Annotated in this window: 42 protein-coding genes and 1 pseudogene (1 of these 43 cut by a window edge); 21 read left to right on the forward strand and 22 right to left on the reverse strand. The window is 71.9% G+C overall.

Annotated elements, in window-relative coordinates:
* Both ACIHEI_RS03395 and mce read right to left on the reverse strand, forming a co-directional pair.
* Positions 1-2,647, reverse strand: a pseudogene (locus ACIHEI_RS03395) (hypothetical protein); the annotation flags it as partial.
* Positions 2,648-3,035: 388 nt separating this feature from the next.
* Positions 3,036-3,470, reverse strand: a complete 435-nt coding sequence (mce, locus tag ACIHEI_RS03400) for a methylmalonyl-CoA epimerase (protein ID WP_396605412.1) — start codon at positions 3,468-3,470, stop codon at positions 3,036-3,038.
* A gap of 251 nt (positions 3,471-3,721) precedes the next feature.
* On the opposite strand from mce, the gene ACIHEI_RS03405 reads away from it, so the two are divergent.
* Positions 3,722-4,912, forward strand: a complete 1,191-nt coding sequence (locus ACIHEI_RS03405) for an acetyl-CoA C-acetyltransferase (RefSeq protein WP_396605413.1) — start codon at positions 3,722-3,724, stop codon at positions 4,910-4,912.
* Positions 4,913-4,989: 77 nt separating this feature from the next.
* Entirely contained in the window at positions 4,990-5,943 is a 954-nt protein-coding gene (gene meaB / locus ACIHEI_RS03410) for a methylmalonyl Co-A mutase-associated GTPase MeaB (RefSeq protein WP_392950748.1), read from the forward strand.
* Positions 5,944-5,953: 10 nt separating this feature from the next.
* Here meaB and ACIHEI_RS03415 read toward each other — a convergent pair whose 3' ends face one another.
* Positions 5,954-6,469 carry a MarR family winged helix-turn-helix transcriptional regulator gene (locus ACIHEI_RS03415; protein WP_396605414.1) on the reverse strand — a complete coding sequence of 172 codons (516 nt, stop codon included), beginning with the start codon at positions 6,467-6,469 and terminating at the stop codon, positions 5,954-5,956.
* A 194-nt stretch (positions 6,470-6,663) separates the two neighbouring features.
* Here ACIHEI_RS03415 and ACIHEI_RS03420 point away from each other — a divergent pair, with 194 nt between their 5' ends.
* From ACIHEI_RS03420 to ACIHEI_RS03445, 6 genes are read left to right on the forward strand one after another with little or no spacing between them, the layout of a single operon-like run.
* Positions 6,664-7,656 (forward strand): MBL fold metallo-hydrolase, encoded by a 993-nt coding sequence (locus tag ACIHEI_RS03420; RefSeq protein WP_396605415.1) that lies wholly within the window; start codon positions 6,664-6,666, stop codon positions 7,654-7,656.
* A 43-nt stretch (positions 7,657-7,699) separates the two neighbouring features.
* The gene (locus tag ACIHEI_RS03425) at positions 7,700-9,151 is read left to right on the forward strand and encodes an ATP-binding protein (protein WP_387866253.1); all 1,452 of its coding nucleotides are present in this window, start codon (positions 7,700-7,702) and stop codon (positions 9,149-9,151) included.
* Entirely contained in the window at positions 9,148-9,567 is a 420-nt protein-coding gene (locus tag ACIHEI_RS03430) for a roadblock/LC7 domain-containing protein (RefSeq protein ID WP_387637212.1), read from the forward strand. Before ACIHEI_RS03425 ends, ACIHEI_RS03430 begins: the two co-directional genes overlap by 4 nt.
* Complete coding sequence (locus tag ACIHEI_RS03435; RefSeq protein ID WP_387637210.1) at positions 9,564-9,923, forward strand: DUF742 domain-containing protein; 360 nt, start codon at positions 9,564-9,566, stop codon at positions 9,921-9,923. The genes ACIHEI_RS03430 and ACIHEI_RS03435 overlap by 4 nt, the downstream gene beginning before the upstream one ends.
* Positions 9,901-10,518, forward strand: a complete 618-nt coding sequence (locus tag ACIHEI_RS03440; RefSeq protein WP_380482162.1) for an ATP/GTP-binding protein — start codon at positions 9,901-9,903, stop codon at positions 10,516-10,518. The genes ACIHEI_RS03435 and ACIHEI_RS03440 overlap by 23 nt, the downstream gene beginning before the upstream one ends.
* Entirely contained in the window at positions 10,515-11,690 is a 1,176-nt protein-coding gene (locus ACIHEI_RS03445) for a cytochrome P450 (protein WP_392950758.1), read from the forward strand. Before ACIHEI_RS03440 ends, ACIHEI_RS03445 begins: the two co-directional genes overlap by 4 nt.
* A 167-nt stretch (positions 11,691-11,857) precedes the next feature.
* Here ACIHEI_RS03445 and ACIHEI_RS03450 read toward each other — a convergent pair whose 3' ends face one another.
* From ACIHEI_RS03450 to ACIHEI_RS03465, 4 genes are all read right to left on the reverse strand, one after another.
* Positions 11,858-12,622, reverse strand: a complete 765-nt coding sequence (locus ACIHEI_RS03450) for an AIM24 family protein (RefSeq protein ID WP_396605494.1) — start codon at positions 12,620-12,622, stop codon at positions 11,858-11,860.
* A gap of 35 nt (positions 12,623-12,657) precedes the next feature.
* Positions 12,658-13,308: an AIM24 family protein gene (locus ACIHEI_RS03455; protein WP_396605416.1), complete on the reverse strand. Its 651-nt coding sequence runs from the start codon at positions 13,306-13,308 to the stop codon at positions 12,658-12,660.
* On the reverse strand, positions 13,308-13,946 hold the full coding sequence (locus tag ACIHEI_RS03460; RefSeq protein WP_396605417.1) for an AIM24 family protein: 639 nt from the start codon (positions 13,944-13,946) through the stop codon (positions 13,308-13,310). Before ACIHEI_RS03460 ends, ACIHEI_RS03455 begins: the two co-directional genes overlap by 1 nt.
* Before the next feature lie 82 nt (positions 13,947-14,028).
* Entirely contained in the window at positions 14,029-14,802 is a 774-nt protein-coding gene (locus ACIHEI_RS03465) for a DUF2127 domain-containing protein (protein ID WP_396605495.1), read from the reverse strand.
* A 161-nt stretch (positions 14,803-14,963) separates the two neighbouring features.
* On the opposite strand from ACIHEI_RS03465, the gene ACIHEI_RS03470 reads away from it, so the two are divergent.
* Positions 14,964-15,293 carry a DUF3817 domain-containing protein gene (locus ACIHEI_RS03470; protein WP_387638829.1) on the forward strand — a complete coding sequence of 110 codons (330 nt, stop codon included), beginning with the start codon at positions 14,964-14,966 and terminating at the stop codon, positions 15,291-15,293.
* A gap of 80 nt (positions 15,294-15,373) precedes the next feature.
* On the opposite strand, the gene ACIHEI_RS03475 is transcribed toward ACIHEI_RS03470, so the two are convergent.
* Positions 15,374-17,023 carry a M4 family metallopeptidase gene (locus tag ACIHEI_RS03475; RefSeq protein WP_396605418.1) on the reverse strand — a complete coding sequence of 550 codons (1,650 nt, stop codon included), beginning with the start codon at positions 17,021-17,023 and terminating at the stop codon, positions 15,374-15,376.
* A 458-nt stretch (positions 17,024-17,481) separates the two neighbouring features.
* Between ACIHEI_RS03475 and ACIHEI_RS03480 the strand changes: the two genes are divergently transcribed.
* The 4 genes from ACIHEI_RS03480 (at position 17,482) to ACIHEI_RS03495 (ending at position 21,357) form a co-directional block, all read left to right on the forward strand.
* On the forward strand, positions 17,482-18,021 hold the full coding sequence (locus ACIHEI_RS03480) for a MarR family winged helix-turn-helix transcriptional regulator (RefSeq protein ID WP_396605419.1): 540 nt from the start codon (positions 17,482-17,484) through the stop codon (positions 18,019-18,021).
* A 20-nt stretch (positions 18,022-18,041) separates the two neighbouring features.
* Positions 18,042-18,374, forward strand: coding sequence for a DUF3817 domain-containing protein (locus ACIHEI_RS03485; protein WP_387637194.1), 333 nt, complete (start codon positions 18,042-18,044; stop codon positions 18,372-18,374).
* 190 nt (positions 18,375-18,564) lie between these two features.
* Positions 18,565-20,250, forward strand: coding sequence for a methylmalonyl-CoA mutase (locus ACIHEI_RS03490; RefSeq protein ID WP_387637192.1), 1,686 nt, complete (start codon positions 18,565-18,567; stop codon positions 20,248-20,250).
* 237 nt (positions 20,251-20,487) lie between these two features.
* The gene (locus ACIHEI_RS03495) at positions 20,488-21,357 is read left to right on the forward strand and encodes a sigma-70 family RNA polymerase sigma factor (protein ID WP_396605420.1); all 870 of its coding nucleotides are present in this window, start codon (positions 20,488-20,490) and stop codon (positions 21,355-21,357) included.
* Positions 21,358-21,364: 7 nt separating this feature from the next.
* On the opposite strand, the gene ACIHEI_RS03500 is transcribed toward ACIHEI_RS03495, so the two are convergent.
* The gene (locus ACIHEI_RS03500) at positions 21,365-22,030 is read right to left on the reverse strand and encodes a TetR/AcrR family transcriptional regulator (RefSeq protein WP_396605421.1); all 666 of its coding nucleotides are present in this window, start codon (positions 22,028-22,030) and stop codon (positions 21,365-21,367) included.
* Between the two features lie 341 nt (positions 22,031-22,371).
* On the opposite strand from ACIHEI_RS03500, the gene trxA reads away from it, so the two are divergent.
* The 4 genes from trxA to ACIHEI_RS03520 all read left to right on the forward strand — a co-directional run bounded on the left by trxA (position 22,372) and on the right by ACIHEI_RS03520 (position 26,477).
* Positions 22,372-23,349 (forward strand): thioredoxin, encoded by a 978-nt coding sequence (trxA, locus tag ACIHEI_RS03505; protein WP_396605422.1) that lies wholly within the window; start codon positions 22,372-22,374, stop codon positions 23,347-23,349.
* 565 nt (positions 23,350-23,914) lie between these two features.
* A complete protein-coding gene (locus ACIHEI_RS03510; protein WP_396605423.1) occupies positions 23,915-24,541 on the forward strand; it encodes a DUF6230 family protein in 627 nt (208 codons plus the stop codon).
* A 146-nt stretch (positions 24,542-24,687) separates the two neighbouring features.
* Positions 24,688-25,251, forward strand: a complete 564-nt coding sequence (locus tag ACIHEI_RS03515; protein WP_396605424.1) for a DUF6114 domain-containing protein — start codon at positions 24,688-24,690, stop codon at positions 25,249-25,251.
* The gene (locus ACIHEI_RS03520) at positions 25,248-26,477 is read left to right on the forward strand and encodes a hypothetical protein (RefSeq protein ID WP_396605425.1); all 1,230 of its coding nucleotides are present in this window, start codon (positions 25,248-25,250) and stop codon (positions 26,475-26,477) included. The genes ACIHEI_RS03515 and ACIHEI_RS03520 overlap by 4 nt, the downstream gene beginning before the upstream one ends.
* A gap of 87 nt (positions 26,478-26,564) precedes the next feature.
* On the opposite strand, the gene pyk is transcribed toward ACIHEI_RS03520, so the two are convergent.
* From pyk to ACIHEI_RS03555, 7 genes are all read right to left on the reverse strand, one after another.
* Positions 26,565-27,992 carry a pyruvate kinase gene (pyk, locus tag ACIHEI_RS03525; protein WP_392950783.1) on the reverse strand — a complete coding sequence of 476 codons (1,428 nt, stop codon included), beginning with the start codon at positions 27,990-27,992 and terminating at the stop codon, positions 26,565-26,567.
* A 112-nt stretch (positions 27,993-28,104) separates the two neighbouring features.
* The gene (locus ACIHEI_RS03530; RefSeq protein ID WP_396605426.1) at positions 28,105-29,310 is read right to left on the reverse strand and encodes an acetate kinase; all 1,206 of its coding nucleotides are present in this window, start codon (positions 29,308-29,310) and stop codon (positions 28,105-28,107) included.
* Positions 29,307-31,436 carry a phosphate acetyltransferase gene (pta, locus tag ACIHEI_RS03535; protein WP_387637169.1) on the reverse strand — a complete coding sequence of 710 codons (2,130 nt, stop codon included), beginning with the start codon at positions 31,434-31,436 and terminating at the stop codon, positions 29,307-29,309. Before pta ends, ACIHEI_RS03530 begins: the two co-directional genes overlap by 4 nt.
* A 124-nt stretch (positions 31,437-31,560) precedes the next feature.
* Entirely contained in the window at positions 31,561-34,098 is a 2,538-nt protein-coding gene (gene glgB, locus ACIHEI_RS03540; protein WP_396605427.1) for a 1,4-alpha-glucan branching enzyme, read from the reverse strand.
* Between the two features lie 89 nt (positions 34,099-34,187).
* Entirely contained in the window at positions 34,188-35,675 is a 1,488-nt protein-coding gene (locus ACIHEI_RS03545; RefSeq protein WP_387637164.1) for a maltokinase, read from the reverse strand.
* 267 nt (positions 35,676-35,942) lie between these two features.
* Positions 35,943-37,658 carry a maltose alpha-D-glucosyltransferase gene (gene treS, locus ACIHEI_RS03550; protein ID WP_387637161.1) on the reverse strand — a complete coding sequence of 572 codons (1,716 nt, stop codon included), beginning with the start codon at positions 37,656-37,658 and terminating at the stop codon, positions 35,943-35,945.
* Entirely contained in the window at positions 37,655-39,610 is a 1,956-nt protein-coding gene (locus tag ACIHEI_RS03555; protein WP_392950975.1) for an alpha-1,4-glucan--maltose-1-phosphate maltosyltransferase, read from the reverse strand. The genes treS and ACIHEI_RS03555 overlap by 4 nt, the downstream gene beginning before the upstream one ends.
* A 963-nt stretch (positions 39,611-40,573) precedes the next feature.
* Between ACIHEI_RS03555 and glgP the strand changes: the two genes are divergently transcribed.
* On the forward strand, positions 40,574-43,249 hold the full coding sequence (gene glgP / locus ACIHEI_RS03560; RefSeq protein ID WP_396605428.1) for an alpha-glucan family phosphorylase: 2,676 nt from the start codon (positions 40,574-40,576) through the stop codon (positions 43,247-43,249).
* A gap of 226 nt (positions 43,250-43,475) precedes the next feature.
* On the opposite strand, the gene ACIHEI_RS03565 is transcribed toward glgP, so the two are convergent.
* The 6 genes from ACIHEI_RS03565 to ACIHEI_RS03590 all read right to left on the reverse strand — a co-directional run bounded on the left by ACIHEI_RS03565 (position 43,476) and on the right by ACIHEI_RS03590 (position 53,837).
* Positions 43,476-45,197, reverse strand: coding sequence for an ABC transporter ATP-binding protein (locus ACIHEI_RS03565; RefSeq protein WP_396605429.1), 1,722 nt, complete (start codon positions 45,195-45,197; stop codon positions 43,476-43,478).
* A complete protein-coding gene (locus ACIHEI_RS03570) occupies positions 45,194-46,915 on the reverse strand; it encodes an ABC transporter transmembrane domain-containing protein (RefSeq protein WP_396605430.1) in 1,722 nt (573 codons plus the stop codon). Before ACIHEI_RS03570 ends, ACIHEI_RS03565 begins: the two co-directional genes overlap by 4 nt.
* 94 nt (positions 46,916-47,009) lie before the next feature.
* Positions 47,010-48,392, reverse strand: coding sequence for a hypothetical protein (locus ACIHEI_RS03575; protein ID WP_396605431.1), 1,383 nt, complete (start codon positions 48,390-48,392; stop codon positions 47,010-47,012).
* A gap of 140 nt (positions 48,393-48,532) precedes the next feature.
* Positions 48,533-49,849, reverse strand: coding sequence for a hypothetical protein (locus ACIHEI_RS03580; RefSeq protein WP_396605432.1), 1,317 nt, complete (start codon positions 49,847-49,849; stop codon positions 48,533-48,535).
* A gap of 314 nt (positions 49,850-50,163) precedes the next feature.
* Entirely contained in the window at positions 50,164-51,996 is a 1,833-nt protein-coding gene (locus ACIHEI_RS03585; RefSeq protein ID WP_392950807.1) for an ABC transporter ATP-binding protein, read from the reverse strand.
* Positions 51,993-53,837 (reverse strand): ABC transporter ATP-binding protein, encoded by a 1,845-nt coding sequence (locus ACIHEI_RS03590; protein ID WP_387866216.1) that lies wholly within the window; start codon positions 53,835-53,837, stop codon positions 51,993-51,995. The genes ACIHEI_RS03585 and ACIHEI_RS03590 overlap by 4 nt, the downstream gene beginning before the upstream one ends.
* 308 nt (positions 53,838-54,145) lie before the next feature.
* Here ACIHEI_RS03590 and ACIHEI_RS03595 point away from each other — a divergent pair, with 308 nt between their 5' ends.
* The 3 genes in view from ACIHEI_RS03595 to ACIHEI_RS03605 are tightly spaced (at most 38 nt apart) and all read left to right on the forward strand, a layout consistent with a single transcriptional unit that may run on beyond the window.
* On the forward strand, positions 54,146-55,555 hold the full coding sequence (locus ACIHEI_RS03595) for a family 2B encapsulin nanocompartment shell protein (protein ID WP_396605433.1): 1,410 nt from the start codon (positions 54,146-54,148) through the stop codon (positions 55,553-55,555).
* Positions 55,556-55,582: 27 nt separating this feature from the next.
* On the forward strand, positions 55,583-56,776 hold the full coding sequence (locus ACIHEI_RS03600) for a family 2 encapsulin nanocompartment cargo protein terpene cyclase (protein ID WP_392950814.1): 1,194 nt from the start codon (positions 55,583-55,585) through the stop codon (positions 56,774-56,776).
* Positions 56,777-56,814: 38 nt separating this feature from the next.
* On the forward strand, positions 56,815-57,671 hold the 5' portion of the coding sequence (locus tag ACIHEI_RS03605) for a geranyl diphosphate 2-C-methyltransferase (RefSeq protein WP_392950817.1). 7 nt of this gene lie beyond the right edge of the window; the window shows 857 of its 864 coding nt (coding positions 1-857); it begins with the start codon at positions 56,815-56,817; the stop codon falls past the right edge of the window.

A 57,671-nucleotide genomic window follows, 5' to 3' on the forward strand; every position in this document is an offset into this window, starting at 1 on the left:
GGTCGTAGGTGGCGGCGCTCTCGCGCAGTTCCTGGTCGAACGTGGTTGCGGCTTCGCGGAGTTCGGTGGTCTCGCGGTCCGCCACGGCCCGGAGCTCGGCCACCTCGCGCTCGGCGACGGCGCGCAGCTCGGCGGTCTCCCGGTCGGCGACGGCGCGGAGTTCGGCCGTCTCCTGCTCGGCAGTGGCGCGCAGCTCGCTGTCGTAGGTCTCGGCGTCGGCGCGCAACTGCGCGGCCTCGGACCGGTCGGCGGCGGCTTCGGCGGCCAGCGTCTCGGCCTCGCCGCGGGCGGCGGCGAGCTGCTGGTCGGCTTCGGCACGGACCCGCTGGGCGTCCTGGGCGGCGGCCTTGCGGACGGCGGCGGCCTCACCGTCGGCGGCCTCGCGGATCGCGGTGGCCTCGGCCAGCTTCTCGGCGGTCTGCGCCTGCTCGCTCTCCAGGTCGGCGCGAGCTGCCTCGCGGGCGGCGGTGGCCTCGTCGCGGAGCGCCTGGGCGGCGGCCTCGGCCTGTTCGGCGAGGGTGCGGGCGGCGTCCTCGGCGGCGGCGCGGACGGCCCGGCCGGCCTCCTCGGCCTGCTCGCGGTGCTGCTCGGCCCACTGGGCGGCGTCGGCGCGGGTGGCTTCGGCGATGGCGTCGGCCTCGGCGCGGACGGTCTGGGCGGCGGCCTCGGCCTGCTCGCGGGTCCGGGCGGCGTCGCGTTCGGCGGTGGCCCGCTGCTCCTCGGCGGCGGTGTTCGCGGCGGCGAGCAGTTCGTCGCGGGCCTGCGCGGCGGTGGTGGTGAGCTTCTCGGCCTCGGCGCGGGCCCGGGTGAGGGTCTGCTCGGCGCGGCCCTGGATGGCGGCGGCCTGTTCGCGGGTCTCGGTGCGCAGCCGTTCGACCTCGGCGGCGGCGCCGGCGCGCAGCGCGTCCGCGTCGGTCTTGGCGCCGGTGAGCAGTTCCTCGGCCTGCTTGGCGGACTCCTCGATCTGGACGGCGGCCTGCCGGCGGGCCTCGGCGCGGACCCGGCCGGCCTCGGCCTCGGAGGCGGAGCGGTGTTCCTCGGCCTGCTCGCGGGCCTTGGCCGCGTCGGCCTGCATCCGTTCCAGCTGCTCGCGGATGGAGGCAGCGTCCTCCATGGCGGCGTTCTGCGCCTGCTCGACGGCCTCGCGGGCCTGCTCCAGCAGTGTCGTGGCCTCAGACTTGGCGTGCTGGACCAGCCGTTCGGCCTCGGCGGCGGCCTCGCTGCGGGTGTCCTCGGCGGCGGTGTTCGCGCGGGCGAGCACCTCCTCGGCCTGCTCGGCGGCCTGGGCCAGGCGCAGCGCGGCGTCCTTGGCGCCCTCGGCGCGGCCGGACTCGGCGGCTTCGGCGTGCAGGCGTTCGGCTTCGGCGGCGGCCTGTTCGCGCAGTTCGGAGGCGTTGCGCTCGGCGGTGGCCCAGTGCTCGGCGATCTCCTTCTCGGCGTCGGCGCGCAGCTCGTTGGCGACGGACTCGGCGGCGCCGCGCAGGCGTTCGCTCTCCTCGGAGGCGGCGGCCTTGGCGGCGTCGGCCTCGGCCTGGCGGGTGGAGGCGGCGGCCTTGATGAGTTCGGCTTCGCGGGTGGCGGCGGCCACCATCTTGGCGATCTCGGCCTTGGCGGTCTGCGAGCGCTGTTCGCTGGCGGCGTCGCCGTCGGCGACCTTGCGCGAGGCCTCGGCGGCGGCTTCGGCCTGCAGGCGTTCGGCGGCGGCGAGGGCCTCCTCGCGCATCCGGGCGGCCTCGGTGCGGGCCCGTTCGGCCTCGGCGAGGGCCTCGGCGCGCAGCCGCTCTATCTCGGTCTGGGCGCCGACCAGGGCGGCTTCGGCGCGCTCCTGGTCGGCGAGGGCCTGCCGCTTGAGGGCGGTGATCTCGGCTTCGGCGGCGGCGAGCTTCTGTTCGGCGGCGGCGTGCGCCTCGGCCAGCTGCTGCTGGGCGGCGGTGGCGGCGGCGACGCGTTGTTCTTCGGCCTGGGCGCCGGTCTGCTGGGCCTGCTCGGAGGCGGCGCGCAGCAGGCGTTCGGCGTCGGACTGGGCGCGCATCAGGGCGGCTTCGGCGCGGGCCTGGGCCTCGCCGCGGGCGGCGTCGACGTCGGCGGCGGTCTGCGCGCGGGCCTGGTCGGCGAGGGCGGCGGCCTCGGCACGGACGGCGGCCATCATCCGGTCGGCCTCGGCGCGGGCCTCCTGGAGCAGGCGCTGGGCCTCCTGCTCGGTACCGGCGCGGGTCTGCTCCGCCCAGTTGACGTTTTCGTTGACGTGGCGTTCGGCGGCGGCCCGGAACTCGGCGAGTTCCTCCTCCAGCCGGCGGCGCCGGGCGTTGAACTCGGCCTCCAGCTGGGAGGTGCGTTCGGCGGCCTCGGCCATCATCCGCTGGGTCGCGGCCTGGGATTCGCGGAGCTGGCGTTCGGCGTCCGCGCGCAGCGCCTCGGCCTGCATCTCGGCGTTGCGCAGGAGTTGTTCGGCCTGGCCGGAGACGGAGTCGAAGGCACGCGGCTGGGCGAGCTGCCGGCGGGCCTCGTGGAGCTTGGCCCGGAGCACTTCGACCTGGTAGGCGAGGTCGTCGGCGTGCTCGATCGTCTTGTCCCGCTCCTTGCGGGCCTTCTCCAGCTCGGCCTCGAACTTGGAGAGGTGATCTTCAACGCGGTCGTAGCCCCGCACTCCGCGGTCCCGCCCATCTCCTGGTCGCGTCCTCGACCGCTCCGTTCCGCCCCCTGGCCTTGCCGGGGCCGGACCGGCTCGGTCCTTGCCATCGCTCCGCCGTCCGGGTGGACTCCTGAGCGATCTGTTGCCTCTGGAGAATGGTGACAGATCCGAACGGCGACCGTTCGGCCGTGCCCGCGTCGTGGACTCCCCTGCGGTGCGCGGACCGGAGGTACCTGCGCACCTGGGCATTGTAGTGGGAGCGGTGGCGGGGGGAATGGGGGCGAGGTCCTTTTCGGAAGTTACCGCCCAGTTCGTTACCGCCCCGTCAGGTTCCGTACGGGCGTCGGCCGGGCCCTGTGCCGGCCCCGTTCGGGGTCGTACGGCTCAGAGCCCGTCTGCCCGTTCAGTGCTCGCCCGGCTCCGCGCCGGTGACCAGCTCGGTCAGCACGCCGCCGCAGTCCTTGGGGTGCAGGAAGGTGATCCGCGAGCCCATCGAACCGCGCCGGGGCTCGTCGTACAGCACCCGCACGCCCTTGGACTTGATGTCGGCGGCATCCCCGTCGACATCCGCCGTCCCGAAGGCGATGTGGTGCACGCCCTCACCGTTCTTGGCCAGCCACTTGGCGACCGTGGAGTCGTCCCGGGTGGGCTCCAGCAGCTGCAGGTAGGAGGCGCCGCCGTCCCCGGTGTCGTTGATCTTCAGCATGGCCTCGCGGACGCCCTGCTCCTCGTTGACCTCGGAGTGGAACACCTCGAAGCCGTAGGTGTTGCGGTAGAACTCGACGGTCCGGTCCAGGTCGAAGCAGGCGATGCCGATGTGGTCGATGCGGGTCAGCACGGGGGCCTCCGAAGGCGTTGAGGGGTGGCACTCAGTGCAGCGCATGGCGGCGACCGCACGCCAGCAGCACGCCTTGCGAGTCTGCTCACATCGGAGTTTCCCGTGGTGGAACTTCCCGGAACTGGCACGGTGTTCACTGGAAGGTGCCAGTAGCGCTGATCACATCCTCGCGGCGGTGACGCGGCGGTAACGGATCAGTACATTGACCGCATCCCCATACCCTCTGGTCCGACGCGCGAAGGGGCTCGTCCATGACTACTTCTGTGATCGTCGCAGGTGCGCGCACTCCAATGGGCCGCCTGCTCGGCTCGCTCAAGGGTTTCTCCGGCGCCGAACTGGGCGCCTTCGCGATCAAGGCGGCGCTGGAGCGGGCCGGTGTCTCCGGCGAGCAGGTCCAGTACGTGATCATGGGCCAGGTGCTGCAGGCCGGCGTCGGCCAGATGCCCGCCCGCCAGGCCGCCGTGAAGGCCGGCATTCCGATGAGCGTGCCCGCGCTCAGCATCAACAAGGTCTGTCTGTCCGGCCTGGACGCCATCGCACTGGCCGACCAGCTGATCCGGGCCGGCGAGTTCGACATCGTGGTGGCCGGCGGCCAGGAGTCGATGACCAACGCCCCGCACCTGCTGCCGAAGTCCCGCGAGGGCTTCAAGTACGGCGCCATCGAGATGCTCGACGCGATGGCCCACGACGGCCTGACCGACGCCTACGAGAACATCCCGATGGGCGAGTCCACCGAGAAGCACAACACCCGTCTGGGCATCGGCCGCGAGGTGCAGGACGCCATCGCCGCCGCCTCCCACCAGCGCGCCGCCAAGGCGCAGGCCGACGGCGTGTTCGAGGCCGAGATCGTCCCCGTCTCGATCCCGCAGCGCAAGGGCGACCCGGTGCTGTTCAGCCAGGACGAGGGCATCCGCGCCGACACCACCGTCGAGGGCCTGGCCAAGCTGCGCCCGGCGTTCACCAAAGACGGGACGATCACGGCCGGCACCTCCTCGCAGATCTCCGACGGCGCCGCCGCCGTCGTGGTGATGAGCAAGGCCAAGGCCGAGGAGCTGGGCCTGACCTGGATCGCCGAGATCGGCGCGCACGGCAACGTCGCGGGCCCGGACAACTCGCTGCAGTCGCAGCCGTCCAACGCGATCAAGCACGCCCTCGCCAAGGAGGGCCTGGAGGTCGCCGACCTCGACCTGATCGAGATCAACGAGGCGTTCGCCGCCGTCGCCCACCAGTCGATGAAGGACCTGGGCGTCAGCGACGAGATCGTCAACGTCAACGGCGGCGCGATCGCGCTCGGCCACCCGATCGGCATGTCCGGCGCCCGCGTGGTGCTGCACCTGGCGCTGGAGCTGCAGCGCCGCGGCGGCGGCGTCGGCGCGGCCGCGCTGTGCGGCGGCGGCGGCCAGGGCGACGCCCTGATCGTCAAGGTCCCCGCGCAGGGCTGACCGATCCTCAAGTCCCCGTGAGGCGGCGCCTGCCGCTTCACGGGGCTCCCGTCTTTTGTGCTGCGAGGAGCAACCCGATGGCCGATGTGGCGACGCTGGTCGAGCAGGCCCGGCAGGGCCGCCCCCGGGCGGTGGCCCGGCTGATCACCCTGGTGGAGAACGCCGCCCCCGAGCTGCGCGAGGTGATGGCCGCGCTGGCCCCGTACAGCGGGCGGGCGTACACGGTGGGCCTGACCGGCTCGCCCGGCGTGGGCAAGTCCACCTCGACGTCCGCACTGGTGACCGCCTACCGCAAGCTCGGCAAGCGGGTCGGGGTGCTCGCCGTCGACCCGTCCTCGCCGTTCTCCGGCGGTGCGCTGCTCGGCGACCGGGTGCGGATGCAGGAGCACGCCACCGACCCGGAGGTGTTCATCCGCTCGATGGCCACCCGCGGCCACCTCGGCGGCCTGTCCTGGGCCGCCCCGCAGGCGCTGCGGGTGCTGGACGGGGCGGGCTGCGACGTGATCCTGGTGGAGACCGTCGGCGTCGGCCAGTCCGAGGTGGAGATCGCCGCGCAGGCCGACACCTCGGTGGTGCTCCTGGCGCCCGGGATGGGCGACGGGATCCAGGCCGCCAAGGCGGGCATCCTGGAGATCGGCGACGTGTTCGTGGTCAACAAGGCCGACCGGGACGGCGCGGACGCCACCGCCCGGGAGCTCAACCACATGCTGGGCCTGGGCGAGTCCCGGCAGGCCGGAGACTGGCGGCCGCCGATCGTGAAGACCGTGGCCGCCCGCGGCGAGGGCGTGGACGAGCTGGTCGAGGCACTGGAGAAGCACCACGGCTGGCTGGCCGAGACCGGTGAGCTGGCGGCCCGCCGCCGGCGCCGGGCCGCCCAGGAGGTCGAGGCGATCACGCTGGCCGCGCTGCGGGCCCGGATCGGCGACCTGCGCGGCGACCGCCACCTGGACGCGCTGGCCGGTCAGGTCGCCGACGGCACGCTCGACCCGTACACCGCCGCCGACCGGCTGGTCGCCGAACTGACCGGCTGAGCGAGGCTGTTCAGCTCCGGCCGCGCAGCGCCCGCAGGTGCTCGGCGATCGGGGCGAGGGCGGCGTACATCGCGTCCAGCTGCTCGTCGGTGAGCCGGTCGATGAAGTGCTCGCGGACGCTGCGCACATGGTCGGGGGCGACCTTGCGCAGCGTCTCCCAGCCGTGCTCGGTCAGGTGTGCGTAAAGACCGCGGCGGTCGCCGGGGCACTCCTGGCGCAGTACCAGGCCGGCCGTCTCCATCCTGGTGATCTGGTGGGAGAGGCGGCTCTTGGACTGCATGGTGGAGGTGGCCAGGTCGGTCATCCGCATCCGGCGCTCGGGGGACTCGGAGAGGACGACGAGGATCTCGTAGTCGTTGATGGCGAGGTTGTGGGCCTGCAGTTCCCGGCTCAGCTGGTGTTCCAGCAGCTTGCCGACCTCCAGGTGGGCGCGCCAGAACCGCTGCTCACGCGCGTCCAGCCAGGGCGCGTCCTCCTCCGTGGGGGAGGCGGGGACCGCCGGCGCTTCGGTCACAGGAGTATTCATGTGATCGAGTATAGCCGACATTGTTCAATGTTGTACAAATTCACCCGTGGCGGAAGCGTGTAAGGGCGGTGTGCTGCGGGCGGACTGATACGTACCCGCACCACCGCCCTGCCGCCTGGCCAGGGTTGAAACGAACATGCTCAATTACCGGGGTGCACTCGGCCGGTGACGGCATGTTAGGCATAATCGCGCCCATGACGACGCGGAGCGCGAACTTCCATTCGATAGCCGACGGCGTGTACGCCTGGCAGCCCGAGCAGCGCGGATGGGGCCTGGCCAACTGCGGCCTGGTCGCCTCCGGCCGCACCGCGCTGTGGATCGACACCCCGTACGACCGCAAGCTCGCCGGCCAGTTCCTGGACCGCACCCGCGGCGTCCTGCCCAAGGGTGTCACCGTCGACCGGATCGTCGTCACCCACGCCAACGGCGACCACATGTGGGGCGCCGGCGTCCTGCCCGACGCCGAACTCATCACCACCCACGAGGCGCTGCACCACATTGCCTACGAGCCGAGCCCCGAGCAGCAGCACGCCCTGCTGCAGAGCCTCGACCCGGCCACCGACACCGGCTCCTACCTGCACGAGCACTTCGGGTGCTTCGACTGGGCCGACACCCCGCCGATCCAGCCCGACACCGTCTTCACCGGCGAACTCGAACTGCGCGTCGGCGACATCCCGGTGCAGATCAGCAGCCTCCCGCCGGCCCACACCAGCGGCGACCTGATCGTCCACCTGCCCACCCGCTCCACCGTGTTCACCGGCGACATCGTGTTCGGCTCCACCGCCGACCGCCCCGGCGACCACCCCGTGCACTGGGCCGGCCCGCTCGGCAACGTCATCGACGCCGTCGAACGCATCCTCGCCACCGGCGCCGAGACCATCGTCCCCGGCCACGGCCCGCTGCTCACCCGCTACGACCTGCGCGCGCACGCCGAATACCTCGGCCACGTCCGCGACCGCGCACACGCCCTGCACGCCGCCGGCATCCCGGCCGGCGAGGCCGCGCGCACCGTCATCGACGAACGCCGCTACCCCGAACTCGGCCTGCCCGAACGGCTGCTGATCACCATCGCCACCGAATACCGGCACCTCGACGGCAGCGAACCGCCCGCCATGATGGAGGTCTTCGGCCGGATGGCCGGCTTCGCCCGGCAGCGCGGCGCCGAAACCGCCGCCAGCACCGCCTGACCCCCGACCCGCGCCGACGACACCCCCCGAGGACCCGATGGTCGTGATCCTGTACGTCCTGGCCGGCGCCGCCCTGGCCGCAGGACCCCTGCTCTGGCTCCTCCGCCGCGCCGCCCAGGACACCCAGGCCGCCGAACGGCGCGCCACCGAAGCCGACACCTCGGCCCGCGCGGCCACCGCCCGCACCGAGACCGCCGAACAGCGCGCCCGCGCCGCGGACAGCACCGCCCGCGCCGCCGACGCCGTCGCCTCGGCCGCCGAGGCCCGCGCCGAGGCGGCCGAGGAACGCGCCCGCGCCGCCGACACCTCGGCCCGCACCGCGGAGGCCCAGCGCACCGTCGCCGAGACCCGGTACGCCGCCGCCCTGCGCGAACTCGGCCACCTCGCGCACGAGCGGCTGCCCGCCGCCACCACCGCGCTCACCCACCCCCGGACGCCCGTCCCCGGGCCGCTCGACACCACCGGCGGCACCGAGGAACTCCACCACGCCCTGGACACCGCGCTCACCGCCGCCGTCCGGGCCGTGCTCGCCGAACGCGACCGCACCGACGCCGCCGCCCGGGCCGCGCTGCGCGGCGCCGCGTCCAAGATCCAGGCCCTGCTGATCCAGGTCCGCTCGCTGCTGGAGGAGATCCAGCTCAGCGTCGACGACCCGCGACTGCTGGCGCTCGACTTCCGCAACGAACTGACGCTGCGCCGGGTCCAGTCCCTCGCGGTGCTCTCCGGCGCCTGGCCCGGCATGACCCGGGAGGCCTCGCCGCTCGCCGAACTCTGCGTCGGCGCGCAGTCCCGGGTGGCCGGCTACGCCCGCATCGAGATCACCAACCACCTGCGCGAACCCCGCCTCGCGGTGGCCGCGCGGGCCGCCGAACCCGTCGCCATCGCACTCGCCGAGATCCTCGGCAACGCCACCGCCTACTCCCACCCCGAGACCCGGGTGGTGGTCTCCATCGAACAGGGCAGCTCCGGCGCCCTGGTGGTGGTCGACGACATGGGCGTCGGCATGGAACCCGACCAACTGGAGCGGTCCGGCGACCTGCTGGACGGCCAGGCCGAGGTCCTGCTCACCGAACTCGGCGACCCGCCGCAGGCCGGCTTCGCCGTGATCGGCCTGCTCTGCCGACAGTTCGGCTTCGGCTGCCGGGTCGAACCGTCCCCGTACGGCGGCGTGCGCGCCATCCTGCGACTGCCCGCCGACCTGCTCACCCTGACCGACCCGGCCGCCCCGCTCTCCGCGCTCGCCCCCCGCCCGATCACCCAGACCACACCGGTGTTCGACGCGGGCGACGCGCTGCCCACCCGCAAGCGCCGCAGCCCGCGCGTCCCGCAGCAGGACGCGCCGTCCCCCCTCCCGTCCCCGGCGGGCAGCACCCCCGACCGGGCCCGATCCGCGTGGTCGGCCCTGCAGTCCGGCACCCTCGCCGGCCGCAGCGCCGTCCACCACAACCCGGGCCCCGACGGACCCGCCGCACCCGAAGGAGTCGAAGCCCCGTGACCACCCAGCTCCGCCGCCACACCGAGGACCTCTCCTGGGTCCTCACCCCGCTGCTCGACCTGCCCGGCGTGCAGAACGCCGTCATCGCCACCGGGGACGGCCTGGTCACCGGCCACTCCGCCGACCTCGGCCGGGACAGCGCCGACCGGGTCGCCGCGATGACCGCCTCGCTGCACGCCGCCGCCCGCGCCTTCACCGTCGCCTTCACCGAGGCCGACCAGGTCCGGCTCACCCAGACCGTCGTCGAGTCCGACCTCGGCTACGCCGTCGTCACCCCGGCCGGCGCCAACTCCTCGCTCGCGGTGTTCGCCGTCCCCGGCGCCGACCTCGGCACCATCGCCTACCAGATGCAGGTCCAGGTCGCCGCGCTCGCCAGAGCCCTCGCCAGCCCCGCCCGGGAGGCGAGCGGGACATGACCACACCCAGCGGACCGCACCGCCGACTCGTCCCCGCCTACCTCGCCACCCAGGGCCGCGACCTCGCGCCCGGCAAGCACAGCCTGGACCGGCTCAGCATCCTGCACGCCGCCGCCGACCTCCCCGCCGGACTCGGCGGCGAACACCGCCAGTTATGGGAACTGGTCCGCCCCGGCGCGCTGACCGTCGCCGAGGCGGCCGCCCACCTCCGGCTCCCGGTCAGCGCGACCGTCTTCATCGTCGCCGACCTGGCCGAGCGCGGCGCCCTCAAGGTGCGCGCGCCGATTCCCTCCGCCCAGCCGGTCAACCGGGACCTCGCCGAAAGGCTCCTCAGTGGACTTCGCGCCCTCAAGTAGCACGGGCAGCAGCCCCGTGTACCTCCCCGCCACCGACCCGATCCTGATGAAACTCATGGTCACCGGGCCGTTCGGGGTCGGGAAGACCACCTTCGTGCGCTCGCTGTCGGAGATCCCGACACTGCACACCGAGGAGACCATGACCGCCCAGGGCATCCCGGTCGACGACACCGCCCGGATCCCCGGCAAGACCGCCACCACCGTCGCCGTCGACTTCGGACGACTCACCCTGCCCGGCGGCGACCTCGTCCTCTACCTGTTCGGCACCCCCGGCCAGCGCCGCTTCCTGCCGCTCTGGGAAGACCTCGCCCGCGGCGCCCTCGGCGCACTGATCCTCGCCGACACCCGCCGCCTCGCCGACGCCTTCGACGCCATGGACCTCATCGAGGAAGCCGGCCTGCCCTACGCGGTCGCCGTCAACCGCTTCCCCGACACCCCACCGATCGAACTCGACAAGATCCGCGCCGCGCTCGACCTCGACCCCGCCACCCCGCTGATCGAATGCGACGCCCGGGAACGCGCAGGCTGCCTGGACGCCCTGATCGCCCTCACCGAGCACGTCCTGGACCGCCTCCCGCAGGAGACCGCCCCATGACCCGCACCGCCCTCTACGGGCCACAGTTCGCCGCCCAGCCGCACGCCCACTACGCCCGGCTGCGCGACCGCGGCCCGCTCGCGCCCGTCGAACTCGCCCCCGGCATCGACGCCTGGCTGGTCACCGACTACCACGTCGCCCTGGAAGTCCTCCGCGACACCGACACCTGGACCCGCGACTCCCGCGTCTGGCAGGCCACCCAGCCCGCCGACTCCCCGATCATGCCGATGCTCGGCTGGCGCCCCACCGCACTCTTCAACGACGGCGCCACCCACGCCCGCTACCGGCAGGTCATCACCGACAGCGTCGGCATCATCGAACCCCACCTGCTGCAACGCGACACCACCGCCGTCGCCGAACAGCTCATCTCCGAATTCGCGCACACCGGCAAGGCCGACATCCTCGCCCAGTACGCCTACCGGCTCCCGCTGCTCATCCTCTGCTCCTGGTACGGCATCCCCGACCAGGACCTCGACCGGATCAGCGCCGCGATGAACGGCTCCTTCGAATCCTCCACCGGCGCCGCCGCCGCGTACGCCGACCTGGTCGCCGTCATCACCGGTCTGGTCGCCGAACGCCGCACCGCACCCCGGCACGACCTGATCTCCGCCTTCATCAACCACCCCGCGCGACTCGGCGACGACGAGGTCGTCCGGCACATCACCCTCACCCTGATGGCCGGCCACGAACCCACCGCCAACCTCACCGCCAACGCGCTGCTCCGCATGCTCTCCGACGACCGCTACGCCGGCTCCCTGCACAGCGGCGCGCTCAGCGCGCACGACGCGGTCAACGAAGTCCTCTGGACCGACCCCCCGCTCTCGAACTTCGCCCCGCACTACACCCGGCGCAACATCGTCTTCCACGGCACGCCGATCGCCCCCGACCAGCCCGTGCTGATCTCCTACGCCTCCGCGAACGCGCAGGCCGCGCTCCCTCCCTCGGAGAGCGAGTCCCTCGGCGGCTCCTACGCCCACCTCGCCTGGGGCGCCGGCCCGCACCGCTGCCCCGCCCGCCAGCCCGCCGTCCTGATGGCCGTCACCGCGATCGAACACCTCATCAGCCGCCTCACCGACCTCCGGCTCGCCGTCCCCGCCGACCAGATCCTCTGGCGCCAGGGCCCGGTCCACCGCGCACTCGTCTCCCTCCCGGTCGAGTTCACGGCGCTGTAGCGGTTGAGAAACCAGGGAGAGCACAACCAGGGGCGCGGGGAACTGCGCGACAAGCGCACACCCGTCCGCAAGGTCGCGATCAAGTGCAAGTCATTGCCCTGCGTCGCGATCTTGCGGTCGGGTCCTTCCGCTTCGCGCAGTTCCCCGCGCCCCTGTTTGCTCGCCCGCTACAGCCCGAACTGCCGGCCGAGGTCCCTCAGGCTCGGAATCGCCTGCGTGGTGGGCTGCTGGTGCGGGACCGCCGACTGTTCGCCGACGACGCCGACCGGCTTCTCGGCCATCACCGTCTCCGACGATTGCATCAGCACCTGCCCGGCCCCGATGAACTCGAACTGGTGCTCCTCGCCGCTCGCGCCGCCGATCCCGGTCAGGTGCCGGATGCCGCCGAGGACGCCGTGCAGGTAGCTGTGGTCGTAGTGGTGGCAGGGGGCGGGGCAGTCGGCCCAGCCGACCAGGGCCTCGGGGTCGACCCGTAGCGGGGGTTCGACGAAGTGCACGGGGCCGTTGGACGCGGCGACGAACTTGCCGGTGCCGATCAGGGTGAGGAACCCGGGGATGATCGACTGCTTGAGTCGCAACGTCGGCTCGAAAGCCAGCAGGTTGCCGGATCGGACGGTCAGGTTGCCGTCCTCCAGGTCGTACGAGTTGAGGTCGTACGCGCGGTCGGCGAGCAGCAGCTTGCCGCGTCCCTCGGCGACGACCCAGTCCGATGCGTGCAGTGGGGAGTTGAAGTTCTGTTCGAGGACCCGGTCGAGGACTCCGCGGCCGATCCCGGAGAAGCGCATCTCGCCGTAGTAGGCGATCATCTTGCCCTTCTGCAGGTAGTACGCGCCGTTCAGGTCCACCGAGAAGCAGTACGGGTTGACGTTGTCGTTGACGGGCAGGGTGTGCGGGTCCCAGACCTGCGGGCCGTCGGCGCCGGGGGGCTGCATCAGCGGGGCGTGGGACGGGGGAGGGGGGTAGGACATCAGAGCTTCACCTCGCTGGCCTGCACGTACACCATGCCGTGTCCGGAGAGTTCGAGCTGGAAGGCCTCACCGGAGCCGCGGCCGATCATGTCGCGCCAACCGAGCGCGCTGGAGAGCTTGTTGGTGACCTGGCCGCGGTGCGCGACGTAGGCCTGCGGGTCGACGTGGACGGGTGCTCCGGGGGAGATGGGGAGTTCGACGACGCCGCCGTGGGCGAGCATGGCGACCGCGCCCTTGCCGCTGAGCTGGGTGGTGAACAGCCCTTGCCCGGTGACCTGGCCGCGGACCACGCCCATCAGGCCGCCCTGCTGTCCCATGAACATGGTGGACTGCTGGAGGCTGCCCTCGAAGGCGAGCAGCCGATCGGCCTCGACGTACATGGTGTCGCCGGCCAGGTCGACGACGTGCACGTGGTGGCCGCCGTGGCCGAACATCACGGTGCCGTGGCCCTCGACGGTCATCAGCGGGGTGTCCTCGCCCGCGACCCGGCGTCCGATCATCGACATGACGCCGCCCTGGCCGCCCATCAGGTTGGGCTTGAAGGTGACTTCGCCGGTGTAGCCGAGCATCGCGCCGCGCTGGGAGAGGATCCGCTGGCCCGGGAACACCTGGGCGGAGACCATCTTGTGGTTGATCAGGGTGAAGGCCATCAGGCGTCGCCTCCGAAGGTCAGGCGCTCGGAGGGCTGGACGTAGACCAGCCCGTCGCCGGTGAACTCGACCTGCATGGCCTCGCCGCCGCCCTCGCCGATCAGCGTGGTCCAGCCGGCGCCGGACTTGAGGGCGCGGTTCAGGTTGCCGGTGTGCGCGACGTACGCGCCGGGGTCGACCCGCAGCGGCAGGCCCTGGGCGACCCGGAGTATCACCGCGGGGCCGTTGGAGGTCACGGCGGCCCAGCCGTGGCCCTCGACCTTGGTGGTGAACAGGCCGTTGCCGCTCGCCATCCCGTTCAGGCCGGTGAAGGAGGTGCCGGTGCGCAGCGACGCCTCCGTGCAGAGCAGGTTGTCGGACTCGACGAACAGCGTCTCGCCGTTCAGCCGGACCAGATTGATCTCGGTGGCCTTGTCGGCGAAGTAGCAGGTGCCCTGCCCCTTCACCTCCATGACCTCCATGCGCTCGCCGGTGAGCCGGCGGGTGACCATGCCGCGCAGGCCGTCGCCGCCGCCGGTGAGCTTCTTGAAGCCCATCTGCCCGGTGTAGGCGACCATCGAGCCGTTGCGTGCCTTGACGGTGTCCCCGGCGAGATCGACGGCGAGGACCTTTGACCCCTGGAGTCGGAACTGTGCCACGTTCTGGAATGTAGCGGCCCCCGCCCCGGTGTGGGGAGAGGGCCGGGCGGGCCGGTACGGAACCGGCACATCGGACGCGTCGTCAGGCGGCCTGCGGCAGCGCCCCGGCGGAGGTCTCCACCTCCAGCAGCGAGGCGGAGTGCCGCTCGGCCTCGAACGCGACGACGCCGCCGCGCAGGCCGAACAGCCGCTTGGAGAGCATGATCCAGAGCACCGCGGCGATGTTCAGCAGCAGCGTGCAGATCTTCAACGCGCTGACGTGCTCGGTGAGTTCGTAGACCTCCAGCGGCAGGAACGCGGCGGTGGCGACCACGGTCAGGTACTCGGCCCAGCGCTGCCCCCACCACAGGCCGAACGCCTCGACGATCTCGACCAGCGCGTAGACCACGAGCGCGGCGGCGACGTAGATCAGGGTGTTGTGCTGGTAGTCGAAGGTCTTGCGGATGGTGTCGACGATCGGCGAGTGGTCGAGGTCGTAGTGGAAGTGGTCGGTGACGGGCTTGAAGACGGTCAGGTTCTCGTCGAAGATCCGGCGCACCGCGTCCTGGCTGTTGGAGAACTTCCACACCGCCCAGGCGGCGACCACGATCAGCACGCCGCGCAGCAGCCGTTCGACGGCCAGGAAGCGCAGGATGAACAGGTCGCGCAGGGCCTTGCCGCGGGGCACCAGCGGCGCCTCGTCGGCGGGGCCGGAGCCGTGCGGCTCGCCGAGCGCGAAGTCACCGCAGCGCAGGCAGCGCCAGGCGGTGCCGAGGGCGGTGGTGGCGTGCAGCCGCTCGCGCAGGTCGGTCTCGTCGGGCGCGTAGGTGATGTGGCCGCGCCGGGCACAGGTGTGCCGGTCCCAGTCTCGCCTCAGCATGTCGTGCGTCCCCCCGTGGGTCTGCGGGCCTGCCGGTCAGGCCGCGCGCAGCACAGCAGGATAGGGGGTCCGGGGTCGGCCTCGACGGCGGGTCGGTGATAATAGGTCTGGTTTGTGCATCCGTTCACAAACCCAGCCGCCCGCCGTGTCTGTGAGGAATCCCCGTGAAGAGCATCGCCGCCGTCCACCGCCTGCGCCTGGTCTCCGGCCCCGAGGGGCTGTCCTTCATCCTGCTGCTGATCTGCTCGGTGCTGAAGCGCACCACGAGCTTCAACGCAGTGCCGGTGATGGGCATGGTGCACGGCGTGCTGTTCGTGCTGTACGTGGTCTTCCTGGTGCAGGCGTACCAGGCCCGCCGCTGGGAGCCGAAGCGCGCGCTGCTGATGTTCGTACTGTCGGTGCTGCCCACCGGCGGCTTCTTCGCCGAGCGGATGCTCGCCAAGGAGGAGCGCGGCGAGCTGGACGCGGCGAAGCCGGCCACTGCCTGACTCCACAACGTGGTGCGCGGCGGTCGGGCCTCTTCGTGGGAGGCCCGGCCGCCGCGAGCTTTTGTGCTACCCGGTGGGGGTCAGTTCACGTTGACGCCGGTCCAGGCCGCCGCCACCGCGTTGTACTGGGTGGAGGTGGCGCCGTACAGGTCCTTCGCCGCGTTCAGGGTCGCGGTGCGCGCGGCCTTGTAGTTGGTGGTGGAGGTCATGTAGACGGTCAGCGCCCGGTACCAGATCTGCGAGGCCTGGTCCCGGCCGATGCCGGTGACGGCGGCGCCGTTGTAGGTGGGCGAGTTGTAGCTGACGCCGTTGATGGTCTTGGCGCCGCTGCCCTCGGCCAGCAGGTAGAAGAAGTGGTTGGCGACGCCCGAGGAGTAGTGGACGTCCTTGCTGCCGACCGTGGAGGACCAGTAGTCGGCGGACGCGCCGTCCTTGGAGGGCTTGTCCATGTAGCGCAGCGGCGTGCCGTTGCCGTTGATGTTGATCAGCTCGCCGATCAGGTAGTCCGGCACGTCCTTCGACAGGTTGGCGTAGAACTCCACCATGGAGCCGAAGATGTCGGAGGTCGCCTCGTTCAGGCCGCCGGACTCGCCCGAGTAGTTCAGGCCGGCGGTGTTGGAGGTGACGCCGTGGCTCATCTCGTGGCCGGAGACGTCCAGTTCGGTCAGCGGGTGGGTGTTGGACGCGCCGTCGCCGTAGGTCATGCAGAAGCAGCTGTCGTCCCAGAAGGCGTTGACGTAGTTGCTGCCGTAGTGGACCCGGCTGTACGCGCCGACACCGTCGTTGCGGATGCCGTTGCGGCCGAAGGTGTTCTTGTAGAAGTCCCAGGTGACGGCCGCGCCGTACTGGGCGTCCACCGCCGCGGACTCCTTGTTGGAGGCCAGACCGTTGCCCCAGGAGTTGGTGGTCTTCGAGTACAGGGTGCCGCTGCCGGAGGTCTTGCCCGCCAGCGTGGTCGTGTACTGGTTGCCGCGGGTGGCGTCCTTCAGCGTGTAGGTGCTGCCGGTCAGCGTGGTGGTCAGCGAGACGTTGCCGACGAAGACGCCGTTGCCGGTGCCGGTCGCGTTGGCGGTCTGGATCTCCTCGTGGGTGGAGAGGATCTCGCCGGTGTTCGCGTCGGTGACCAGCTTCTGGCGGCTCGGGGTGCCGTCGGCCCGCATGCCCTCGACGGTGGTGCGGTAGGCCAGGCGCGGGGCGCCGTCGGCGGCCCAGACCACCAGCTCGGAGTTGCCGGTGGCGCCGGAGACCGAGGTCAGGGCGGCCTCGTCGGCGTCCTTGGTGATGCCGACGGTGGACTGCACCGCGCCGGTCGCCTTGCCGGCGGCCTGGGCGGCCGTCAGCTTCGGGCTCAGCGAGGCGGGGGCCAGGCTGCCGGAGACGGCCTTGTCGGAGGAGCGGACCTGGCCCTTGGCGTCCTGGTGCACGACCAGGTCGCCGCCGAGCACGGGCAGCCCGTTGAAGGTGCGCTCGTAACGGAGGTGGCGGGTGCCGTCGGCGTCGACGATGGCGTCCTTGACCACCAGCTTCTCCTGGGCGCCGAGGCCGAGGGCCTTGGCGGCGGAGGGGGCCTGCCCGGCGGCCATCGCCAGCAGTTCGGCGCGCTGCTGGCCCGGGGCGTTCTGCGCGGCCGGGTTGGGGGCGGCCTGGGCGATCCCGGCACTCACCTGGATCGCACCGGCCAGCAGGGCAGAGGCAGAGAGAACGGCTCCGACAGCGAGCTTTCGCTTCACGTACGGGTTCCTTCCGGGATGAACCGCATGTGCGGTCGCACCACGTTCCGGGGCACTGGGGGTAGTGCCTGCTGGGGCGGAGGCGGGTGCTGACGTGCAGCTCCGTGCGGTCTGGCGACGTCGCCGGTGGGGTGGGGCCGGCTTGTCGAACGGGGCTGGCCAGAAGCATGACAATCGTTCAAATCCCGGAACAGGACCCCGGCAACAATTGGCAAACTCTCGCCAGACCCGCGGCAATGGAACGGTCAGGAAATCGGAGGTTTCGCCGCGAACCATGCGGTGCGGGCTGGGGCTCGGCCCAACTCCCGTGTTTTCACTGAATAGTGACGGATTATCCGGTGTTAATTGCGGGAGTACGGTGGCGGTTGTCTGTTTGGCGTGATCCCGCCAACTGGTGGCCTTGTTCACCATCGTGGACACCTGCTACCCGCGCCCCGGACCGCAGGTACGGTGGGGTCGTGCCCAAGCCCCTCGCTCTCGACTTCGACCCGATCGCCCGCGCCGACGATCTCTGGACCCGCCGCTGGGGCAAGGTGCCGGCGATGGCGGCGATCACCTCGGTGATGCGCGCCCACCAGATCCTGCTGGCCCGGGTCGACGCCGTGGTCAAGCCCTACGGCCTGACCTTCGCCCGCTACGAGGCCCTGGTGCTGCTCACCTTCAGCCGCTCCGGCGAACTCCCGCTGTCCAAGATCGGCGAGCGGCTGATGGTGCACCCCACCAGCGTCACCAACACCGTCGACCGCCTGGAGCGCGCCGGACTCGTCACCCGCCGCCCCAACCCGCTCGACGGCCGCGGCGTCCTCGCGGCCATCACCGAGCGTGGCCGCCAGGTCGTCGAACGCGCCACCCGCGACCTGATGGCCGTCGAGTTCGGCCTGGAGGGCTACGACGAGGGCGACTGCCGCGAGGTGTTCGAACTGCTCCGCCCGCTGCGGGTGGCGGCCGGCGACTTCGACCTGCCGCAGCCGCAGGGTCACGACCGGGAGCACCCGTAGGGCCGGTTACCCTCGATGGCATGAAGCAGAGTGTGCTCACCCGCTACCGTGCCATGGCCTACATCACCGGCGTCCTCCTGATCCTGCTCACCATCGGGGTGATCGCCAAGTACGCCCTGGACATGTCGGGCGCCGCCGGCTTCACCACCGCCGTCGGCATCGCGCACGGCTGGCTGTACGTGATCTACCTGGTGCTCGCCTTCGACCTCGGCACCAAGGCCAAGTGGCCGATCGGCAAGCTCGCCTGGGTCCTGCTGGCCGGCACCATCCCCACCGCCGTGTTCTTCGTCGAGCGCAAGGTCAGCCGCGAGGTCGCCCCGCTGATCGCCGCGCCGGAGCCCACCGCCGCCTGACCGCCACCGCGCGCACCAGCTCTGCCGGGCGCCCCTCCCCACACCGGGAGGGGCGCCCTTTCGTGTTTCGGACTGCCGTTCGGAGGACGGGCATCGACAGGTAGTAGGACGTCCGAGTAAATTAGTAGGACATCCAAGTAGTTGTGCCGCCCACCCACCGGGGCGGCCGCACGGAGCGGAGTCGGAGCCGATGGACGCCGAGCAGATCGAAGCCGGCCGGCAGCGCTGGCAGCAGCGGTACGACAAGGCGCGCAAGCGCGACGCCGACTTCACCACGCTGAGCGGCGAGACCGTCGAACCCGTCTACGGCCCGCCCGCCGGTCAGGAGGTCGAGGGCTTCGAGCGGATCGGCTGGCCCGGCGAATACCCCTACACCCGCGGCCTGCACCCCACCGGCTACCGCGGCCGCGCCTGGACCATCCGCCAGTTCGCCGGCTTCGGCAACGCGCAGCAGACCAACGAGCGCTACCGGATGATCCTCGACGCCGGCGGCGGCGGCCTCTCCGTCGCCTTCGACATGCCGACCCTGATGGGCTACGACTCCGACGACGCCAAGTCGCTCGGCGAGGTCGGCCACTGCGGCGTCGCCATCGACAGCGCCGCCGACATGGAGGTGCTGTTCGCCGGCATCCCGCTCGGCGAGGTCACCACCTCGATGACCATCTCCGGCCCCGCCGTCCCGATCTTCTGCATGTACCTGGTCGCCGCCGAACGCCAGGGCGTCGACCCCGCCGTCCTCAACGGCACCCTGCAGACCGACATCTTCAAGGAGTACATCGCGCAGAAGGAGTGGCTCTTCGCCCCCGAGCCCCACCTTCGCCTGATCGGCGACCTGATGGAGCACTGCGCCAAGGGCATCCCCGCCTACAAGCCGCTCTCCGTCTCCGGCTACCACATCCGCGAAGCCGGAGCCACGGCCGCCCAGGAACTCGCCTACACCCTCGCCGACGGCCTCGCCTACGTCGAACTCGGCCTCTCCCGCGGCCTCGACGTGGACGTCTTCGCCCCCGGCCTGTCGTTCTTCTTCGACGCCCACCTCGACTTCTTCGAGGAGATCGCCAAGTTCCGCGCCGCCCGCCGGATCTGGGCCCGCTGGATGCGCGACCACTTCGGCGCCAAGACCGACAAGGCGCAGTGGCTGCGCTTCCACACCCAGACCGCCGGCGTCTCGCTCACCGCCCAGCAGCCGTACAACAACGTGGTCCGCACCGCGGTCGAGGCCCTCTCCGCCGTCCTCGGCGGCACCAACTCGCTGCACACCAACGCCCTCGACGAGACCCTCGCCCTCCCCAGCGAGCAGGCCGCCGAGATCGCGCTGCGCACCCAGCAGGTGATCATGGAGGAGACCGGCGTCACCAACGTCGCCGACCCGCTCGGCGGCTCCTGGTACGTCGAGGCGCTCACCGACAAGATCGAGGCGCAGGTCGAGGAGATCTTCCAGCGCATCCTCGACAAGGGCAGCGCCGAGCACCCGATCGGCCCGATGACCTCCGGCATCCTGCGCGGCATCGAGGAGGGCTGGTTCACCGGCGAGATCGCCGAGGCCGCCTTCCGCTACCAGCAGGGCGTCGAGAAGGGCGACAAGCGCGTGGTCGGCGTCAACTGCCACCCCCGCAGCGTCACCCCCGAACTCGAAATTCTCCGCGTCAGCCACGAGGTCGAACGCGAGCAGGTCCGCGTCCTCGGCGCCCGCAAGTCGCAGCGCGACGAATCCGCCGTCCGGGCCGGCCTCGACGCGATGCTCGACGCTGCCCGCTCCGGCACCAACATGATCGAACCGATGCTCCAGGCCGTCCGCGCCGAAGCCACCCTCGGCGAGATCTGCCACGCCCTGCGCGACGAGTGGGGCACGTACCGCGAGAACGCCTCGTTCTGAGCGAGAGAGAGCAGACAGGGGCGCTGGGGGTACCCCCAGCGAAGCGAGGGGGCGGAACTGCGCGCAGCGGAAGGCACCCACCAGGAAGATCGCGACGCAGGACAATGACCTGCACTCGATCGCGACCTTGCGGACGTGACTTGCGCTTGTCGCGCAGTTCTCCCCCAGCCCTAGCGGGCCGGGAGGTACCCCCACGCGCCCCTGTTTTCGCACCCATCCGCGGAAGGGATATGGCAGATGACCGGCGCAGCACTCCTCGCCGCGCGTTTCGAGTCGCACCGGCCCAGGTTGCGCGCCGTCGCGTACCGGATGCTGGGGTCGCTGGGGGAGGCCGAGGATGCCGTGCAGGAGGCGTGGTTGCGGCTGGACCGCCATGCGGAGGAGGTGGAGAACCTCGGCGGCTGGCTGACCACGGTGGTGTCGCGGGTGTGTCTGAACGAGCTGCGCAGCCGCTCGCGGCGGCGGGAGGAGGAGCTGGACACCCAGGTGCCGGATCCGGTGCTGGCCGTGCCGGAGCGGGACGATCCGGAGGCGGCGGCGCTGCTGGGGGACCAGGTCGGGCTGGCGTTGCAGGTGGTGCTGGGGACGCTGGGCCCGTCGGAGCGGCTCGCGTTCGTGCTGCACGACCTGTTCGCGGTGCCGTTCGAGGAGATCGCGGCGCTGTTGGAGAAGTCCCCGGCGGCGGTGCGGCAGCTCGCGAGTCGGGCGCGCAAGAAGGTGAAGGAACAGGCGCCGGAGCCGGACCGCGACCCGGCGGTCCAGCGCGGCGCCGTGGAGGCGTTCCTGGCGGCGGCCCGGGAGGGTGATTTCGACGGCCTGGTGCGGGTGTTGGCGCCGGACGCGGTGCTGCGTTCGGACGGCGGCGCGCTGGCGGAGCTGACCAGAGTGCTGCGCGGTGGCGCGGCGATCGCCGCCTCCGCGGTGGGGTTCCGGAAGCTGGCGCCGTTCGCGCGGCTGGTGCTGGTGAACGGCTCCTACGGCGTGCTGACGGTCCGGGAGGGGCGTCCGGTGTCGGTGATGGCGTTCACCGTGGTGGGCGGCCGGGTGGCGCGGATCGACGTGCTGAACGACCCGGAGCGGCTGGCGTCCCTGGAGCTGCCGGGCTGAGCGTCCGTCAGCGCAGGATCCCCGGGAAGGGGTTGAGCAGCAGGGTGGTGAAGCGGCGGATCCAGTCCTCGGTGACGGGTTCGCCGCTCACCAGCAGCCGGTGTTCGACGGTGCCGGCGATGATGTCGAAGACGATGTCGGTCTCCTCGTCGGCGCTGGCCGGGTCCCGGTCGGGATCCATCTCGCCGCGGGCCTGGGCGTTGGCCCGGCCGAGCTGGACGAGGACCTTCTGCGGCTGGACGATCCGTTCCCGGATGCGGCGGCGCAGTTGGAGGTCGCGGGAGCCCTCGGCGAACAGGGCGAGCAGGGCGGCCTGGGTCTCGGGACGGTTGAGGAGTTCGGCGAACCGGGCGACCACGGCCTCGATGTCGGCCTGCAGGCTGCCGAGGTCGGCGCATTCGAGCTGGTCGAAGAGGCTGGCGATGGCGTCGACGACGAGTTCGCTCTTGGACGGCCAGCGGCGGTAGAGGGTGGTCTTGGCGACGCCGGCGCGCTGGGCGACGTCGCCCATGGTGAGTCCGCCCCAGCCGAGTTCGGCGAGTGCCTCGCGGGTGGCGTCCAGGATGGCCTGGTCGGCGGCGGCGCTGCGGGGGCGGCCCTTGCCGCGGGTGGGCGGCGGGGTGACGGCCGGTGGGTCCGGCTGCTCGGCGGGCTGCCGGGTGGTGGGGGCCACCGCGCCTCCTCAGCGAATTTACTCAGAAGTAACTTGGTGGCCCCACGGTAGCGACCTGCGGCGCTGCCCGATACCCGCCCCGGGCCGGAAAGTGGGGCAGCTCACGCTCCGGGAGGGCGGTTGGGGCTTGCGGGGGGAGCCCGTCCGGCAGATACGCTACGACCAGTAGCGAAAGAGCGACGACCAACGCGCCCTGCCCTCTGGGATCGGGCCGGCGCGGGGCGCGGATGGGGATCCGCGCCCGAACGGACCGGGCTCCGCCGGGAGAGGCGGGCGTCCCGGTTTCGGCATTTCCGGGCGGATGGCGTCCGGTACCGGCTCCGGCGGGGGAGGATAGAGCCATGCAGTCACGGAATTCGCGTCTCAACAGCTCCGCCCTGCGCGGTGCGGTGGACCTCGCCGCGGTGAAGGCGGCCGGAGAGGCCGCCCAGAAGGCGGAGCAGACCCGGGCCGAGCGGGCCCGGCAGGCGGCGGCGGGCGACGGCCCGGCGCTCGCGGACTACCCCCTGGTGCTGGACGTCACCGAGGACACCTTCGAGTCGGAGGTGGTCCAGCGCTCGGCCGAGGTCCCCGTGGTGGTGGACTTCTGGGCCGAGTGGTGCGGCCCGTGCAAGCAGCTCAGCCCGATCCTGGAGCGCCTCGCCGAGGAGTACGCCGGCCGGATCGTGCTCGCCAAGATCGACGTGGACGCCAACCCGCTGATCGCCCAGCAGTTCGGCATCCAGGGCATTCCGGCCGTGATGGCCGTGGTCGCGGGCCAGCTGGTGCCGCTGTTCCAGGGCGCCGAGAACGAGTCGAACGTCCGCAAGGTGATCGACCAGCTGATCGCGGTCGCCGAGCAGCGCTTCGGCATCGTCGGCTCCGGTGCGGGCGCTTCGGACGCCGAAGCCGCCCCGCGGGTGCCGGCCGATCCGGCGCTGGAGGCCGCGCACGACGCGCTGGACCGGGGCGACCTGGGCGGCGCGGTGCAGGCGTACCGGAACGTGCTGAGCGAGCGGCCCGGCCACGTCGAGGCCAAGCTCGGCCTGGCCCAGGCGCAGCTGCTGCAGCGGGTGGAGAAGCTCGACCCGCAGCAGGTGCGCGCGGACGCGGCGGCCGACCCGAAGGACGTGCAGGCCCAACTGCGGGCGGCCGACCTGGACTTGGTCGGCGGGCACGTCGAGGACGCTTTCGGCCGCCTCGTGTCCACCGTCGCGAAGACCTTCGGCGACGACCGGGACGCCGCGCGGCTGCGCCTGCTGGAGCTGTTCGAGGTGATCGGCCCGGACGACCCGCGCACCGTGGCGGCCCGTCAGGCGCTGGCCCGGGTGCTGTTCTGACAGCCGTTCCGACGGCACTGGGTGACACGTTCGGTGACCTGCGGTGTCGTCGGTGATTTGACGACTTTCACGGGTGATCCGGGCAGGTTTACCAAATCTTGATAACACCCCTCCTTCGTCACGGCGAGTGATGAAGGAGGGGTGTTTTGCCTTCGTTTGCCAGGGTCACGGCTCTGGCGGCCTGTGTCTTCCGTCACTCTGCGCAGTCGCGCCTTCGATCCCCTGAGCGAACGCGTTCACTGTTGGATTACCCGTCAGTAACGCACCCCTTGTGCTCCGCCCGGTATTCGAGCACGATCGGCGACGCCCGGTCCCTTCGTCACGAAGGGTCCCCACCGGGTGAGGACAGGGGGGTAACCGCAGATCCCACGCGGCGGTTCCTGGCCTCGGCGGTCGCGCAGCCCGCGCGTTCGCACGGTTGTCGCTCGGGGGTGATCGCCACGCCGTCCCCACGGCATCAGGCGCTCTCCGCTACCGAGGACGTAGCTCTCTCCCATTTCGGGCCGAACCATGTGCGGGACGCACCGGACCGGCCGGAGATGTACGTCCTAGAAGGAGGACTCGCATGTCCACGTCTTACGGCAAGACCCGCTGGAAGCGCTTCGCCCTGGTGATGGTGCCGAGTGTCGCGGCCACCGCCGCGATCGGCATCTCCCTGGCCAACTCCGCGCTGGCGGCCTCGTTCGCGGTCTCCGGCCAGCAGTTCAAGGTCACCGTCGACCAGCTGCACGGCGAGAACTTCTCGCAGTTCGGTGGCGTCGACATGGAGGCCAACCACACTCCGCACCCGGTCGCCATCTCGGCGTTCGACCACGCGACCCTGCAGAACCTGTGCCAGTCGGTCGTCACCGACCTCGGCCCGCTCGGCAAGTGGACCCTGGTCCTCAAGGCCGGCGACCAGAAGCCGGTCGACGCCCAGCAGCTGCTGATCGACATGAACCAGCTGAACGCCGACGCCGAGTTCCACAGCATCAACATCGGCCAGGACGCCAGCACCCTGCAGGGTACGGCCATCGACAAGCTGAAGCAGGACGGCGGCTCCCTGCCGTCCGGCGCGCAGGGCTTCGCCCAGTCCGCCAAGTCCGCGGACCTGTCCAAGGTCCAGCAGACCGCCTGGGCCACCTCGGCGGGCACCTTCACGCTGCCGAACCTGCACCTGAACATCAACCAGGGTGTCAACGAGTGCTACTAGTCCGTGACTGACGGCCCGTCAGGCGGGCCGGACAGCGGACCCCCGGTCCGAGGGAGCGGCACCACGCCGCTCCCTCGGGCCGCACCCCGGCATACCCGGGGCCATCCGTATTTCCCCCCTCGGACCCACCATCGAGGAGTCGCACCATGTCCAGCGCAACCGTCGAGGCCTGGCCCGAGGGCCCGGCCGGCTTGGCCAGCCGAGGTCGGCGAGGGTTCCGCGCCTGGCGGCGCACCCGGCCGTTCTGGGGTGGCCTGCTGGCCGTGTTCGCCGGCGTCCCGATCCTGTACTTCCCGTACGCCCACCTCAGCCTGAACGGCCTGACGGTGGCGATGGCCACCACCGCCGGCGCCGGCTCGCTGCTGATCGGCATCCTGATGATGGTGCTCGGCATCACCGTCTGGTTCCAGCCGGTGGTGCGGATCTTCTGCGGGGTGGCGACCACCATCCTGGCGCTGATCTCCATCCCGGTCTCCAACCTGGGCGGCTTCGGCTTCGGCGTGGTGCCCGGCCTGATCGCCGGTGGCCTGCTGGCCTCCTGGGCGCCGGTGCCGGAGCCGGCCGCCGGGCCGGAGACCGCCGAGATGGCGGCCGAGACGACCGCCGGGGACGCCGCGCCGACCGCGCAGCTGCCCGCGCAGGCCGTCGCCGAGCAGCCGCTGGAGCACGGCGCCACACCGACAGCGAGTCCGGAGGGGGAGCGGCCGTGACCGATTCGGAGAAGCCGGCGGTTCCCGGCCCGCGGCACGCGGTGCCACGGGAGGGCGTGCGGTCCCGGCTGCGCGGGCGGGCGCTGGCGATCGCCGCCGTGCCGACCGCGCTGCTGGTCGGCGCCGCCTACACGCCGACCCTGGCGGTCGCGGCCGACCCGCAGTCCGGCGCCTGCGCGAGCAGCCCGGACACCGTGCTCAAGGAGACGCCCGTCCCGAAGAGCGAGATCAAGGTGCAGCCGGATTCCTCGGTGAGCGAGGCGGCGGCCGTGCAGTCCGGGCAGGCGCCCGCGGGCAGCGCTGCCGCGGTGCCAGCGGTGTTCACCGGCTCGACCGGCGTGCAGTCCGCCGCCTTCGTGACGCCCAGCACCGGTAACGCGGCCGGCGGCGGGGTGCAGCAGGCCGGCGTGATCGACGACTGGTGGAACAAGCTGACCCACCCGAGCGCCGCCCCGTCGGCCACGCCCGGGGCCGCGACCACCGCGCCCGCCACCCCGAGCCCCAGCGCGAAGCCGTCCGCCGAGCCGAGCCCCTCGGCGACCGGGCAGCCGGCCGCCGAGACGCCCGGCGCGCCGGAGGCCCCGGCCACCGAGGGTTCGAAGGCGCCGACCAAGGCGCCGTCGACCAATGCGCCGTCCACCAAGGCGCCGAAGCCGTCCAGCTCGGCCTCGGCCTCGGACGACCCGAACTGCCTGGTGAGCACCCGCGGCCTGGCCGCGAAGGCCGCGCCCAAGGGCCACGTGGTGCCGGACCAGAACTGGGTGCTGCACTCGACCCGGCTGGCGCTGCACGGCTCGGTGTTCAACGGCGTCTACGACGTCACCACGGAGAGCGGCACCAAGCGGGTGCTGAAGTTCACCACCGACAGCGTCGACATCGAGAACCTGGACATGTCGACCATCCAGATCCCGGGCCTGACCTTCCACGTGAAGAGCCGTCAGGGATCGACCTCCACCATGCGCAACGGCCCGATCACCATGTACGTGGAGAGCCTGTCCGGCCACCTGGCGGAGATCTACGGCCTGCCGATACTGATCGACCTGGGCCAGATCACGCTGACCCCGGACACCCTGCCGAAGTGGCTGTGGGACCTGCTGGGCGCGGTGCCGATCCCGCTGGACCTGACCCTCACCGGCGCCAAGACGGTGCAGGCCGGCCAGTTCGGCGGCGACCTGAACATTCCGGGCATGCGGCTCTTCAACGACAAGGAGCCGTACGACGGTTGAGCCGTCGTCACAGTTGTCGCGCGGACGCCCGCAGGGGCGGGACCCGGTCTCCCGGGTCCCGCCCCTGCGGGTTTTCCGCGCTGCGGCTCAGCGGCCGCGGGTGCCCAGGTGGTGGACCTGGACCATGTTGGTGGTGCCGGGGACGCCGACCGGCACGCCGGCGGTGACGATCACGGTGTCGCCCTCGGCGAGGCGGCCGAGCTTCACCAGCTCGCGGTCGACCTGCTCGACCATCGCGTCGGTGGTGGCCACCTGCTCGGTGACGTACGCCTCGACGCCCCAGCTCAGCGAGAGCTGGTTGCGGGTGGCGACGTCCGGGGTGAACGCGATCACCGGGATCGGCGAGCGGTAGCGGGACAGCCGGCGGGCGGTGTCACCGGACTTGGTGAAGGCGATCAGCGCCTTGCCGTCGAGGAAGTCGCCCAGCTCGGTCGCGGCGCGGGCGACCGAGCCGCCCTGGGTGCGCGGCTTGCGGCCCGGGTTGAGCGGCTGGAGGCCCTGCGAGAGCATTTCCTCCTCGGCCTTCTCGGCGATCTTGCTCATGGTCTTGACGGTCTCGACCGGGTACTTGCCGACGCTGGACTCGGCGGACAGCATCACCGCGTCCGCGCCGTCCAGGATCGCGTTGGCGACGTCGGAGACCTCGGCGCGGGTCGGGCGCGAGGCGTGGATCATCGACTCCATCATCTGGGTGGCGACGATCACCGGCTTGGCGTTCCGGCGGGCCAGGGTGACCAGCTGCTTCTGGACCAGCGGCACCTTCTCCAGCGGGTACTCGACCGCCAGGTCGCCGCGGGCCACCATGATCGCGTCGAAGGCGAGGACGATCTCCTCCATCGCCTCGACGGCCTGCGGCTTCTCGATCTTGGCGATGACCGGCACACGAATGCCGACCTCGTCCATGACCTTGTGGACGTCCTCGATGTCCGCGGCGTTGCGGACGAAGGACAGTGCGATCATGTCGACGCCCAGTCGCAGGGCGAAGCGCAGGTCGTCCTTGTCCTTCTCGGACAGCGCGGGCACGTTGACCGCCGCGCCGGGCAGGTTGATGCCCTTGTTGTTGGAGAGCACGCCGCCCTCGACGACCACGGTCTTCACCCGCGGGCCGTCGACGCTGACGACCTCCAGGGCGATGACGCCGTCGTTGATCAGGATCGGGTCGCCGGGCTTCACGTCGCCGGGCAGGCCCTTGTAGGTGGTGCCGCAGATGTGCTGGTCACCGGGGACGTCCTCGGTGGTGATGGTGAACGTGTCGCCGTTGTCAACGGTCACCGGGCCGTTGGCGAAAGTCGCCAGACGGATCTTGGGGCCCTGCAGGTCGGCCAGCACGCCGATGGTGCGGCCGGTGTCCTCCGACACCTGGCGGACGCGGCGGTACCGGTCCTCGTGCTCGGCGTGGGAGCCGTGGCTCATGTTCAGTCGGGCGACGTTCATGCCCGCTTCGACGATGGCCTTCAGCTGTTCGTAGGAGTCCGTGGCAGGACCCAGGGTGCAGACAATTTTCGCTCGGCGCATATCCGTCAGTCTATCCGTTCGTGTTATCGGTGTATTCGACTCGAATCGTCAGATATCGCCAACGAACATTCCGAGGGATGGGATACTGACGGGTAGTCATCCCGCGTCGGCCCTATACCTCGTGGACCAGCGCGAACGTCTGCTGGGCGATCTCCAGTTCCTCGTCGGTGGGCACCACGGCGACGGTCACCCGGCCGTAGGACGGCGAGATCGTCCGGGCCCGGCGCGAACGCGTCGCGTTCAGCTCCGGCTCCACCGAAATACCGAGTTCCTCCAGATTGGCACAGACCGCCGCCCGGACCTCCGCGGAGTTCTCCCCGACACCCGCCGTGAATGCCACCGCGTCCACCCGGCCCAGTACCGCGTAGTAGCCGCCCAGGTAGCGGCGGATCCGGTGCACGTACGAGTCGAAGGCCAGCTTGGCATCCTCGTCGCCGCCCTGGGCGCGCCGCACCACCTCGCGCATGTCGTTGTCGCCGCACATGCCGAGCAGGCCGCTGCGGCGGTTCAGCAGGTCGTCGATCTGATCGATGCTCAGACCGCCCACCCGGTGCAGGTGGAACACCAGGCCCGGGTCCACGTCGCCGGAGCGGGTGCCCATCACCAGGCCCTCCAGCGGGGTGAGGCCCATGGAGGTCTCCACGCAGACGCCGCCGGCCACCGCCGACACCGACGCGCCGTTGCCCAGGTGCAGCACGATCACGTTCAGCTCGGCCGGGTCGCGGCCCAGCAGCCGGGCGGTGGCCCGGGAGACGTACTGGTGCGAGGTGCCGTGGAAGCCGTAACGGCGCACCCGGTGCTCGTCGGCGGTCCGCCGGTCGATCGCGTACCGGGCCGCGTACTCCGGCAGAGTGGCGTGGAAGGCGGTGTCGAACACCGCGACCTGCGGCAGGTCCGGGCGGATCGCGCGGGCCACCTCGATGCCGGTGATGTTCGCCGGGTTGTGCAGCGGCGCCACCGGGATCAGCCGGCGGATCTCCGCCACCACCGCGTCGTTGATCAGCGTCGGCCGGGTGAAGCGCAGCCCGCCGTGCACCACCCGGTGGCCGATCGCCGCCAGCTCGGGCGAGTCCAGGCCCATCAGGTCCGCGGCCAGCTCGTCGGCGACCGCCCGCAGCGCCCCGTCGTGGTCGGCGAACCGCCGCACCGACTCGCGCGGCTCCCCGGCCGGCGGCAGGTGCAGCAGCCGCCCCTCGGTCTCGCCGATCCGCTCCACCAGGCCGGACGCCAGCCGGGCGCCGTCCAGCATGTCGATCAGCTGGTACTTCACCGAGGACGACCCGGCGTTCAGCACCAGGACACGGGTACCGGTGCTCACTGCGCGTCTCCCTCGGCGGACTGGGTCTGGGACTGGATCGCGGTGATCGCCACGGTGTTGACGATGTCCTCGATCAGGGCGCCCCGGGACAGGTCGTTGACCGGCTTGTTCAGACCCTGGAGCACCGGGCCGACCGCGATCGCGCCGGCCGAGCGCTGCACCGCCTTGTAGGTGTTGTTACCGGTGTTCAGGTCCGGGAAGACCAGCACGGTGGCCCGGCCCGCCACCGGCGAGCCCGGCAGCTTGGTCGCCGCGACGTGCGCGTCCACCGCCGCGTCGTACTGGATCGGCCCCTCCACCAGCAGGTCCGGACGCAGCGCGCGGACCAGCTCGGTGGCCTTGCGGACCTTGTCGACGTCCGCGCCGGAGCCCGAGGTGCCGGTCGAGTACGACAGCATCGCCACCCGCGGCTCCACCCCGAACTGGGCGGCCGTCTCCGCCGACTGGATCGCGATGTCGGCCAGCTGCTGGGCGTCCGGGTCCGGGTTGACCGCGCAGTCGCCGTACACCAGCACCTTGTCGGCCAGGCACATGAAGAACACCGAGGAGACGATCGACGCCCCCGGCGAGGTCTTGATCACCTCGAACGCCGGGCGGATGGTCGCCGCCGTCGAGTGCACCGCGCCGGACACCATGCCGTCCGCGATGCCCTCCTGCACCATCAGGGTGCCGAAGTACGAGACGTCGGTGACCACGTCGAGCGCCCGCTCCACCGTCATGCCCTTGTGCGCCCGGGCCTTCGCGTACAGCTCGGCGAACTGCTGGCGCAGCGGGCTGGCCGCCGGGTCGACGATCCGCAGCTGTGCGCCGGACTCGCCGGCCTGCGGGAACTCGATGCCCAGCGCGGCGGCCCGGCGGTGCACCGCCTCCGGCTCGCCGAGCAGGGTCAGGTCGCAGATGTTGCGGCGCAGCAGCACCTCGGCGGCGCGCAGCACCCGCTCCTCGGTGCCCTCCGGCAGCACGATGTGCCGGCGGTCGGCGCGGGCCCGCTCCAGCAGCGCGTGCTCGAACATCATCGGGGTCACCCGCTCGGAGCGGGTCAGCTCGATCCGGCTGGTCAACTCGGCGGTGTCGACGTGCAGTTCGAACAGGCCGAGGGCGATCTCCGCCTTCCGCGGGCTGTCCGGGCCGATCCGTCCCTCCAGGTGGGTGAGCGCCGCGGCGGTCAGCCAGGAGCCCTCCGTCACCTCCGCCACCGGCGTGCCGGGCGCGAGCCGGGACGCCAGCGCCATCACGTCCGGGCCCGGGTGCTGACCGAGCGTCAGCAGCACGCCCGCGATCGGCGGGGAGCCCGCGGCGTGCGCGGCCAGCGAGCCGATCAGCAGGTCCGCCCGGTCGCCCGGGGTCACCACCAGCGCGCCCTCGGTCAGTGCGTTCAGGAAGGTCGGCAGCATCGCGCCGCCGAACACGAAGCCCCGCACGTCCCGGGCCAGGCCCGCCGCGTCGCCCAGCAGCACCTGCGCGCCGGTCGCCTCCACCAGCTGCGCCACGGTCGGCGCGGCCAGCGCCGGTTCCTCCGGGACGACGTACACCGGCACCGGCAGCTTCTCGGTCAGCGCCCGCTGCACCTGCTGCTTGGCGCCCGGCGCGACCCGGTTGGCGATCATCGCCAGGATCGAGCAGCCCAGGTCCCGGTACGCCCGGTGCGCGTTGCGGACCTCCGCGATCACCGTCTGCGGGTCGTCGTGCTGGCCGCCGACCACCGGCAGCACGGCCGCCCCGAACTCGTTCGCCAGCCGCGCGTTGAAGGCCAGCTCGTCCGGGATGTTGGTGTCCGCGTAGTCGGTGCCCAGCACCAGCACCGCCTGGCAGCGGCGCGCCAGCTGGTGGAACCGGTCGACCAGGACGGAGACCAGCTCGTCCTGGCCGCGGGCCGCCTGCAGGGCCGCCGCCTCGTCGTACGTCAGCCCGTACAGTTCGGCGGTCGGCAGGTCCAGCCGGTACCGGCTGCGCAGCAGTTCCACCATGTGGTCGGTGGCCGGTGCCGCCCCGTCGGGTGCGTGCACCAGCGGGCGGAACACCCCGACCCGGTCCACCTGACGGGTGAGCAGTTCCATGACCCCGAGTTCCACGGCCTGCCGGCCGTCCCCCCGATCGATCCCGGTCACGTACACGCTGCTCGCCACGGTGGAACTCTCCGTCCGTCTTTCTCAGGCTGCGGTCATCTTGACCATACCTTCGTATGACATTCGGACTGGGCTGCGGCACTGCCGTTCGGGCTGCTCGGGGGGCCGGAGGTCCTCGGTTCGATCAGGTGGTGCCGGCCGGGCGCAGCCAGACGGTGGCCAGCGGCGGCAGCACCAGTTCGGCCGAGCGCGGCTGGCCGTTCCACTGCGTGCCCTCCGCCTTCACCGGCCGGGAGTTGGCGATCCCGCTGCCGCCGTACCGCTCGGCGTCGGTGTTCAGCGCCTCCTCCCAGAGCTGCTCGCGGCCCTCCAGCCGGGGCAGACCGACCCGGAACCCGCGCCGGACCACGGGGGAGAAGTTGCTGACCGCGACCAGCGGGCTGCCGTCGGCGGCGAACCGGACGAAGGAGAACGCGTTGTCGTCGGCCGCGCCGCCGTCCAGCCAGCGGAAGCCCGCCGGGACGGTGTCCTGCTCGTACAGCGCGGGGGTGGCGCGGTAGACCCGGTTCAGGTCGCCGACCAGGCGCTGCACGCCGCGGTGGTCGGCGTGCGCCGCCCACGCCTCGTCGAGCACCCACCACTGCGGGCCGCTCTCGTGCTCCCACTCCGCGCCCTGGGCGAACTCCTGCCCCATGAACAGCAGTTGCTTGCCCGGGTGGGCCCACATGAAGCCCAGGTAGGCGCGGTGGTTGGCGCGCTGCTGCCACCAGTCGCCGGGCATCTTGGAGACCAGCGCCTGCTTGCCGTGCACCACCTCGTCGTGCGAGATCGGCAGGATGTAGTTCTCCGACCAGGCGTACACCATCGAGAAGGTCATCTCGTTGTGGTGGTACCTGCGGTGCACCGGCTCCTTGGACATGTAGACCAGCGAGTCGTGCATCCAGCCCATGTTCCACTTCAGGCCGAAGCCCAGGCCCCCGGAGTCGGTGGGCCGGGTGACGCCGTCCCAGGCGGTGGACTCCTCGGCGACCGTCAGCACGCCCGGGCAGCGCCGGTAGACGGTGGCGTTCATCTCCTGGAGGAAGGACGCCGCGTCCAGGTTCTCCCGGCCGCCGAACTGGTTGGGCGACCAGTCGCCGCCCTCGCGGGAGTAGTCGAGGTAGAGCATCGAGGCGACCGCGTCCACCCGCAGGCCGTCCACGTGGAACTCCTCGCACCAGTACACCGCGTTGGCGACCAGGAAGTTGCGCACCTCGGTACGGCCGTAGTCGAACTCCAGCGTCCCCCAGTCCGGGTGCTCGGCGCGCTGCGGGTCGGCCGGCTCGTACAGCGGCTCGCCGTCGAACCGGGCCAGCGCGAAGTCGTCCTTCGGGAAGTGCGCGGGCACCCAGTCGACCAGCACGCCGATGCCGTGCCGGTGCAGCGTGTCCACCAGGTACCGGAAGTCGTCGGGGGTGCCGAGCCGGGCCGTCGGGGCGTAGAAACCGGACACCTGGTAGCCCCAGGAACCGCCGAACGGGTGCTCCATCACCGGCATGAACTCGACGTGGGTGAAGCCGAGTTCGCTCAAGTAGCCGGGCAGCACCCCGGCGATCTGCCGGTAGGACGTCAGGTCGGGCCGCCAGGAGGCCAGGTGCAGCTCGTAGACCGACATCGGGGCGCGGTGGTGGACGGTCCGCGCGCGCGCCGCCATCCACTCGGCGTCCTGCCACTCGTGCCGGGAGACCGTCACCACCGAGGCGGTGTCCGGCGGGCACTGCGCGGCCCGGGCCAGCGGGTCGGCCTTCTCCACCACCCGGCCGGAGCGGGTCAGGATCTGGTACTTGTACTGCGCGCCCTCGCCGAGGCCCGGTACGAACAGCTCCCACACGCCGGACGAGCCCAGCGAGCGCATCGGGTGCGCGGTGCCGTTCCAGTGGTTGAACGAGCCGATCAGCCGCACCCCGACCGCGTTCGGCGCCCACACCGCGAACGACGTGCCGGCCACCCCGTCCACGGTGCGCACGTGCGAGCCGAGCGCGTGCCACAGCTGCTCGTGCCGGCCCTCCGAGATCAGGTGCAGGTCCAGCTCGCCGAGCGTCGGGGCGAACCGGTAGCCGTCGTGCTGCTCCAGCGGTGTCCCGCCCGGGTACGTCACCCTCAGCGTGTAGTCCGGGAACCGCTGGCCGGTCAGCAGGCCGGTGAACAGTCCCGCCTGCTGGTGGGTCAGTTCGGCCGGGCCGAGCGCGGTCTCCACCACCACCCGCTCGGCGAACGGGCGCAGCACCCGGATCGCGGTGCCCGTCGGCAGCGCGTGCGCACCCAGCAGGGCGTGCGGGTCGTGGTGCGCGCCGGAGACCAGGCGCTCCACCTCGGCGGGCGGCAGCGGAGCCTCCGGCAGCCGCAGCGCCGCGCCCGGTGCGGGCCGGACGGGCGCGGGGCGGGACTTCGCCGGGCGCCCGGCCTTCCCGGAAGCGGGGGCGTTCGCCGGCTTGGCCGCCGGGTTCTTGGCCGCCGGGTTCTTGGCCACCGGCTTCTTGGCCACCGGGTTCTTGGTCGCCGGGTTTTTGGTCGCCGGGTTTTTGGTCGCCGCCGGACGGGGCGTCGCGCCGGACGGCCGTGCGGGCTTCGCCGGGGGCTGCCAGCCGGCCCCCCTGCCGCGCTCGCCGTTCCGGAAGGTGGCCGGGACGGCCGGTTGGCGGTCGGCCGGAAGGGGCGGGTCGAGCGGACCGAGCGGGGTCACGGCGGAGGCCTCCAGGATTCCTGCGAACGGGTCGGGGTTAGTGCCGGGAGAACGGACCGCCCGGCCGGGGTGCCCGGCCGGGCGGAGGGTCAGACGGAGTCGGCCAGCCGGTTGATCGCGGCCAGCGGGATCGGCAGCCAGCTGGGCCGGTGCCGGGCCTCGTACACCACCTCGTACACGGCCTTGTCGATCTCCAGGGCGCGCATCAGCTCGGGCGACTCGGACGGGTCGCAGCCGCCGCCCGCCGTGTAGCCGGCGCAGTACGCGGCCCGGTTGCGGGCCGCCCAGGCGGAGGCCAGGTGGGCCAGTTCGGGGTCCTGGGCGGGGGCGCCGGCCAGCAGGTGGGCGGCCGCGTAGTCGAAGGAGCGCAGCATCGCGGCGACGTCCCGCAGCGCGGGCTGCGGCAGGCGGCGTTCGGCCAGCGGTTTGGCGGGCTCTCCCTCGAAGTCCAGCAGCACCCAGCCCTGCGGGGTGCGCATCGCCTGGCCGAGGTGCAGGTCGCCGTGGATGCGCTGGACCAGCAGCCCGTCCAGGTGGGCGGCCGTCAGCTGCTGGAAGGCGGAGCGCAGTGCGGAGCGGTAGCGCAGCAGGCCGGGGACGGCGGTGACGGCGGAGTCCAGCCGGTCGGCCATCGCGCCGGCCAGTTCGGCGATCCGCGGCCGGTCCAGCCGGGTGGTGGGCATCGAGCGGGCCAGCACCCGGTGCACCTCGGCGGTGGCCCGGCCCAGCCGGTGCGCCTCGATCGCGAAGTTGCCGGGCGACGGATCGCCCTTCAGCCGGGCGACCTGGTCGAGCGCCAGTTCCCAGCCGTCCTCGGCGTCCGGCAGGTAGCGCTGCAGCAGGCCCAGGGTGGCGGGCTCGGAGCGTTCCAGGCGACATTCGAACCAGGCGGCGACCCGGGGGATGCGGGTCGAGCCGGCCCGGGACAGCGCCAGCGACAGTTCCAGGTCGGGGTTGGTCCCGGGACTGATCCGGCGGAACAGCTTCAGGATGAACGCGGTGTCGTAGATCACCGAGGAGTTGGACTGCTCGGCGGTGGACGCCCGCCCCGGCAGGTTGCCCGGCAGGCCCGGGCCCGGGGTGCGGCGGAAGCACAGCGAGCCGAACCGGTCGCCGGTGGCCAGGTGTTCCAGCAGGCGGCCCGTCAGCTCGGGGTCGTGCACCGCGTCGTAGAGCACCGCGCCGTCGTAGGTGCCACCCGCCAATCGGCCCAGCACCGCCCGCTGCCCGACCGCCGCGGGCCGGTCCGAGCGGATGCCCAGCAGCAGTTGGTACACGTCACCGGGGCCGGTGGCCGCCCCGCCGTGCTCCACCCGCAGCAGCAGGTGCAGCAGCGCAGGGTCGCCGACCTGGAGCGGCGTGCCGATCACGGGGGTGAGGGCGGCGATCGGCCGGCCCTTGCCGGCGTACCAGCGCTGGGTGGGAAGCCATTCGGCGATCAGCGGCAGGGCCGCATGGACCAGCTCGCTGACTCCCGCGGCGGTTCTCCGGACCCCCGGCGTCCGCGTCCCGACCGGCGCTGGGGCGGCGGACGGATCACGGTGCAGGTGGGCTTGAGAACGGGAGGTTTCGGACATGACTCCCTTTCCCCGGAAGCGGGCGACTGCCCGACGGGATCGTGGCCGGGCCCTGCACTCTTCCGGATTTCGACGGCGCGTCGGCGACGGCACGCGAGCCGGGGCCCGGTGTCACGCCTTCGTGTGGATGGCCGTTGGGCTGTTCTCCGTACGCGGTGGTGCGAAGACCTCCGGGGGCGCGCGGAGCAACTCGCGCGCCCGCGGAAGAGGTGTCTCGGATCGGGGCCCGGTGAATCGCTGGTGCGTGGGCGTGTCGGCCCCCGCGTGCTACTTCGCGGACGCCTTCGCCGGGGACTGGCGCAGCTGGAACCAGTAGAAGCCGTGGCCGGCCAGCGTCAGCAGGTACGGCCATTCGCCGATGGTGGGGAAGCGCACGCCGCCGATCAGCTCGACCGGGTACCGCCCCCCGTACTGCCGCAGGTCCAGTTCGGTCGGCTGCGCGAACCGCGAGAAGTTGTTCACGCACATGACCAGGTCGCCTTCGTACTCGCGCACGAAGGCCAGCACCGCGGGATTGCTGGAGGGCAGCTCGGTGTAACTGCCGAGGCCGAACGCGGGATTGAGCTTGCGGATCTCGATCATGCGACGCGTCCAGTGCAGCAGCGAACTCGAACTGCTTTGCTGCGCTTCGACGTTGGTCACCTGAAAGCCGTACACCGGGTCCATGATGGGCGGCAGACTGAGCCTGCCCGGGTCGGCGGAGGAGAAACCCGCATTGCGGTCCGGCGTCCACTGCATGGGGGTGCGTACGCCGTCGCGGTCGCCGAGCCAGATGTTGTCGCCCATGCCGATTTCGTCGCCGTAGTACAGCACCGGGCTGCCCGGCAGCGAGAGCAGCAGCGCGGTGAACAGCTCGACCTGGTTGCGGTCGTTCTCCAGCAGCGGGGAGAGCCGGCGGCGGATGCCCACGTTGGCCCGCATCCGCGGGTCCTTCGCGTACTCCGCGTACATGTAGTCGCGCTCCTCGTCGGTGACCATCTCCAGGGTCAGCTCGTCGTGGTTGCGCAGGAAGATGCCCCACTGACAGCCCGAGGGGATCTCCGGGGTCTTCGCCAGGATCTCGGAGACCGGGTGGCGGGACTCCCGGCGGACCGCCATGAAGATCCGCGGCATCACCGGGAAGTGGAACGCCATGTGGCACTCGTCGCCGCCGGAGCCGAAGTCGCCGAAGTAGTCGACCACGTCCTCCGGCCACTGGTTGGCCTCCGCCAGCAGCACGGTGTCCGGGTAGTTGGCGTCGATCTCCTTGCGGACCCGGCGCAGGAAGTCGTGGGTCTCCGGCAGGTTCTCGCAGTTGGTGCCCTCGCGGGCGTACAGGTACGGCACCGCGTCCAGCCGGAAGCCGTCGATGCCGAGGTCCAGCCAGAACCGGAGCGCCGCCATCACCTCCTCCTGCACCCGCGGATTGTCGTAGTTGAGATCCGGCTGGTGACTGAAGAAGCGGTGCCAGTAGTACTGCTTGCGGACCGGGTCGTACGTCCAGTTGGAGGTCTCGGTGTCGACGAAGATGATCCGGGCGTCCGGGTACTGCTTGTCGTCGTCGGCCCACATGTAGAAGTCGCCGTACGGGCCCTCCGGGTCGCTCCGGGAGGCCTGGAACCACGCGTGCTGGTCGCTGGTGTGGTTCACGACGAAGTCGATGATCACCCGCATGCCGCGGGCGTGCGCCGCGTCGACGAACTCCACGAAGTCGGCCAGGTTGCCGAACTCCGGGAGCACCGACTGGTAGTCCGAGACGTCGTAACCGCCGTCCCGCAGCGGGGAGTTCATGAACGGGGGGAGCCAGAGGCAGTCCACACCCAGCCACTGGAGGTAGTCGAGCCGCGAGGTGAGCCCCTTGAGGTCTCCGACGCCGTCGCCGTTGCTGTCCTGGAACGAACGCACCAGGACCTCGTAGAAGACCGCGCGTTTGAACCACTCGGGGTCGCGGTCCCGGGCGGGGGTGTCGGCGAAGGTGTCGGGGACGGGCTCGTTGACTGTCACTGCGGGTTCCTCCGAACCGTGAGGAGGTGGGCCGGCCCGGAAGAGGGATCGAGCCGGACGTAGTTGTGACGGCCCCAGGCGTACGTCGCGCCGGTCAGCTCGTCGTGCACCGTCAGCGGCCCCGGCACGTCGAGCGTGACGGTGGCCTCCTGGACGTGGTGCGGGTCCAGGTTGACCACGCAGATCACCTGGTCCTCCAGGCCGTCCTCGGTGACGGCGCACTTGGAGAACGCGATGATCCGCTCGTTGTCGACGGGGTGGAAGCGCAGGTCCCGCAGCTGCTGGAGGGCGGGATGCCGGCGGCGCAGCCGGTTCAGGGCGGTCAGCAGCGGCGCGAGGGAGTCCTGCCGGGTCCAGTCGCGCGGCCGCAGCTCGTACTTCTCCGAGTGCAGGTACTCCTCCGAGCCGGGCTTCGCGGGCTCGTTCTCGAACAGCTCGAAGCCCGCGTAGATCCCGAAGGTCGGCGACAGCGCCGCCGCCAGCACCGCTCTCACCGCGAACGCCGCCGGGCCGCCCTGCTGGAGGTACTCGGGCAGGATGTCCGGGGTGTTGGCGAAGAAGTTCGGCCGCATCCAGGCGGCGGCCTCGCCGGTCAGCTCGGTCAGGTACTCCGTCAGCTCGGCCTTGGAGTCGCGCCAGGTGAAGTACGTGTAGGACTGGTGGAAGCCGACCTTGGCCAGGGTGTGCATCATCGCCGGACGGGTGAACGCCTCCGCCAGGAACAGCACGTCCGGGTCGGTGCGGGCGATGTCCGAGAGGACCTTCTCCCAGAAGTTCACCGGCTTGGTGTGCGGGTTGTCGACGCGGAAGATCCGCACCCCGTGGCCCATCCAGAACCGCAGGATCCGCACCGTCTCGCGGACGATCCCGTCGAAGTCCTGGTCGAAGTTGACGGGGTAGATGTCCTGGTACTTCTTCGGCGGGTTCTCGGCGTACGCGATGGTGCCGTCCGCGCGGTGGCTGAACCACTCCGGGTGCTTGTGCACCCACGGGTGGTCCGGCGAGCACTGGAGCGCGAAGTCCAGCGCCACCTCCAGGCCCAGCGCGCCCGCCTCCGCGACGAAGTGGTCGAAGTCCTCCAGGGTGCCCAGGTCCGGATGGACGGCGTCGTGGCCGCCCTCGGGGGAGCCGATCGCCCACGGCGAGCCGACGTCCTGCGGGCCGGCCTCCAGCGAGTTGTCCGGACCCTTGCGGTGGGCCCGGCCGATCGGGTGGATCGGCGGCAGGTACACCACGTCGAAGCCCATCGCGGCCACCGCGGGAAGCCGCTCGGCGGCCGTCCGGAAGGTGCCGGAGACCGGCGCCTCCACACCGTTCGGGTCCACCACCGCGCCCTCCGAGCGCGGGAAGAACTCGTACCAGGAACCGAACAGCGCCCGCTTGCGGTCCACCTGGAGCGGCTGCGGACGGGTCGCCGAGAGCAGCTCGCGCAGCGGGAAACGGGCCAGCAGCGCCGTCACCTCCGGCACCAGCGCCGCCGCGTAGCGGCTCAACGGCGGCAGGCCGGAGTCGCGCAGCGCGTCCACCGCGGCCAGCACCTGGGCCCGGCCCTCCTTCTTCGGCACCCCGGCCGCCGCCCGCTCCAGCAGCTGGGCGCCCTCCTCCAGCACCAGCGCGGTGTCGATCCCGGCCGGGAGCTTCACCGCCGCACGCTTGCGCCAGGTCGCCACCGGGTCGCCCCACGCCTCCACCAGGTACGACCAGCGGCCCGGCGCGGTCGGCGTCACGTACGCGCCCCAGCGGTCGCTGCCCTCGGACAGCTCGTGCATCGGCGTCCACGGACCGGAACGGCCGCGCGGGTCGCGCAGCACCACATTGGCCCCCACCGCGTCGTGGCCCTCGCGGAACACCGTGGCGGAGACCAGGAAACGTTCGCCCTCCACGGCCTTGGCCGGACGCCGACCGGCGTCGACGAGCGGGGTGACGTCAAGCACGGGGATGCGGCCGATCACGGTGTCGCTCTCTGTCGTGGTGCGGGTGGGGCGGGTCGGTGATTTACGCGGGGACGACGTGGTGCCGGGGGCAGGCGCAGTGGGTGCGGTGACGGCGGTGGCCGATGGGGCGCCGGAGGGCGGGGCCGCGGCGGACCTGACGGTGGTGGTCCGTTTCGACGCGGCCTTGCGCGGGGTGCCCGCACGTTTCGTCGCCGGTGCGGCCGCCCGCTTGCGGGCCGCCGCGGTGCGCGGGGCCGGCACCGGGGGTTCCCCGGTCGACGGTCCGTCAGGGGTGTGGTCCGTCGGTACCGTGGACTGGTCCCGCGTGTCGCCGTGCATGCCAAGCTCCTGCCCGAGATCGGCGGCAGCTCTGCCCGGCGGGCGACGCCGGGAGAGTACCGGGAGGACTGCTGGGTGAGGAAGGACGCGCGGCCGGAGCCGGCCCCGCGCCGACGGACCCGGCCACCCCGCCCGCCGACCGCCGCAGCGGGACCCGCCGCGGCGAACGCACGTGTCCCGGCGCGCGTCGCTCGGTGCGCGCCCCCGCGTGACCCAGCCCACCGGAAAACGACCGGTCGGGGAACGAGGACACGCAAAGACACGCCTACTGGGGCCGAATGGGCTAAGGGGAAGTGAGGGCACGTCAAAACCGGACCTGCACCAGCCGGAGGCAGCGGGGGGACGACCGTCCGATCGTGCACCAGCGGCACCCACGACCTTGTTGCATCCTCGCACCACGGGCAAGAGGACCGGGCGGGCAAGCGCGTGGTTTCAGCCGGTATGCAAGGGTGAAACAGGCCCCCGCAACACCTCGGATCCCAGGAGTTCACACCCGACGGCGCATGTTTTACCTGCTTGCGCCCTACGTGCGCCGTGATTTGCCACCACGCGCCCGGAACGATCTCAACGCTGCTCCGAACGGGTGTGGCGCCCGCAAGTTGACGCCCAGTCAGGCGAAAGGTCGGGACTACCCTTCAAGCCGTGAAGGCAATCCGCAGGTTCACCGTCCGCACCGTCCTGCCCGAACAACTGCAGCCACTGCACGAGCTCGCGCTGAACCTCCGCTGGTCCTGGCACCCCGAGACCAGAGAGCTGTTCCGCTCCGTCGACCCGGACGTCTGGGCCGCCGTCGGAGAGGACCCGGTCCGACTGCTCGGCGAAGTCCCCGCGGCCCGGCTCGCCGCCCTCGCGGGCGACCGGCGATTCCTGCGCCGGCTCGGCGACCTCGCCGACGACCTGCGCGACTACCTCACCGGCCCGCGCTGGTACCAGTCGGCGAACGACGCCGAGAGCGAGCTCCCCGCCGGCGTCGCCTACTTCTCGCCCGAATACGGCATCGCCGCCGCCCTCCCGCAGTACTCCGGCGGCCTCGGCATCCTGGCCGGAGACCACCTCAAGGCCGCCTCCGACCTCGGCGTCCCGATCATCGGCGTCGGACTCTTCTACCGGCACGGCTACTTCCGGCAGTCGCTCAGCCGGGACGGCTGGCAGCAGGAGCGCTACCCCCTGCTCGACCCCGACGCGCTCGCCGTCACCCTGCTCCGCGAAACCGACGGCACCCCCTGCCGGATCGACCTCGCCCTGCCCGGCGGCCGCACCCTCGCCGCCCAGGTCTGGCGCGCCCAGGTCGGCCGGGTCCCGCTGCTGCTGCTCGACTCCGACATCGAGGCCAACAGCCCCGCCGAACGCAACGTCACCGACCGCCTCTACGGCGGCGGCAGCGAACACCGGCTGCTGCAGGAAATACTGCTCGGCATCGGCGGCGTCCGCGCCGTCCGCACCTACGCCCGGCTCACCGGCCACCCCGCACCCGAGGTGTTCCACACCAACGAGGGCCACGCCGGCTTCCTCGGCCTGGAACGCATCGCCGAACTCACCACCGAACACCCCGGCCTCGGCTTCGCCGACGCGCTGGAAGCCGTCCGGGCCGGCACCGTGTTCACCACCCACACCCCCGTCCCCGCCGGCATCGACCGCTTCGACCGGGACCTGGTCGCCCGCCACTTCGGCGGCGACGCCGCACTGCCCGGCGTCCCCGTCGACCAGGTGCTCGCGCTCGGTGCCGAGAGCTGGGCCGGCGGCGACCCCAAGCTGTTCAACATGGCCGCCATGGGCCTGCGGCTCGCCCAGCGCGCCAACGGCGTCTCCACCCTGCACGGCGCCGTCAGCCGGGAAATGTTCAGCGGCCTGTGGCCCGGCTTCGACGCCCCCGAAGTCCCCATCACCTCGATCACCAACGGCGTCCACGCCCCCACCTGGATCGACCCCGCCGTGGTCCGGCTCGGCGCCACCGAGATCGGCCAGGAACGCGCCGACGAAGCCATGGCCGTCGGCACCACCGGCCAGTGGACCGGCCTGGAACGCATCGGCAACGCCGAAGTCTGGGAACTGCGCCGCACCCTGCGCGCCCAACTCGTCGACGAAGCCCGCCGACGGCTGCGCGCCTCCTGGCAACAGCGCGGCGCCGGCGACGCCGAACTCGGCTGGACCGGCACCGTGCTCGACGCAGACGTCCTCACCATCGGCTTCGCCCGGCGCGTCCCCTCCTACAAGCGGCTCACCCTGATGCTCCGCGACCCCGCCCGGCTGCGCGCCATGCTGCTGCACCCCGAACGGCCCGTGCAGATCGTCGTCGCCGGCAAGGCGCACCCCGCCGACGACGGGGGCAAGCGGCTCATCCAGCAACTCGTGGCCTTCGCGGACGACCCCGCGGTGCGGCACCGGATCGTCTTCCTGCCGGACTACGACATGGCGATGGCCAAGGCGCTCTACCCCGGCTGCGACGTCTGGCTGAACAATCCGCTGCGCCCGTTGGAGGCTTGCGGCACCTCCGGGATGAAGGCCGCGCTGAACGGCTGCCTCAACCTGTCCATCCTCGACGGCTGGTGGGACGAGTGGTACGACGGCCAGAACGGCTGGGCCATCCCCACCGCCGACGGCGGCACCGGCGAGGGCGTGCTCGACCCGGAGAGCCGGGAGGCCGAACGGCGCGACGACATCGAGGCCGCCGCGCTCTACGACCTGATCGAGCACCAGGTCGCCGCCCGCTTCTACGACCGCGGCGCGGACGGGCTGCCGCACCGGTGGATCTCGATGGTCCGGCACACGCTGGTCACCCTGGGGCCGAAGGTGCTGGCCGGGCGGATGGTCCGGGAGTACGTCGAACGGCTCTATGTTCCGGCTGCGGGCGCGCGACGGCGGCTGGCGGGTTCGGCTTCGGACTACGCCGGGGCGAAGGCGCTTGCGGGCTGGAAAGCGACGGTCCGTGACGCGTGGCCCTCGGTGCGGGTCGAGCACGTCGAGGCGGACGGGGTTGGCGAGGCGCAGGAGCTCGGGGCGACGTTGGCGCTTCGGGTGCAGGTGGCGCTCGGGCGGCTCGGGCCGGAGGACGTCGAGGTGCAGGTGGTTTCCGGGCGGGTGGACGAGAGTGACCGGATCTCCGAGGCGACGACGCTGGCGCTGAAGCCGGCGGTGGGCGGGCCGGACCTGGACGGGCGGCTGCGGTACGAGGGGCACCTCGAGCTGGCACGGACCGGGCCGTTCGGGTACACGGTGCGAGTGCTTCCCGCGCACGCCAGGCTCGCGTCGATCGCGGAGCTGGGGCTGGTGGCGGTGCCGGTGGAGTTGGGGGGACTGGAGGCAGGGGTGCTCAGGTAAGTGCATTCAGGGGCCCGGGGAACGGCGGGGCCGAGTTGCGGGTGGTCGGGGACATCGAGGGGTCGAGTCTGCGGAGGGTCGGAGAAGGGGACCCGAAACTACGGGACCTTTTCGTGCCCTGTTGATCACCCGCAGACTCGGCCCCGCCGTTCCCCGGGCCCCTGGGTGCGCACCTTCCGGCCCCTGGATTCGTATCCCCGGGCCCCTGGGTGCGCACCTGCGAGTGCTAGCCCTGCCAGGAGTGCCAGAGGCGGGCGTACGGGCCGTCCGTTGTGACGAGCTTCTCGTGGGGGCCGAGGTCGGTGAGGTGGCCCTGGGTGAGGACGGCTACGCGGTCGGCGTCGTGGGCGGTGTGGAGGCGGTGGGCGATGGCTATGACGGTGCGGCCGGTGAGGGTGGCGGCGAGGGCGCGTTCGGTGGTGCGGGCGGCGGTGGGGTCGAGGAGGGCGGTGGCCTCGTCGAGGATCAGGGTGTGGGGGTCGGCCAGGATGACGCGGGCGAGGGCGAGTTGTTGGGCCTGGGCGCCGTCGAGGCGGTGGGTGGGGCCGAGGTCGGTGTCGAGGCCGTGGGGCAGGTCGTGGTGCCAGCCGACGGCGTCGAGTGCGGCGGTGAGGGTGGGGTCGTCGGCGTCGGGGGCGGCGATCCGCAGGTTGTCGCGGAGGGTGCCGAGAAAGACGTGGTGTTCCTGGGTGACCAGGACGACCTGGCGGCGCAGCCTCTCGGGGGAGAGGTCGGCGAGCGGGACGCCGCCGACGGTGATGGTGCCGGTGCGGGGCCGGTCGATGCCGGCGAGCAGGCGGCCGAGGGTGGTCTTGCCGGAGCCGGACGGGCCGACCACGGCGAGGCGTTCGCCGGGGCGCAGGTCGAGGTCGAGGCCGTGCAGCACGTCGGGCCCGTCCGGGTACGCGTAGCGGACGTCGGTGACCCGGATGCGGTCGTCGGTGGGTTCGCGGTCGGCGGTCGGGGTGGGCGTGGGGGCGGCGGCGAGGCCTTCGACGCGGGCGTACGCGGCGGTGCTGCTCTGCACGGATTCGAGCAGGACGACGATGGTGTCGAGGGGTTCTTCGACGCGTCGCAGGTACAGGACGGCGGAGATCGCGGCGCCGAGGGTGACGGTGTGGTGGGCGACCAGCAGGGCGCCGAGGGGGAGGACCAGGACGACGGGGACGGTGTACGAGAGGTTGATGACGGCGAAGAAGCGCAGCCGCAGGTTCAGGGTGCGCAGCCGGGCGAGGTTGGCGGTGTCGACGGCGTGGCGGCCGGCGGCGAGGCGCTGCTGCTGGAGGCCGAGGGCGTCGATGGTGCGGGCGCCGTTCGCGGTGGCGGAGAGGGTCTCGGCGAGGCCGGCGTTGGCGGCCCGGTCGGCGAGGTAGGCGGCGCGGGCGCGGCGCAGGTACCAGCGGGCGCCGAGGGTGATGCCGACGACCCCGAGCAGGCCGCAACTGCCCAGCAGGGGGCTGACGGTGAGGATCGCGACGAGGATGAACAGGGCCTGGGCGGCGGCCACGAAGAGTTCGGGCGCGACGTCCCGGAGGGTTTCGCCGACGGAGGTGGCGTCGGTGGTGCCGCGTGAGGTGAGGTCGCCGGTTCCCGCCCGTTCGGCGGTGGCGGCGGGCAGTGCGAGGACCCGGTCGAGGAGCTGTTCGCGGATGCGGGCGGCGGCCCGTTCGCCGAACCGGTGGGCCAGGTAGCGGGCCTGGCGGTTCATCAGGACCTGCGCGGTGGCGCAGCCGAGCAGCAGCAGGCCGAGGCGGTCGATGTCGGCGGTGGTGGCGCCGTGGGTGACCCGGTCGATGATCCGGCCGAGCAGCCAGGGCCCGGCCAGGCCGAGCAGGGCGGCGAGGCCGTTGAGGGCGAGGACGGTGGCGAATGCCCGGCCGTCCTCGCGGACCAGCCGGGTGGCGGCCTGCCGGACCTGGCGGGCGGTGGCGATCGGCAGGGTGCTCATTCGGCCACCTCGGCGGGGGAGTCGGAGCCTCGGGTGACCAGGGCGCGGTAGCCGGGCTGGGTGCGGAGCAGTTCGCGGTGGGTGCCGCTGGCGGCGACCTTGCCGTCCACCAGGTAGTGGACGGTGTCGGCCTGGTCGAGCAGCAGCGGGGAGGTGCTGGTGAGGGCGGTGGTGCGGCCGGCGCGGGCGGCGCGCAGTCCGGCGGCCATCGCGGCCTCGGTGTGGGCGTCCACCGCAGAGGTCGGTTCGACGGCCAGCAGGACGTCCGGTGCGGCGGTCAACGCGCGGGCGAGGCGCAGGCGTTGGCGCTGTCCGCCGGACAGGTTGCGGCCGTCGGGGGCGATCGGGGCGTCGAGCTTGCCGCCCAGGGAGCCGAGCACGTCGAGGGCGGCGGCGGCCTCCAGCGCGGCCAGCAGGGTGTCGTCGGGGGCGTCGGTGCGGCCGCGGACGGTTTCGCGGAGGGTGCCGGCGAACAGGGTCGCCTCGTTCTCGGCGAGGGTGATCCGGGCCCGGACGTCGGCCAGGGGCAGGTCGGTGAGCGGGGTGTCGCCCCAGTCGGCGGTGGTGGCCGGGGCGAGCCGGGCGAGGCGTTCGGCGACGGCGGCGGTGTCGGCCGGGCGGGCCGCGGCGAGCACCGTGAGTTCGCCGGGGGCTATTCGGACGCCGGACTCGCGGTCGATCAACTCGGCTGCGGAGGCCTGGAGTTGGTCGGTGCCCTGGTCCGGGTCGGGGGTCAGGTTGAGGAAGTCGGTGACCCGGCGGGCGCAGACCAGGGCGCGGCCGATGTCCTGGCTGTTCTCGATCAGGAAGTACACCGGGGCGACCAGCACCGCGGCGTACGCGAACACCGCCGTCAGCTGGCCGGGCGTCAGATCGCCCTCGACGGCGAGCCGGGCGCCGAGCCAGGTGACGGCGGCCAGCAGCAGCGTCGGGAGGCCGCCGCCCAGTGCCTGGATCCAGCTGACGGCCGCGCCGACCCGGTAGCCCTCGGCGCGCAGCGCCTGGGAGTCGGACCGGTAGCGGGCCGCGTACACGTCCTTGCCGCCCAGGCCGTTCAGCACCCGCAGGCCGCCCGCCAGATCCTCGAACCGGGCGGTCAGGCGGCCCTGGTGGTCGCGGAAGCGGCTCTCGGCAACCTGCTGACGGGACATCAAGGGCCGCAGTGCCAGGGCGAGGGAGGGCAGTCCGAGCAGCACGATCAGGGCCAGCAGCGGGGAGAGGGTGAACAGGATCGCGGCGGTCGTCAGGTAGCAGATCACCGCGCCCACGCCGGGCCCGATGAAGGTGAGGGCCATGGCGATCTTGGACACGTCGGAGATGCCGATGGTGACCACCTCGCCGGCCGTCACCTGCCGGGGCAGCGCCGCGCCGAGCCGCACGCCGTGCCGCAGCACCACGGTGATGGTCCGGAAGGACGCGTCGTTGCGGACCATCGTCATGGTGCGGTGCCGGCACCAGGCCAGCACCAGGTTCAGCAGGCCGAAGCCGAGCATCGCCGCCGACCAGCCGAGCACCGCCGCCGTCCGGCCCGGGCGCAGGCCGTCGTCGACGGCGCGGGAGAGCAGATAGGGCTGGACGGTCAGGCCGAGCATCCAGGCGGTGCCGTAGCAGGTGCCCGCCAGCGAGCGGCGGCGCTGGCTGCGGACCAGCCACCACAGGAAACGGAGCGGGCTGCGGGCGTCAGGGGGGCCGGCTCGTCCGGCGGTCGGGTCGTCCACGGACCGAGGCTAGTGGCGGTGGCCGGAGCGGGTCGATCGGTTTCCGGTGCACCCGGGGGCCGGGCCCCGGTGGTGTGCCGGGGCCCGGAAGGAGTCAGCTGCTGACGCCGAAGAAGTAGTACGAGTCGGCGAGTTCGAGGCCGTCCTTGGTGGTGGCGTGCACCCGCAGGTAGTACCAGCCGCTGTGCTGCGGCGTCCAGGAGAGGTCCAGCTCGCCCTTCTTGCCGGCGGCGACGGTGGTGGGCTGGTCGCCCCAGCCGAAGCTGTACGTGTAGCTGGCGATCTGCGAGCCCTCGGTCTTCGGGGCGAAGTGGAAGGTGCCGGGGACGCCGGCGCTCGCGGTGCCCGCCGGGTACTGGGCGGAGGTCACGGTGACGGTGGTGTCCGTCTCGTCGCGCCACCAATTGCGCTGGCTGGTCCAGCCGTTGGTGCTGGTGGAGGAGACCAGCAGGGTCTCGCGCGGCTCCAGGGCGAGGGTGACGGTGGCAACGCCGCTCGCCTCGGCCGGGACGGTGATCGGCTCCCAGCTGCCGGACCGCCGGATGCTGTAGCCGACCACCGGACTGGCCGCCTGTACGCCCGCGTCGGGGGTGAGCTTGAGGGTGACCGGCTTGCCGTAGGGGGCGTGCGACAGGACGGTGATCTTCGGGGCGTCCGGCTTGATCCGGATCCGGTAGTGGTACGTCGACGACGGGTTCATCGCGCGGTCGACGCTGCGGACGTAGAGGTCCTGGATCCAGTTGGCGCTGTTCGCCGGGGGAATCAGGTCGACGGAGGCGCCGCCGCCGAGGCCGTTGGCGCGAACCGCGTAGCGCGGGTCGGCGAACGGGTCACTGGCGTGCGGGATGCCGTGCTCGCCGATCTCGGCGCCGGAGACCGAGAAGGTGCCGTCCCAGGAGAACTGGTAGCCGAGGATGTCGGGGACGCCGTTCGCCCCGAACTCGAAGTGGATCGGCGCGCCGCCCTGACTGGCCTGGTCCTCCGGGTAGTTGGGGGAGACCACGGTCGGCGGCTGGTCCGGGAAGGTGTCGTCGGCGGTGATGTAGCAGGCGGCCGACCAGTCGGACGCCGCGCTGTTCGACGGGTCCACGGTGCGGGCCTGCCAGGCGTACGTCTGCCCGTCGGTGAGGACGGGCAGACGGGTCGACGCCTCGTAGCCGGGCTGGGCCCAGGTGCGCTCGACGGCGCCCACCTGCGCCGGATCGGCGACCGGCCAGTAGCGGAACTGCTCGGTCAGGTTGGAGACTTCCGGGTCGGTGTGGCTCGGAATGCCCTCGACCACGACGCCGGTGCGGCCGGCCAGCACCAGCGGCGCGCCCGGGTCGGTGGCGCAGGGCCGGTACGCGTTGTACAGGTCGGTCGGCACGTTCGGCGTGCCCGTGGCGGCACCGGCCGTGCCCGGGACGAGCAGCGCCAGAGTGAGTCCGGCGCCGGCGGCCAGGGCGACGCGGGCGTGCGCTCTCGGTGAAGCCTTCATGCGGTGATCCCCCTCCGTAGGACCGCCCGCGTGCCGTATCGGCAGGGCGGGCGCGGGAATCGTACGGCACACGATCAGTTGTTCGGGAGGGATTTATTCCGGTGCCGGGCCCCGGTGGTGTGCCGGGGCCCGACGGGGCGTCAGTTGACGACGAAGGTGTAGTAGCTGCTGGTCAGTCGGATGCCGTCCTTGGTGGTCGCCCAGACCTCCATGTCGGTCCAGCCGCTGTCGGTGGGGGTGTAGGTGAAGTCGGCCTCGCCGTTCGGGCCGGCCGGGACGGTCTGGTCGGTGTTCCAGCCGAAGGAGTAGGTGTAACTGGCGATCAGCGAGCCGTCCACCTTCGGGGCGAGGTGGAAGGTGCCGGCCACGCCCACGCCGCCCGCGGGCTGGAACTCCGGGTAGTCGGTGGAGGTGATGGTCGGGGTGGTGTCGACCCGGGCGCTCCAGTTCGCCTTCGAGCTGATCCAGCCGTTGGCGCTGGTGGAGGTGATGTCGAGCTGCTCACCGTTCGGGTCCTTCAACAGCAGCGTGGTCTCGGCGGTGCCGTCCGGTCCGGCCGGGACGACCGTGTCCTGGTACGTCCTGGCGTTGTGGACGGTGTAGGAGACGATCGGGCTCTTCGCCAGGGTGCCCGCGTCCGGGGTGAGCTTGAGCGTGACGGGCTGGCCGAACTGCGGCGTGGTCAGCGGGGTGACGGTCGGCGAGGTCGACAGCACGAAGATCAGGTGGTTGGTGATCGGCGAGGCGTTCCCGGCCCGGTCCAGACTGCGCACCATGAGCTGGACCGGGCCGCTGTTGAATCCGGCCGGCGGCGTCAGGTACACGGTGGCCGCGGCGCCGAGGCCGGCGGTCGTGGTCGACTCCGTGAAGCCGCCGTTCCAGCCGTACTGGTACCCGGCGACATCGGTCACGCCGTTCGGATCCATGCGGAGCTCGATCGGCGCGCCGCCCGGGTACCACTGCTGGTCGGGGTAGCCGGGGGTGGTGACGGTGGGAGCGGCCGACGGCGGGGTGCTGTCGACGGCGAGGTAGCAGGAGGCTGTCCAGTCGGAGCCTGCGCCGTTCGCCGGGTCGACCGTTCGCATCTGCCAGGCGTACGCGGTGCCGTCGGCCAGCGAGGAGAGCGAGATGCTCGCCCTGTTGCCGGATATCGCGTAAGGCCGGTCCACGGTGGTGACCTGCGTCGGGTCGGCGACCGGCCAGTACCGGAACTGCGCGGTCACGCGGGTGACCGACGGGTCGGTGTGATGGGTGATGCCGTCCACGTCGATGCCGTTGGGGACGAACATCGGGGCGTTCGGGTCGGTCGAGCAGGCCCGATGGTTGTTGTGGAGATCGGTCGGAACGGTCGGAGCGCCGGTGACGGCTCCTGCGGAACCGGGTACCAGCAGCGCCAATGAGACGGCGGCGGCAGCGGTCAGGGCGAGACGGGCGCGCCTGCCCGGAGTGTGCGACATCGGGATTCCCCTCCTGCGGCGACCTGCGGAAACGGGTGATCCCGCAGGTGGGGGGAATTGTATGGTGTGCAATCGATCTGACGGAAAGGAATATTCCGACTCTGTGCACCTTCAGGGGCTCTGGGAACTGCAAGGGTGAGTCTGCGGAGGGTCAATGAGGGGCAAAAGGGTTCCCAAGTTTCTGGTTCCTGTCTTCGGCCCGCCGCAACACGATCATTCGCCGTCCCCGACCCTCCGCAGTCCCGGCCTCGCCGTTCTCCCCCAGCCCTTGGGGGCTGGGAGGTACCCCCCACGAGCCCCTGGTTTCGCGCTCCCTACACCAGGCTGTCCTTCCAGGTCTGGTGGAGCGTCGCGAAGCGGCCTTCGCCGGCGATGAGGGTGGCGGGGGTGCCGTCTTCGACGATGCGGCCCTGGTCCATGACGAGGACGCGGTCGGCGATCTCGACGGTGGAGAGGCGGTGGGCGATGATCACGGCGGTGCGGCCGGCCAGGACGGTTTGCATGGCGTGCTGGACGGCCTGTTCGCCGGGGACGTCGAGGGAGGAGGTGGCTTCGTCGAGGATGAGGACGGCGGGGTCGGCGAGCAGGGCGCGGGCGAAGGCGACGAGTTGGCGCTGGCCGGCGGAGATGCGGCCGCCGCGCTTGCGGACGTCGGTGTCGTAGCCGTCGGGGAGGGCGGTGATGAACTCGTGGGCGCCGATGGCCCGGGCCGCGGCTTCGATCTCGGCCCGGGTGGCGTCCGGCTTGCCGACCGCGATGTTCTCGGCGACGGTGCCGGAGAACAGGAAGGACTCCTGGGTGACCATCACGACGGCGGCCCGCAGGTCGGTGGTGGTGAGGTCGCGGAGGTCGACGCCGTCGAGGGTGACGGCGCCGGCGGTGGGGTCGTAGAAGCGGGCGAGCAGTTTGGCGAGGGTGGACTTGCCGGCGCCGGTCGCGCCGACCACGGCGGTGGTCTGTCCGGCGGGGAGGACGAGGTCGAACTCGGGGAGGATCTCCTTGCCGTTGGCGTACGCGAACCGGGTGTCGCGGAAGGCGACTTCGCGGCCCTTGCCGGTGGCGGCGGGAAGCGGGGTGGGCTCGGTGGGCTCGGGGACGGAGGGCTCGTGGGCGAGCAGGCCGGCCATCTTCTCCAGGGCGGCGGCGGCCGACTGGTAGCTGTTCAGGAACATCGCCAGCTGGTCGATCGGGTCGTAGAGCCGGCGCAGGTACAGCACGAAGGCGGTGAGGACGCCGAGTTCGAGGCTGCCGTCGCTGACCAGCAGCGCGCCGAGGACGACCACGCCGGTGATCCAGGTGTTGGCGGTGACCCGGGACAGGAAGACGTACCGGGCCATCTCCAGCAGGCCGTCCGCGGTGGCGGTGGCGGACTGCTGGTTGACGGTGTCGAAGGCCTTGTTGTTGGCGGACTCGCGGCGGAAGGCCTGGACCGGGCGGATGCCGTTCATGGTCTCGGTGAAGCGGACGATCAGTCCGGCGGTGACGGTGCGGGAGCGGCGGTAGACCTGCTGGGAGCGGCGCCGGAAGGACCGGATGATCAGGTACATCGGCAGGAAGGACACCAGGGCGGCGAGGCCCAGGCGCCAGTCCATCAGGATCAGCACCACGGTGATGTAGCCGACCGACAGGCAGACCATCAGGAGTTCCTGGAGGCCCTCGGCGAGCAGTTCGCGCAGGGTGTCCACGTCGCTGGTGGCGCGGGAGATGATCCGGCCGGAGGTGTAGCGCTCGTGGAAGTCCAGGCTGAGGCGCTGCGCGTGCTTGAAGATCCGGCCGCGCAGGTCGAGCAGGATGTCCTGGTTGATCCGGGCGGCGACCCGGATGAACGCTCGTTGCAGCAGGGTGGCGACCAGCGCGCAGCCCAGGTACGCGGCGGTGACGGCGATCAGCGGGCCGGAGTCGTGGTCGCGCAGCGCGGGGATGCCGCGGTCGATGGCGTAGGCGACCAGGAGCGGCCCGGCCTGCAGGGCGGCCTGCTGGACCAGGACGGCGAGCACGGCGACGGCGATCCGGCGGCGGTGCGGGGCGAGCAGCGAACCGAGCAGGGCGCGCGGGGCGCCGGGCGGGACGGGGATGTCTTGGTCGTCGGTGGCCGCGGGAACCAGGTCGTCCTCTTCGACGGCGGGTTCGGCGACGGCGGTGGTCATCGGGCCAGCGCCCCTTCCAGGTCGGATTCGCCGGACATCAGGGCCCGGTAGGCGGGACAGGACTGCAGGAGTTCCTGGTGGGTGCCGACGGCGGTGATCCGTCCGTCGGCGAGCAGCGCGACCCGGTCGGCCAGCAGCACGGTGGACGGGCGGTGCGCGACGACCAGCGCGGTGGTGTCGGCGAGGACCTGCCGCAGGGCACGCTCCACCAGTGCCTCGGTGTGCACGTCGAGCGCGGACAGCGGGTCGTCGAGGACCAGGAAGCGGGGTTCGCCGACCACGGCGCGGGCCAGCGCGAGGCGCTGGCGCTGGCCGCCGGACAGGCTCAGGCCCTGCTCGCCGACCTCGGTGTTCAGGCCCTCGGGGAGCCGGTCGACGAAGCCGGCCTGCGCGGTGTCGAGGGCGCGGGCGAGCCGCTGCTGGTCGGCGTTCGGGGCGCCCATCAGCACGTTCTCCCGGACGGTGGCGGAGAACAGGGTGGGTTCCTCGAAGGCGACGGCGACCTCGCGGCGGAGTTCCTCGCGGGACAGGTCGCGGATGTCGGTGCCGTCCAGCGTGATCGAGCCGGCGGTGGGCTCGTACAGGCGGGGGAGCAGTGCGGTGAGGGTGGTCTTGCCGCTGCCGGTGGCGCCGACCAGGGCGAGGGTCTCGCCGGGGCGGATGTGCAGGTCGATGCCGGACAGCAGGTCGGGGGTGCCTGCCGGGGCGTCGGGGTAGCGGAAGCGGACGCCGGTGAAGCGGATGCCGCGGTCGTCGGTGGGGCTTTCGCCGGAGGGCGGGTCGGTGGGCTCCGGCTCGTCCATCACCTCGAAGTAGCGGTTGGTGGCGCTGGCGGCCTCGGCGGCGAAGCCGAGCAGCCAGCCGATCGACTCGACCGGCCAGCGCAGGGCGAGCGCGGTGGACAGGAAGGCGACCAGGGTGCCGGCCGAGAGTTCGTCGTGGGCGACCAGGTAGACGCCGGTGGCGAGGGCGCCGCCGAGGGCGAGTTCGGGCAGGCCGACGATGACCGCCCACAGGTCGCCGAGCAGGCCGGCCTTGCGGAGTTCGGTGTCGCGCAGGTCGGCGCTGTGCCGGCGGAACTCCTCGGCCATGGTGCGGTGCCGGCCGAAGGCCTTGAGGATGCGGATGCCGAGCACCGACTCCTCGACCACGGTCGCGAGGTCGCCGTTCTGGTCCTGGGCGAGCCGGGAGGCGGCCGAGTACCCGGCCTCGAAGCGGCGGGTGAAGATCATCAGCGGGATGGCCGGGATCAGGGTGATCAGGGCGAGCCGCCAGTCCAGCGCGAACATCAGCGCGGTGCCGGTCAGGAAGACGGTGGAGTTGACCACCAGGAAGACCAGCGGGAAGGCCAGGAACAGCCGCATCACGAACAGGTCCGAGGTGGCCCGGGAGAGCAGCTGCCCGGACGGCCAGCGGTCGTGGAAGGAGATCGGCAGCCGCTGGAGCTTGGCGAACAGGTCGCCGCGGAGCTTGGTCTCCACCTTGGCCAGCGGGCGGGCCACGATGATCCGGCGGATGCCGAACAGGCCGGCCTCGGCGAGGCCGAGCAGCAGCAGGGCGACGGCCAGCGGCCACAGCCCGGCCAGGTCGTGGTGGGCGACCGGCCCGTCCACGATCTTGCGCAGCACGATCGGCACGGCCAGCACGCTGAGCGAGGCGAGCCCGGCGGCGGCCATCGAGCCGAAGATCCGCCAGCGGGCCTCCCGGGCGTACGGCCACAGGCGCAGCAGGGATCGCACCGGTGATCGGGGTACCGATTCGGGCGAAATTCCGGTGTCGTCCGTTGACGGAGTGTTCGAATCCGCGGGGGTGGGCGGAGCGGGGTTCTGGTTCTCGGCCATCGCCGAGAGGGTAGGCGCTGCCACCGACATTTCTCATCCGGTTTTTTGCCCCTGTCGGCGAGATCCGGCCAGGCCGGACGGGGCGTCAGGCCGGCCGAAGGCGCTCCCCATTGCGCCGTTCGGGTCGCTCGGAACGGTGTGCGCCGCCTCCGGGCGCAGGGAGCGCGCAATCATCGGAGACCGGCGTGAGGGGGCGCGGACCGGCCAACAACACGCAACGAGCGCCTCCTTGCAGGCCCCCGGGCACCGGGGTGTGTGATCTGGCCCGAGTGATCGCGGTGGATCACCGGAGCAGCCAGGAGACCCGCATGTCGGTCGAGACCGAGCACGCCCCCGAAGTCCAGGCCCCGGCACAGCAGAGCCTGAGCACCGCGGCGGCGCGCAACCTCGCCACCACGACCAAGTCCAAGCCGCAGATGCAGGAGATCAGCTCGCGCTGGCTGCTGCGCAAGCTGCCCTGGGTCCACGTCTCGGCCGGCACCTACCGGGTCAACCGGCGGCTCTCCTACGCGGTCGGCCGCGGCCGGGTGAGCTTCGTGCAGACCGGCCGGGAGGTCAAGGTGCTGGCGCCCAGCCTGCGCGAGGTCCCGGTGCTGCGCGGCTTCGAGGACCACGCGGTACTGAACGAGCTCGCCGGGCGCTTCGTCCAGCGCGGCTTCAGCGCCGGTGAGGTACTGGTCCAGGAGGGCACCCCGATCACCGAGGTCTTCCTGATCGCGCACGGCAAGGTCGAGCGGATCGGCACCGGCAAGTACGGCGACGACACCGTGCTCGCCGTGCACGCCGACGGCGACCACCTCGGCGACGAGGCGCTCAACGTCCCCGGCGGCCACTGGCCGTACACCGTGAAGGCCGCCACCGCGGGCACCGCCATGTCGCTGGCCTGGCCGGCCTTCCAGGAGGTCGTGGACCGCTCCCCGGGCCTCCAGGCACAGATCGCGCTCTTCCTCGCCGGACAGGCCGCCGGGCAGAACGAGCACGGCGAGGCCGAGATCGGCATGTCGGCCGGCCACGAGGGCGAGTACGCCCTGCCCACCGCCTTCGTCGACTACGAACTCGGCCCCCGCGAGTACGAGTTGAGCGTCGCCCAGACGGTGCTGCGGGTGCACAGCCGGGTCGGCGACCTGTACAGCAAGCCGATGGACCAGACCCAGGAACAGCTCCAGCTCACCATCGAGGCGCTGCGCGAGCGCCAGGAGCACGAGATCGTCAACAACCCCGACTTCGGGCTGCTCTCCAACTGCGCCTTCGACCAGCGGATCCAGACCCACAGCGGCGCACCCACCCCCGACGACCTGGACGAACTGCTCGCGATGCGCCGCGACACCGACTACCTGTTCGCCCACCCGAAGGCGATCGCCGCGTTCGGCCGGGAGGCCAACCGGCGCGGCGTCTACTTCTCCACCGCCGAGGTGCACGGCCACCGGGTGCCCGCCTGGCGCGGCGTCCCGCTGCTGCCCTGCGGCAAGATCCCGGTCCGCGGCGGCACCACCTCGATCCTCGCGATGCGCACCGGCGAGCACAACCAGGGCGTGGTCGGCCTCACCCAGGTCGGCATCCCCGACGAGGTCGAACCCGGCCTGAACGTCCGCTTCATGGGCATCGACGAGAAGGCCGTCGTCAACTACCTGGTCTCGACGTACTACTCCGCCGCGATCCTGGTCCCCGACGCGCTGGGCGTGCTGGAGAACGTCGAGGTCGACCACCCCCGGTCCTGACCGCCCCCACGCCGAAAGACGACCGACATGCCCTCACTGCTCACCCGGACGCTCGCCCCGCACGGCACCCACGAGCTGGCGGCGCTGGTCTCCGCCATCCTCACCCACCCCGAGCGCCCCGCCCCCGGCCGGCTCACCTGGCACGCCCCCGGCCCCACCGGACTCGGCACCAGCGGCCTGCTGACCCACCGCCCGACCGTCCCGAACCAGGCCACCGGGGCGACCGACGACATCGTCCGGGACGCCCCCAGGGCCCGGCCGATCACCAACGGCAAGGCGCCCGCGCTGTACTGCCCGCCCGCGGTGCGCGACGACCCCGCGCTCGGCGACCTGGTCAACGAGCGGCTGATCGAATGGGCCGAGGGGATCGGCATCTACCCCGGCCGCACCGACATGCTGCGCAAGGCCAACTTCGGCCGGCTGATGATGCTCGGCCACCCCGAGACCGACGACCCCGACCGGCTGCTCGCCGCCGCCAAGTGCGGCCTGGCCGAATGGTCGGTGGACGACCACATCGTGGACGCCGAGGTCGAGGAACCCCGGCACGAGGTGATCGGCCAGCGCCTGGCGATCTGCCACTCCGTCATCGACCAGGCCCAACTGCCGCTGCGCTACGCCCCCCAGCTGGAGGAGAACGTCCAGCGCGACCCGGTCGCCATGGCACTCCGCTCCTCCCTCGGAGACCTGGCCGCGTACGCCAGCTGGAACCAGGTCCGGCGGCTGCGGCACGAGCTGGCGATCATGTTCGTCGCGTACGGCCAGGAAGGCATGTGGCACACCACCGGGCACCGCCCGCCGGTGTGGGAGTACCTGATGCACCGCCACGAGAACTCCTTCATCCCGTGCATGGTGCTGGTCGACGCGATCGCCGGCTACGAGGTGCCACAGGCCGAGTTCGCCGACCCCGCCGTGCGCCGCACGTTCAACCTGGCCGGCACCGCCACCGTGCTGATGAACGACCTGTACTCGATGGGCAAGGAAGACCCCGGCGACTTCAGCCTGCCGATGCTGATCGCCACCGAGGAGGGCTGCTCGCTGGACGAGGCCGTCCGGCAGAGCGTGGCGATCCACGACGAACTGATGCACACCTTCGAGGCCGAGGCCTCCGCCCTCGCCCTGACCGGCTCGCCCGAGCTGCGCCGCTTCCTGGCCGGCACCTGGGCCTGGGTCGGCGGCAACCGCGAGTGGCATGCGGGCAGCGCCCGCTACCAGACCGACTGATCCCACCGTCCACCGCCCAGTTGAGGAGCACGCCGTACATGACCACCACCGCCGTCCCGAGCGCCACCAACGTGCTGCGCACCGCGTTCCAGAAGTCGGTCGCCAACTACTGGAACCTGGAGAAGGACCCGGTCAACATCAAGCTCGGTGAGGTCGACGGCCTCTACCACCACCACTACGGCCTCGGCCCGGTCGACCCCTCGGTGTTCGAGGGCCCGGACGAGACCCGCGACGAGCGCATGATCAAGGAGATGCATCGGCTGGAGACCGCCCAGGCCGACGTGCTGCTCGACCACCTCGGCGACATCGCGCCCACCGACGCGCTGCTGGACGCCGGCTCCGGCCGCGGCGGCACCAGCATCATGGCCAACCAGCGGTTCGGCTGCGAGGTGGACGGCGTCTCCATCTCCGAGCAGCAGGTGGCGTTCGCCAACGGGCAGGCGCACGAGCGCGGCATCGCCGACCGGGTCCGGTTCCACTTCCGCAACATGCTGGACACCGGCTTCGAGACCGCCTCCCGCCGGGCGATCTGGACCAACGAGACCACCATGTACGTGGACCTGTTCGAGGCGTTCGGCGAGTTCTCCCGGCTGCTCGCCCCCGGCGGCCGCTACGTCTGCATCACCGGCTGCTCCAACGACGTGATGGGCCTGCGCTCGAAGGCCGTCAGCCGGATCGACGAGCACTACATCTGCAACATCCACCCGCGCAGCCAGTACTTCAAGGCGCTGGCCGCCAACAACCTGGTGCCGATCAGCGTGGTCGACCTGACCGCCGACACCATCCCGTACTGGGAGCTGCGCGCGCAGTCCTCGGTGGCCACCGGCATCGAGGACCCGTTCCTGACGGCGTACAAGGAAGGCAGCTTCCACTACCTGATGATCGTCGCCGACCG

The sequence above is a fragment of the Kitasatospora sp. NPDC051984 genome (assembly GCF_044593455.1).
Taxonomy (GTDB): domain Bacteria; phylum Actinomycetota; class Actinomycetes; order Streptomycetales; family Streptomycetaceae; genus Kitasatospora.

Excerpts from the sequence above, each read along its gene's own strand:
- ACIHEI_RS03405 (WP_396605413.1), top strand. The coding sequence starts at position 3,722 with ATGACTACTTCTGTGATCGTCGCAGGTGCGCGCACTCCAATGGGCCGC.
- meaB (WP_392950748.1), top strand. The coding sequence starts at position 4,990 with ATGGCCGATGTGGCGACGCTGGTCGAGCAGGCCCGGCAGGGCCGCCCC.
- ACIHEI_RS03415 (WP_396605414.1), bottom strand. The coding sequence starts at position 6,469 with ATGAATACTCCTGTGACCGAAGCGCCGGCGGTCCCCGCCTCCCCCACG.
- ACIHEI_RS03420 (WP_396605415.1), top strand. The coding sequence starts at position 6,664 with ATGACGACGCGGAGCGCGAACTTCCATTCGATAGCCGACGGCGTGTAC.
- ACIHEI_RS03435 (WP_387637210.1), top strand. The coding sequence starts at position 9,564 with ATGACCACACCCAGCGGACCGCACCGCCGACTCGTCCCCGCCTACCTC.
- ACIHEI_RS03445 (WP_392950758.1), top strand. The coding sequence starts at position 10,515 with ATGACCCGCACCGCCCTCTACGGGCCACAGTTCGCCGCCCAGCCGCAC.
- ACIHEI_RS03450 (WP_396605494.1), bottom strand. The coding sequence starts at position 12,622 with ATGCAGCCCCCCGGCGCCGACGGCCCGCAGGTCTGGGACCCGCACACC.
- ACIHEI_RS03455 (WP_396605416.1), bottom strand. The coding sequence starts at position 13,308 with ATGGCCTTCACCCTGATCAACCACAAGATGGTCTCCGCCCAGGTGTTC.
- ACIHEI_RS03485 (WP_387637194.1), top strand. The coding sequence starts at position 18,042 with ATGAAGCAGAGTGTGCTCACCCGCTACCGTGCCATGGCCTACATCACC.
- ACIHEI_RS03490 (WP_387637192.1), top strand. The coding sequence starts at position 18,565 with ATGGACGCCGAGCAGATCGAAGCCGGCCGGCAGCGCTGGCAGCAGCGG.
- ACIHEI_RS03495 (WP_396605420.1), top strand. The coding sequence starts at position 20,488 with ATGACCGGCGCAGCACTCCTCGCCGCGCGTTTCGAGTCGCACCGGCCC.
- trxA (WP_396605422.1), top strand. The coding sequence starts at position 22,372 with ATGCAGTCACGGAATTCGCGTCTCAACAGCTCCGCCCTGCGCGGTGCG.
- ACIHEI_RS03510 (WP_396605423.1), top strand. The coding sequence starts at position 23,915 with ATGTCCACGTCTTACGGCAAGACCCGCTGGAAGCGCTTCGCCCTGGTG.
- ACIHEI_RS03515 (WP_396605424.1), top strand. The coding sequence starts at position 24,688 with ATGTCCAGCGCAACCGTCGAGGCCTGGCCCGAGGGCCCGGCCGGCTTG.
- pyk (WP_392950783.1), bottom strand. The coding sequence starts at position 27,992 with ATGCGCCGAGCGAAAATTGTCTGCACCCTGGGTCCTGCCACGGACTCC.
- ACIHEI_RS03545 (WP_387637164.1), bottom strand. The coding sequence starts at position 35,675 with ATGTCCGAAACCTCCCGTTCTCAAGCCCACCTGCACCGTGATCCGTCC.
- ACIHEI_RS03565 (WP_396605429.1), bottom strand. The coding sequence starts at position 45,197 with ATGAGCACCCTGCCGATCGCCACCGCCCGCCAGGTCCGGCAGGCCGCC.
- ACIHEI_RS03575 (WP_396605431.1), bottom strand. The coding sequence starts at position 48,392 with ATGAAGGCTTCACCGAGAGCGCACGCCCGCGTCGCCCTGGCCGCCGGC.
- ACIHEI_RS03580 (WP_396605432.1), bottom strand. The coding sequence starts at position 49,849 with ATGTCGCACACTCCGGGCAGGCGCGCCCGTCTCGCCCTGACCGCTGCC.
- ACIHEI_RS03585 (WP_392950807.1), bottom strand. The coding sequence starts at position 51,996 with ATGACCACCGCCGTCGCCGAACCCGCCGTCGAAGAGGACGACCTGGTT.
- ACIHEI_RS03590 (WP_387866216.1), bottom strand. The coding sequence starts at position 53,837 with ATGGCCGAGAACCAGAACCCCGCTCCGCCCACCCCCGCGGATTCGAAC.
- ACIHEI_RS03595 (WP_396605433.1), top strand. The coding sequence starts at position 54,146 with ATGTCGGTCGAGACCGAGCACGCCCCCGAAGTCCAGGCCCCGGCACAG.
- ACIHEI_RS03600 (WP_392950814.1), top strand. The coding sequence starts at position 55,583 with ATGCCCTCACTGCTCACCCGGACGCTCGCCCCGCACGGCACCCACGAG.